A 57671-nucleotide genomic window follows, 5' to 3' on the forward strand; every position below is an offset into this window, starting at 1 on the left:
TGTCCGCCACGCCTGCGCACGGGTCCGGCGACGTGTAACGCGCGATATCCAGCGCGGCCTGCACGGTACGGGCAATCGCCTGCGGGCTTAAATCCGTCGAAGAGGCGCTGCCTTTGCGGTTCTGGTGATACACCGTAATGCCCAGCGCGCCGTCGCTATTAAATTCGACATTCTCTACTTCACCATAACGGGTGCTGACGCTAATGCCGGTGGTCTTGCTGACGGCGACTTCCGCCCCATCCGATTTGCCTGAGGCTAACTCCAGCGCTGTCGAAACTGCTTCTTCCAGAATCTTACGCTGCGCTTCAACTTGTGAGATTACTTTCATTGCAAATGCCATAATGTAGAGAGAGTTTCTCTGAAGTCTAACAGAGAACCGTTTTTCAGTGCGCATCTTAACTGGTAACATTAGCCTCTTTTTTTAAGGAGCCTGACATGACAAAGCAGCCCGAAGACTGGCTCGACGACGTTCCCGGTGATGACATCGAAGACGAAGACGATGAAATTATCTGGGTCAGTAAAAGTGAAATTAAACGCGATGCCGAGGAATTAAAACGCCTGGGCGCGGAACTGGTGGATCTGGGGAAAAACGCGCTGGATAAGATCCCGCTGGACGCCGATCTGCGCGACGCCATTGAACTGGCCCAGCGAATCAAAATGGAAGGACGCCGCCGCCAGTTGCAGCTTATCGGAAAAATGCTGCGCCAACGCGACGTTGAACCTATTCGCCAGGCGCTGGACAAGCTGAAGAACCGCCATAATCAGCAGGTGGTGCTGTTTCACAAGCTTGAGCATCTGCGCGATCGTCTGATCGTCGAAGGCGATGACGCGGTAGCCGAAGTACTGACCCTGTGGCCGCACGCCGATCGTCAACAGCTTCGTTCATTGATCCGCAATGCGAAGAAAGAGAAAGAAGGCAACAAACCGCCGAAATCAGCGCGTCAGATCTTCCAGTATCTGCGCGAGCTGGCGGAAAACGAAGGGTAATTGCCGCAAATGACCGCGCCAGCCTGTGGCGCGGTACAGGCAAATCCACCCGTTTTTAACGTCCGAGTAGCTCCCGCTCGATCCGCTCGCGCGTTTCCACCGCCTGAACACTCATTTTTTCAGGATAACCAAACAGCGACGTGGTGATAATTGCCTCACCGCCCACCTTAAACGTGCGGTTTGCAAAATCCATTTCACGCAGCGCCTGGAATAGCGCGTCAAAATCGACCTCACCTTCTCCCAGCCCGATGTGCTGATGAATCGTCGCATTCACGCCAGGCGGGTTCATGATATAGCGGCAGGGAAGCGTGTGGTTGTGCGTATCGGCCAGCAGAACATGCGAAAGATCGGCCCCGGCATAGTTCAGCATCCTTGCGACGTCGCCCTGCCCTTTATCGTAAAAGAAGCCATGCGGTGCACTGTACAGATAGGTCACGTTATCACTACGCAAAGACTGCACCATGTCGACCGTCTCATCGTTCAGTTCGCAGAAATCCCAGGGGTGAGACTGAATTTCGATTCGAATTCCCTCTCGTTCCACGATCGGCAGCAGTTCCTCCATGGAGCGATACCACATCTCTTCACAAATCTCCGGCTCATCCGGCGTCCCGGAAAGCTCGGTATTAATCACCTGTACGCCCATATCAACGGCAATCTCAATCATCCGCTTCCAGTTGGTTACCGCGGCGCGCCGACGCTCTTCATCGGGGCCGGACCAACGATAAACCACAATAAATGACGAGATTTCCACGCCGTAGTTCTGCAAGGCGCGTTTATATTCCTGCATGGTGTCGCGACCAGCTTTAGGGTGTTTATAAAACGGATTAATACGCGGGTGCGGCGACTGCTCAATATATTTATACCCCCACTCGGAAACCTGCCGTACCATTTGGGTAATGGGTAAATGTTTAATAACATCGACATCAAAAGCAATTTTCATTGTAAATACCACGCTGCGGAAACTGAAAACGGTCACCTGGAAATTAGCTGTATCATTGCAACAGCAATGACACGCTGCGATTAATTTGTTCCTCTATTTCCGCCTCACTCCAGGAAGCCAACTGGGAAGAAAAAGGTTCAAAAGCGTAAATACCGCGATATCCCATATTTTCCAGACGCTGCACCTGCTGGTAATTCTGCATTACATCCTTTTCACTCAGCATAATACGCTGCTCATCAGCCAATGCTTCCGTTGGTCGGGTGTCTTCCACACCGGACAAATGCACCAGCCCGATAGCAGAAATATCAATGCGCGACGCAAACTCCTTTTCGGCCTCTTCGTACAGATGATGATGGAAGGTATCCAGCAAAACCTTAAAGGGGGAACCTGCTTCCCGGATCAGTTGCTGAGCCCAGACGGCAGAACGCAGCGAACTTACGCGGAATCCCAAAGGTTCAACCAGCCCCTGAATATCATACCGGGCAAAGAGATCGCTCAGTCGTTTTATTGCCTCAACCGTAACCTCCGGCGGCACAATCGTTCCATCATTCAGCGGACAAAGAACTAATGCCCGCGCGCCGACTCCCTGTGCGTCTCGTAATAATCCTTCCGTTTTTTTTACTACCTCCTCGGTCAGTTGGTTAAAGGGATAGACCGCATTAATTGTGACAATTTCAAGTCCATACTTTTCTGCCAGGTTACGCACCTGATTATAATTCAAGTCATCAGTAACGCTGCCGCTTGGCATATCATTACGCAATTCCACTTTATTAAACTCAAGACGTTTAACCAGTCGAAAGAATGCTTCTATGCTTAGACCCGGTGCAATTTTCCGGTTAATACAAAACCGTGTTTTTTCGATATTCATTATTTTCTCCCTGAACGTATATGAGTGGGTAAATAACCGTAATCCGTTAGTACAATTTAACGTAGGGTGAAAAAACCGGCTTTATCAATCTTGATAAAAACCGGTTTAATTTAGTGATGAACATCACAGGCTATAAGGGATTTTTGAAGAATATTTGAAGCTATTTCTCGCCAGGCACTTTAAGAAACTGCACCAGGATGCCGCTGAATAAATAGAGCCCCGCCATAGTATACATCACCACGCCGGTGCCGAACCCTGCCAGAACGGAGACCAGCGCTGGCCCAACGAAATTCCCCAGGCCGGAGCCAAAGTTCACGGCCGAGTTCGCCGCCCCCTTCTTATCCGGCGCCATCATCGGCACCAGCGGCGTCATTGGCACAAAGCCAGCCAGCCCGGCTCCCCACAAACACATCGCCAGCATAAAGGCGACATAGTTATGCCCCCATATCATCGGCACCCAGTAAACAATCAGCGTAGCGACACCGGTCAGGATGCTGCCAAAAATCTGGATGGTTCGGCGAAAACCAATTTTATCGCCCATCCAGCCAAAGATAATGTTGAAGACCTGGTTAGAGATAAAGGTAATCCCCCAAATACTCGCCCATTCCTCAAGCGTAAAGTGCTTATCCAGCAGAAACAGAGGTAATACGACAACAAAACCATAGGTGCCAAGACCGTTAATAGTTTTGACAATCACCGCCAGACCGATCCGTGGCCGTTCATACATAATGGAGATACCCGCAGATAACTCTTTGAAGACCGGCGTCGTTCGCGGTTTCAGAATGAATTCATTGCGTTCCAGCACCAGCATGAAGAGAACCCCCAGCAGCGCAACGCCCATCCCGGCCCACATCACGTTGATATGCCCCAACGCAGGAATTAACGACGCCGCCACCACCGGCCCAATGATGGTAAAACCAAGGTTATAGACCACCCAAAACAGCGAGGTGCCGATCCCTTGCTGGTGATTATCCAACTGGATGGTCAGGCGTACCAGGAAGGAGTAACAGACCAGCGGATACCCCACGCCACGCAGCATATAGGTAACAAGAATTGCGCCAAAATCATGGCTGGGTAGCGCAAAGTTCAGAAACGCGACGGAAGCCAGAAGATAGACGATAAAACCGGTAACCATCACCTTTTTAGGACCAAAAACGTCCACACAGACGCCGGATAGCCAGGAGGTAATCGCGACCACAATCCCATACCCGGCAAAAATCTGCCCGATATGCGCCTGATCAAATCCCTGCGTATTTAACCAGGCAGATAACCAGCTGTTCTCAATACAGCCGCCCAACATAAATAAAAATGTTCCCAGGTAGCTCCAGATAAACTTACCTGGTTTTATATAAAATGTCTGGGGCAGCGTTGCCTGCATTTCTTTCATTTTATTACCCTCGGTATAGAAAAGCTCTCACACTTTTCAGTGCGAGAGTTTATTCATTATTAACAGATGCAGTTAAAGATAAATATCGCTTGTTATTTTCACTGGCAGCCCGCTTTTTAATGATTGCTGCGCGGCAATAGCGATACGCTGGGCCAATAATGCGTCTTCGCCGGTACAGACAACCGGCGTATGATGCAGGACTGAATCAATAAAGTGTAATATTTCCGTTCGGTAAGCTTCGCGATAACGAACCGTGAAATCAGGAAGGGGATTTTTCATTATGCAGTGCTGGCTGTTGAAAACTTTCACCGTCGATTCACTAACGTTATCCGCATACGCCATCCCTTCTGAGCCAAAAACCTCCACCCGTTGGTCATAGCCATATACCGCCCGACGGCTGTTATCAATGAGCGCGTAGCCGCCGTTTCTGAAAGTCAGCATCACCGCAAGCGTATCAACATCATCAATATTTTTCAGGCTGGGATCAATCAGCGTATTGCCCTTAACATAGACTTCGCTGACTTCATCCTGCATCATAAAACGAGCCATATCAAAGTCATGCATGGTGAAGTCAAAAATCAGACCGCCAATACGTTTGATCAGATCATGGGGTAGCAGGTCCGGATCGCGGGAGGTGATTTTTATCATCTGGGGCCGACCAATCTTGCCGCTGCGCACCAGCTCAAAGACCTCGTGAAACTGAGGATCAAAACGGCGATTAAAGGCAACCTGCAGCGTCACCCCCTTCTCTTTCACTTTTCTCAGCACCGCCATTGAGGCCTGCTCATCTTCATTCATGCTGAGCGGTTTTTCACAAAAAATGTGCTTCCCCGCCTGCGCTGCCGCCGTGACGATCTCTTCGTGCATATCCGTTGAGGTGAAAATAAAAACTGCCTCTATATCATCACGCTGTAAAAGTTCCTGATAATTTTTATATCCTGAAGTTATATTTACCGAATAAAGCCAATCGCTCATCTCCTCAATAAAATAATCGGCGGCGCAGATAATATCTAATTGAGGCAGTAAATACATATTCTCAACATGCATTTTACCTACCCGACCGAGGCCAATAACACCACATCGAAGCTTTTTCATTCGTACCTCTTAATCTCATGAATAGTAAATTTAAAACCGCAAAAGAAAAGCATCCGTAATTCTGCGAAAAACGGATCGTTTTATTTTGCCGTTCTGAAAAGCAAACAATGCGTTGAGGCTGTATCGTTCAGGTTGCAGAACAATAACCACACATCTGCAACCTGAACGACGGCAAATTAATCAGTACTGCCGGGCCTGTCCGATATGTTCCTCAAGCATACGCGCTACCGCCTGGATACGTTCGCTACGGGATACCTGCGCCCCACCAACGCGCCACCAGCTCAGGTACTTATGCACCATCGTTTTGGGAAGCACTTTTATGTCTATCAGCGTGCTCACGGTCTGTTTACGAGCATCTTCCAACGCTTCATGTAGTTGTTCAATGGTGGTGACGCGATAGCTTTTACAGCCATATCCTTCAGCGATGCGAGCGAAATCGACCGGGATAAACCCGCCTTCCTGACGACCGCTCTCCTGCTGATGGAAACGAAACTCGGTGAAGTAACTGTCCATACCGTGTTCCATTTGCAGATTATTGATACAGCCGTTGGTCATGTTATCGAGCAAAATGACGGTAATCTTTTTCCCCATCTGGACGGAAGTGACCAACTCAGAGTGCAGCATCATGAACGAACCGTCGCCCACGAAGCTGTACACCTCGCGCTCCGGCTGCGCCAGTTTGGCCCCCAATGCGGCATTGACTTCGTAGCCCATACAGGAGTAGCCGTACTCGACGTGGTAATCATTCTCGCCGCGGCTTTGCCAGACACGCTGGAGGTCGCCCGGCAGGCTGCCCGCCGCCGCCACCACCAGCGCGTTTTCCGGCAACATCCGGTTAAGCACGCCCAACACGCGCGTCTGGGTCAGCCACGATCGCGTAATCTCATTAAACTCTTCAAACACCTTTTGAGTATCCATATGATCCTCAATTTCAGGTTTGAAGCCCTCTCCGCTATATTCCACAGCATAGACGCGCTCAACTTCCGCCATATATTGCGAGCGGACGCGGTGAATAGTCTCACCCCATTGCGAAGCATAATGCTCCTGGGCCAGCCGTTCGCTAAGCTGCGTCAGGGCGACGCGAGCGTCACCCTGCATCTGTACGCCATCCAGCTTGAAGACATCAAAGCGGCTAACGTTGATATTTAAGTAGCGCACGTCGGGATTCTGGAAGATCCACTTTGAGGAGGTGGTGAAATCGGTATAGCGCGTCCCCACACCGATAATCAGATCGGCCTCCTGCGCCAGCAGATTCGCCGCCAGTGAACCGGTTTCGCCAATCCCGCCGACGTTCAACGGGTGTGCAGAACTGAGCGCTCCCTTGCCAGCCTGGGTTTCAGCAATCGGCATATGACAGCGTTCGGCAAATCTCAGCAGCGCCTCTTCAGCCTGCGAATACTTCACGCCCCCACCGCAAACGATCAGCGGCCGCTGGTGGCGGCGAATCAGCGCAACCGCCTCGTTCAGCATCGGCTCCGTCGGCGCGTGACGCTCAAGACGATAGACCCGGCGAGCGAAAAAATAATCCGGATAATCCCAGGCTTCACCCTGCACATCCTGTGGCAGGCAAAGCGTCACGGCCCCCGTATCCGCCGGATCGGTTAACACCCGCATCGCGCTGATACAGGCGCTCATTAGCTGTTCCGGACGCGTAATGCGATCCCAGTAGCGGCTAACTGCACGGAAAGCGTCATTGGTGCTCAACGTCAGATCGTGTTCTTGTTCAACCTGTTGCAAAACCGGGTCGGGTTGACGAGATGCGTACACATCGCCCGGCAGCAAAAGCAGTGGAATACGGTTAGCCGTCGCGGTCGCCGCTGCGGTGATCATATTGGCGGCCCCTGGCCCCACTGAGGAGGTGCAGGCATAAATCTGATGGCGACGCATCTGGCGGGCAAATCCCGTCGCGATATGCGCCATTCCCTGTTCGTTACGCCCTTGATGAACGCTAAGTTGGCCACAGTCCTCTTCCAGCGCTTGCCCCAATCCGACGACGTTCCCGTGGCCAAAAATGGCGAAAATCCCTTTTACAAATTTGATTTCGCTGCCGTCTACGTCGATGTACTGATTATCAAGAAAGCGCACCAAAGCCTGCGCCATGGTCAACCTGATTGTTTTCATGTACCCCACCTGCTTTTATCAACCGTTCGGCTGTCGTTGCCTGCTTATGCATCGCTTCAGCCCCAAAAACACAGAGACTTATCATAGGATCAAAATTTCCGTTCTCACAATTATATGGAATTTATATTTCATTTATGGGAAGGAGATCAAAAAACGGTTAAAAAATTTCGCCATTTAGGCGTATTTTTCATGAAAATGAAATTTATCTTCCATATGCTTTTAAAAGAAATAACACATTAATAATCAATCAATTAAAACAAAAAACACAACAAAAAACGATCATACCCGTTGCCCGGAAATGCCATTTCTGTGATCTTGTTCAAACAATAAATGAAAACATTATTTCCATTTTTATTGAAAATGAAATCACCAAACCTTAGTATGGGCAAAAATAACACCGTCTTCTGTTAGGGGATATGTCAATGAATAAAGCAGTCAGTAGTGAGCAAAAGCCGCTGGACGTTATCTGTCTGGGACGAGTCGCCGTTGATTTGTATGGTCAACAAATCGGGTCGCGGCTGGAGGATATGACGACTTTCGCTAAATATTTAGGGGGATCGTCAGGCAATGTTGCCTACGGCACGGCCATTCAGGGATTACGTTCCGCTATGCTGGCCCGCGTCGGCGATGAGCATATGGGACGTTTCGTTCGTGAAGAATTAAACCGCGTTGGTGTGGATACGCAGTGCCTGCTGTCGGATCGCGATCGTCTGACCGCGTTGGTGATCCTCGGCATTAAAGATCAGGACACCTTTCCTCTGATCTTCTACCGCGATAACTGCGCGGACATGGCGCTAACACCTGAGGATATCCGCGAAGATTACATCGCTTCTTCACGCGCATTAGCCGTCACCGGCACTCATCTTTCTCACCCCAATACACGCGCCGCCGTTCTTAAAGCGCTGGAGTATGCGCAAAAACACGGGCTGCGGCGGGCGCTGGATATCGACTACCGCCCCGTACTGTGGGGTCTGACGTCGCTAGGAGACGGTGAAACACGTTTCATCGCCTCATCACAGGTTACCGAACAGCTCCAGCAGGTATTGCGCCATTTCGATCTGATCGTTGGGACCGAAGAAGAATTCCATATCGCCGGCGGCAGTACCGACACGCTGACCGCCCTGCGGCGCGTCCGTCAGTTGACCCAGGCCGTACTGGTGTGCAAACGCGGCGCGCTGGGCTGCTCAGTCTTTGAAGGCAACATCGCCGATGACTGGTCGCAGGTGAAGATACATAGCGGCGTTCGCGTAGACGTTCTGAACGTGCTGGGCGCGGGCGATGCCTTTATGTCAGGACTGCTGCGGGGATACCTGAACGATGAAAGCTGGGAGCAAGCCTGCCGTTATGCAAACGCCTGCGGCGCGTTAGTGGTATCGCGCCACGGTTGTGCCCCCGCCATGCCAACCAAAAAAGAGCTGGACGACTACCTCGCGCGTGAACAATCCATCACCCGGCCAGACAAAGACCCGCGGCTGAATCACCTTCATCGGGTCACAACCCGTAAACAGCACTGGCCGGAGCTGTGCGTATTCGCCTTTGACCATCGCAAGCAACTGGTGGATATCGCAAATGAAGTCGGCGCCAGTGAATCCGCGATCCCCCCCCTGAAGATGCTACTGCTGGAAGGGGCGCGTCAGGCGGCGCTTGAGGCCGGTTTACAGAATAATAGCGGCATCCTTGCCGATACCACCTTTGGTCAGCAGGCGCTTAACGACGTGACCGGCCAGGGATGGTGGATTGGCCGACCAGTTGAGATGCCCGGTTCGTATCCGCTGAAGCTGGAACATGGCGATATTGGCTCTCAGCTTGTCAGCTGGCCGCAAGAGCACGTCGTGAAATGTCTGGTCTTCTATCATCCACTCGATGCAGAGTCGGTACGTCTTGAACAAGAGGCGCTCATTGACGAGGTTTACCGCGCCTGCTGCCAGTCTGGTCACGATCTGCTGCTGGAAGTCATCTTGCCGCGCGATGCGGCAGACCAAAATGAGCAATACTATCCTCAGATTGTGGAACGTTTTTATCAACTGGGGATCCTGCCGGACTGGTGGAAACTGCCGCCGTTAAGCCCAGATCGTTGGCGAGAAATCAGCCAGCATATTGAGCATTATGACCCTGAATGTCGCGGTATATTGATACTTGGCCTGGACGCACCGGAAAGCGAGTTGAAGTCAGGATTCGCCGCAGCAGCGGATATGCCCTGGGTGAAAGGTTTCGCCGTCGGCCGGACCATCTTTGGCGAACCGTCACGCCAGTGGTTAGGCGGCCAGCTTAACGATGAACAGCTCATTGCAACGGTGAAACAAAAATACCGCATGCTTATCGACTACTGGCGCGAATACCGCCCGGCACGTTAATGCCTGCCTCATCACGCCCCGTGTCTGCATCGGACAAGGGGCGTGTTCAAGGACGATTCCATGCCAGCTCTCACACAACATTCCACATCGATCACACTGTTTCGCATCAGCGCCGCGATGTTTCTCAACTATCTGACTATTGGCATCCCGTTAGTCATGCTGCCGCTGTACGTTCAGCAGCAGTTGCATCTGAGCGATCTGTTGATCGGTATCGCGGTAGGCAGCCAGTTTATCGCCACCTTGCTTACCCGGGGCGCCGCGGGTCGAAAAGCCGACACGTCAGGCGGACGTCGGACGGTTATCACCGGTCAGTTCTACTGCGCCGCATCAGGTCTGCTGATGCTGGTCAGTCTAATCGCTCACCCGGTTCCGCTGCTCGCATGGGCCATACTGATTGTTGGTCGTGTGCTGCTGGGCATCGGTGAAAGTTTCATTTTGACCGGTAATTTAACCTGGGGGATGTGGCTGGCGGGCTCGACCCACGCGGGTCAGGTTATTTCCTGGAACGGCATGGCGACCTACGGTGCGCTGGCTATCGGCGCGCCGCTGGGGCTGTCGCTTTACGCCAGGGCCGGCCTGGCGCTTCCGGCGCTCCTCGTCGTACTGTTGCCGATCATCGCCAGCGGAGTCATCTATGGCATTCCGGGGAATATCCCAACAGCCCGTCCCCGCGTGCCAGTGCTACGGGTCGTCGGCCTGGTGTGGCGGCCCGGAACAGGGCTTGTGCTCCAGGGCATTGGTTTTGCCACCCTAAGCGCGTTTACCGCCCTCTGGTTCAACGAGCGTCACTGGGATAACACCGGTTTTGCGATGACGCTGTTTGGCATTGCGTTTATCGCTGTCCGCTTTTTCTGCGCCAAATTTCCCGACCGTTACGGCGGCGCCACGGTCGCAACCTTTTCACTACTGGTAGAGGGGACCGGACTGGCGGTAATGTGGGCCGCTCCGTCAGCAGGCGCTGCGCTGATTGGCGCGGCGATTACCGGCTGCGGCTGTTCGCTGATGTTCCCATCGCTGGGCGTAGAGGTTGTGCGCAGAGTGCCACCGGAGATTCGTGGTACGGCCCTCGGCGTCTGGTCAGCGTTTCAGGATCTGGCCTACGGATTTACCGGACCAATAGCGGGCCTGCTGACGCCGTTTATCGGCTATCAGCAGGTCTTTCTTCTGGCCGCGGCCTGCGCGCTGCTGGGCGCGGCGGTTGTCCATCTCCTGCTGCGGCAACATTAAGCTGTTAAGAAGGGGCGAGTCTTTTCCGCCCCTATCGCAAAGACTTCGCTGGCCGCCATCTGCCAGTAGCCAGGGTTAAACAGTTCCAGCGAACAGATCCCCTCATAGCCCTTCTGCACTAGCTCATGCGTGATCTCATGCAGTGGGATCACGCCGTTGCCAGGAAACAGACGATGGCAATGCTCCAGCGTTGCCAGCGGCAGATTATCGGCGTCATCAATATGGTAAACGAAGATCTTTTCCACAGGGATCTGGCGAAGCGTGGTCAGATCCCGCCATTGATCGTGCAGGTAAAGGTTAAAGGCATCGACGACCAGCCCGACATTACTGCGATCGACCGCATCTACGATCTCCATCGCCATGGCAAGACTGCGCACACAGCATCCTGCGGAACCGATCGGCTCAAAGGCCAGCCGCATCTGGCTTTCTTCCGCCACTGCCGCCATCTCGCGCAGACGCTTCACTGAATCTTTCACCGTTTCCCCTGGCGGAAAATTTCCCCCCTGACGAATGGTGGGCACCACGACCAGACAATCCCCCCCCACCACTGAGCCAGCATGGCAGGCGAAAGCCAACTGCCGCCGTTTCTCCGCCCAGCTTTCGCTATCACAAAACGTAATGTCTTCCAGCGAATTGTAGCCCCAGGGCTTAAGGTGGCCGACGGCAAAAATGTCTGCCAGCTCGCTTAACGTATGTTTCTGCAACCACTCCTGCAACATATCCAGACGGATTTCGATGTAGTCATAGCCAAAACGTTCCGCCAACACAACATCCTGTGCCAGCGTGGAGTTTCGCATACAGGTCGCTTCATTAAATCCCAGCTTCATCATTCAGATCGACTCCTGCCGCCATAGCAACGTACTGGCGCCAGACGGCGGCAGCGTTAACGCGATCTCTTTATCGCCATCCAGCACCCGGCAACGCCTTTCCTGTACATCGCGGTTATACACCACCAGCACACGCTCGCCGTCGGGATTCACAAATCCCACCTCTTCCAGAAGATTATCGTAACTTGAAGAAAGCATGACCCTCGCCCCCGGACGCACATAGCGGCAGAAGTGGCCAATACCATACCAGGAGTGGTTACGCCGCAGCACGTCGTTTTGCGCATCGTATTGAATGGGCGCTTCACACAGATTACCCTGATGATTCGGCCCACCCTCACTGTTCAACAGCAGATTCCAGTCGATAAACCCGCTACAACCCGATTTGAAATTACCAATCATGTCATGGAGATAGGTATGCCAGTGGCGAATCTGGCTACCGGCATCGCTCTCCATTGGCACACAGCCTTCGGAAAACAGGAGTTTTTTATCCGGCAGGCACTGGGCCAGATACTGTATTTGCGAAAAATGATCGCCGGTATACCAGTGGAATGCCAGCCCGTTAATTCCCTTATAATTAGCTTCGTCAGCAAAGGCGAGTTCAGCCCAGTCTACCAAGCCATCTTTATCGTGATCCCAGATATAGATCTCCATCTCATCCATACCCTGCCGGGCGAGGCGCGGACGCAGATACTGCACGGCAAAGGCTGTCTCCTCTTCCACGCTATACAGACAGGAGTCCCAGGTTTTTACCGCCACCGGCTCATTCTGCACGGAGAGCGCCTGCACATTAATGCCGTGGCGGCGGTATTCCAGCAGGTAGTTGATAATGATATCGGCCCAGTCGGCGTAGCATTCGCGCCGCAGCTTGCCGCCACCGTTCATATCGTTATTAGTTTTCATAAACGCCGGCGGACTCCACGGCGAAGCCATCAGCTTCATGTGTGGATTTAACCGCAACGCCCCGGAAATCAGCGGTATTAAATGCGCTTCATCGCGGGAAAAGGAGAGCCGTCCCTGCTGCAGGTCAGCGCTGGAATCGACATACGCGTAATTGCCCAGGGAAAAATCACAGCTCTGAATTGGCATCCGCGCCAGAGTGTAATTATGTTCCTGAGCAGAAAAATAAAGGGAAAGAAATTGCGCCTTCGTCTTTTCGCTCATGCTGTTGAATACCACGCCCGCACCTTCGGTAAAGCTGCCGCCGAATCCGTCAATCTGCTGTAACGCGTGGCGCGGTAAGACGCTGATTAATTCACTGCAATCACGCTGACGATGCGAAAAAGAGACCGCACGCTCAACAAGGAATTGCTGACGATACGGATCGGAAGAGATGAGTCTGCCTTTCATAGGGAAGTTCCGGATAAAAGAAGATAATAAATTGTGATATGCCGGATAGGACGCTTAAGCATCGCTATCCGGCAGGAGTTTTAATACGCGGAAGGTTTATTTGTAGAAATCAGGTTTTGAGGGTAATTCAACAATCTCGGTATTCCCTGTTTCCTGAGACTTCACGCAGGCATCAGCGGTAACCGCAGCCAGATAACCATCCCATGACGTTGGGCCTGCCGGCGGCAATCCTGCGTTCAGACGATCGAAGAAATCCTGGAACTCAATGTCGTAGGCATCAATAAAGCGCTGTTTCCAGTCAACCAGGATGTCGGTGCTATACTTCGCCGCTTTCCGTACCGCGGCGCTGGCGACGGTTGGCAGCTCCGCCATTCCTTTCTCGCCGGTAACATCGCAGTGAATGTCGTAGCCATACTGGCAGTTCACAAATACTTCAACCACAATATTGATGCCGGAGGTGGTTTCCATTACAACCAGCTGCGGATCACGCAGAGTGGTCACCAGGCTGGACTGGCGCGGGAAGTAAACCTTAACGGTTTTATAATCTTCGTTAAGCAGCCAGTGCATAACGTCAATTTCATGAATCAATGTTTCATAGATAGCCTGTGGCGTTTTGTATTCTGGCACCGTGCTGGCATTGTAATGACGTCCATGAACCATTAATGGCTGACCGATTTCGCCGCTGTCGATAATATTTTTCAGCTGAACGTAACCTTTGTCGTAGCGGCGCATAAAACCAATCTGCACCATGCGCTTACCATTTTTCTGCTCTGCTTCAATCACACGCTGACAATCCGCAGCCGTCACCGCTAGCGGTTTTTCACAGAAAACATATTTGTTAGCATTTAGCGCGGCAACGGCTACATCGGCGTGCGCCTCATTTGATGCGGTAATGATGACCACTTCAACGTCTTTATCATTAATCAGATCGTGATAGTCATTATAATCTTTGGCTTCGATCGCATACTTATCCAGCGCCGCCTGCGCCCTACCCGCGACGATATCACATACGGCAACAACCTCTACACCCGACACGGTGTTGGCCAGACGTCTTAAGTGATCGGAGCCGATCATGCCGATACCTACAATACCTGCTTTTAAAGTCATTTTCTGTTTCCTTTTCAATTAAAGATAATTTTTCAGTAACTCATCAATATGCTTTTTACCTTTTTGCGCATATTCCAATGGGTTATATTTCTTAGGATCCTGCTCGGCCTCAACAACAATCCAGCCAGAATATTGATGCCCGACCAGATAAGCTAATACGGATTTAAAATCAATATTTCCATCGCCGGGGACGGTAAACACACCATCAAGGAAAGAATTGAGGAATGATTTCTTCGCGAGGCGACATGCTTTGAGTTTTTCATTACGCACATCTTTAAAATGAACGTGTTTAATACGATCAAAATGTTTACTCAGTAGCGGCATGACATCGCCGTCAGAAACATATATATGCCCGGTATCAAACAGCAGATGTACAAATTGCGGATCGGTATTCTCCATGAGTCGATCCACTTCTGGCAGAGTCTGCACACCGGTGCCCATATGATGATGGAAAGCGAGCTTCAGCCCGTGCGCATTGGCAATTTTCCCAAGCGCATTAAGTCCTTCGCATAAAAGCTGCCATTCGCTGTCGCTGAAGTTAGGCTTCTCTGTATAAACGCACTTATCGATAATACCTTGAATACTATAAGTTTGTTCAGAAACAACGGCGACATATGCATGTATTGCCTGCAAATAAGCACAATGCTGTTCAAAAGCATTCATCGCAGATGCAATACCATCGCGAATAATAAAGGAAGAAAACCACTGGCCTGGTATTTCCAGTCCGCGAAGCATTAACTCTTTATTTAACTCAGCAGGATCCTGCGGATAACAACCGCCAACTTCCGTCCCGGAAAAACCGGTGAGCGCGGCATCACTAAGTATTTGTTTATATGTATTTTCTTTACCAATCTCAGGAATATCATCATTGCGCCAACCGATAGGCGCAATCCCCAACTTAATGCTCTTTTTTACATTGTACATGTTGCTGGCTCCCACTTAATGAAACGCTTTTACTGCATACCGCGATGCAAATTAACCTTTGATGGACAACATATTACTTTTTGTAGCCTGAAAAACTTTATCTATCCTGGTTGAAGAAGTGGGATAAATGCGTCAGGTATCACAAAAAAATCATCACTCTTTAATGATATTGCCAGACTTTTCGCGCTATAGATAAACGAATAAAATATACTGACAAATAAAAAATGGCCGCAGTATTGCGACCATTCTCATGACGATTAAATTTTAGCAAGCATTAATATTCAAATAATAAATAATTAGCTTTACGATAGTCCTTGCGATATTGACCGGGCGTTTTCCCCACTTTATTTTTGAAGTAATTTTGAAAATGACTAAGGTTGCTAAAGCCAACACGATAAGCAATAGAGGTGATCTTTTCGCGCCCGCCTTCATCCGTGGTTAGTAACGATTGCGCCTCCCCCAGCCTACGTTTTATCAGGTAATCCATCGGTGAATAACCATAGCGGCGTTTAAATTCATGGGAAACATAATAAGGACTGACATTAAATTTCGTCGCCAGTGTATCCAGCCGAATTGGCTCATAGAAATTGCGATCAATATAGGATTTTATTGAATCAAGTAAATTTTCATGGCGCTGTATGGCATCGTTACCTGTGCGCAATAAGACATTTCCCTCAATGTATTTGAGTACTACCTGGGTCAATAGCTGCGCCATTGCTGGCCCTTCTACCGCATGCTGATTAATAACGGTAAACACGGAGCTCATCAGTTTTTCCACCGTCGCATAATGGTGATACAGTGGAATAACCGGCACAATATCATCCGGTATTAGCGCATTCTCACGTAGACCCGGACACGAAATATTGTTAATCCCACAACAAATAGTGCCAATTGGCCGCCCGCTTTCCAGATACTCATCATGCACCACCTGGCTGTTATAAATGACCAGGTCGCCTTTACGAACCGGGTAGATGCGATCGCCAATGAAATACTCTCCGTCTCCTTCGGTGATAAGAATCAGTTCAACGGTCTGTGGGTGCATATGCATGAACCGGACAAACGGACCATTGCTCTCACTGACCTGACTCACATACGCCAACTGGGGCTGAGCCTTATTCTCTCGTTCTGAAGGACAGAAGCACAAGCGCATGATTTACCCTCCAATATCCGAAACTGTGGTGCCGAAACACCCCTGAAATTTGAATTTTTATACCACACCAAATGAAACAAAAATGCTATATAGATCATAATTTTTTCCAAATCTTTCCTCGTCACAACAGACAACCATTGATACCACAACAAATAAAAACAATAAAAATCAATAAGTTAATTAGATTTTTGATTTCTTACTGCACATAACCTCGTATAAAAACCAGCCGTCAAATTTTCAAAATAAAATTTCATAAAAATAAATTTGAAATTTTTAATCCTAAAATTTACATTGAATACGGTATGCGTTTTAGGCTGAAGATAACCAGGCTTTCCTGTGACCGCTCAGTCAGAACGTCGTCAACATCGGTTTAAGAGGATAAAAAAGAGATGGAAACAATCGGCAATTTTATTCATGGTAAAACGACACTGAGCAGCAGCGGCGAGACGCTACCGGTGACTAATCCGGCCACCGGTAAAGTAATTCGTCAGGTCACCCAGAGCACCCGAGAGGAGATGCTGGCGGCAATTCAAAGCGCACATGAGGCTTTTCCGGCGTGGAGTAAAATGACTCCGCTACGCCGGGCACGTATCCTTTTTGAATTCAAAGTATTACTGGAAAAGCATCGGGACGAACTGGCGGCGCTGATCGTCAGCGAGCATGGCAAGGTCTGGTCAGATGCGCTTGGCGAGCTGACGCGCGGCATAGAGGTTGTCGAATTTGCCTGCGGGATCCCGCACCTCAGCAAAGGAGAGTACTCCTTTAACGTCGGCTCAGGCGTTGACAGCTTTTCATTAATGCAGCCGCTTGGGGTTGTGGCAGGCATCACACCGTTTAACTTCCCGGCAATGGTGCCTATGTGGATGTTCCCGGTTGCTCTGGCTTGCGGCAATACCTTCGTCCTGAAGCCGCCCGCACTGGTGCCGTCCGCATCGTTACGTATGGCGCAGCTTCTGCAGGAGGCTGGCCTGCCGGACGGCGTGTTTAACGTTGTTCACTGTGGCAATGAGGCGGCTAGCCTGTTGACCAGCGACCCTCGTGTACAGGCCGTCAGCTTTGTCGGTTCCTCCGCCGTCGCGGAACATATCTATACCACCGCCAGCGCCCATGGCAAACGCGTACAGGCCTTCGGGGCCGCCAAAAATCACGCAATCGTCATGCCGGATGCAGACCTGGACGCCACCGTCAACGCCATTATGGGCGGAGCATTTGGTTCCGCGGGCGAACGCTGTATGGCGCTGCCGGTAGTGGTCGCGGTGGGCGATGAAACGGCGGACCGTCTGATCGAACGCCTGAAACCGCTGATTGCGGCGCTACGTATCGGCCCGGGAGAGCTGCGCGGCAAAGATGAAAATGAAATGGGCCCGGTTGTTTCACGTGCTCACCAACAGAAAGTGTTGGGTTACATCGACAAAGGGGTTAGCGAGGGAGCAACTCTGGTCATGGATGGCCGCAACTATAGCGTGGCGGGATATCCTGAAGGCTTTTATGTCGGCGGCACTCTGTTTGATAACGTCACGCCTGAGATGACCATCTGGCGTGAAGAAATTTTTGGCCCGGTTCTCGGAATTGTGCGCGTCCCGGATTATGCCACCGCCATTAGCACGGTAAACTCCCATGAATTCGGCAACGGCAGCGTGATTTTCACCACCAACGGTCACTATGCGCGCGAATTCGCCCAGTCGGTTGAAGCCGGGATGGTCGGTATTAATATTCCAGTTCCGGTTCCGATGGCATTTCACTCTTTTGGCGGCTGGAAGCGCTCGGTGTTTGGCGCCCTGAACGTCCATGGGCCGGATGGCGTGCGCTTCTATACCCGGATGAAAACCGTTACCTCGCGTTGGCCGAACGGACAGCAGATCGTATCGGAGTTCAGTATGCCGACTCTCGGTTAATACGCTTTCAGGAAGGAGAAGATTATGGCCAACTTGCTGAGTACCTGTACCTCTGAGTCGGGAAATATCCAACACATTTCCCCTCAAAATGCAGGCTGGGAGTATGTCGGTTTTGATGTCTGGCAGTTGAAGGCTGGAGAGTCGATAACCCTGCCGTCCGATGAGCGTGAACGCTGTCTGGTGCTGGTTGCCGGGCTGGCCAGCGTTAAGGCCGCCGACAGTTTTTTCTATCGGATTGGTCAGCGCATGAGTCCGTTTGAACGCATTCCGGCTTATTCGGTTTACCTCCCCCATCATACGGAGGCGAAAGTGACAGCCGAAACCGACCTTGAGCTGGCCGTATGCAGCGCGCCGGGATTCGGAGAGCTTCCGGTACGTCTGATCTCGCCACAAGAGGTCGGGGTAGAGCATCGGGGAAAAGGGCGCAATCAGCGCCTGGTGCATAACATCCTTCCTGATAGCCAGCTCGCCGACAGCCTGCTAGTCGTTGAAGTGTACACTAATGAAGGCGATACCAGCTCCTGGCCCGCGCACAAGCACGATACGGCAGTTGAAGGCCAGGAGACCTATCTGGAAGAGACGTACTATCACCGTTTCAATCCACCTCAGGGATTCTGCTTACAGCGCGTCTACACCGACGATCGCAGCCTAGATGAATGTATGGCGGTCTATAACCGGGATGTAGTGAAAGTACCTAAAGGCTACCACCCGGTTGCCACCATCGCGGGTTACGATAACTACTATCTGAACGTGATGGCCGGCCCGCTACGAAAATGGCGTTTCACCTGGGAAGAGAACCACGCGTGGATTAACTCACCAGACTACCCGCGATAACACTTCGTTGAGTGGTACTTTGCCAGCCGTCCTCTGCGGCTGGCTTTTTTATTCAACTCTGCACCACACACGCTCATAAGATCGCTATCCGCCTTCTCTTAAATTATTTCCCTGTTTTGTATATAGCGTATTTACGGCACGGCCTCCACCAGGAATACGCAATAAAATAATGATGCAGAAGAAGACTTACCCTATTTGCCGATATTATTATGGATCAAGTAGTTACGTAGAGGTGGTAAACACTGGGGAGGTTTCAACAGGGTATATCCTGTGCGCACTCGCTGGAGGGAGTAAAGGTTGTGTAACCAGCGGAGAATATCTCTGGATATTCTCCGCTAATATTGGAGAGGTATCAGGCTATTACATCGCGACGTTTCCCCTGAATTTCACGCAGCTTGTTCTCGGCCAGCCGTTCAATTTCTGTTAGCGGCACCCCTTTTGTTTCCGGCACATAACGAGAAATAAAGACATAGCAGACCAAATTAAAGACGACAAAAATCCACATCGAGAAAGCGCCGCCGAAGGTCTCCTGCAGCCAGGCGTTATCATTTATGACCGGGAACAACAGTGAGATGAGGAAGTTGGCTATCCACATCAGGCTCACCGCCAGCCCCATCCCAAAACCTTTTATCTTTTCAGGGAAAACCTCAGAAATCAGTACCCATGCGCCAACGCTCCAGCTGACGGCAAACAGCAGCATAAAAAACAGGATGCCAAAGATGGTAATGTAGCCTGTATCGTGGGTGTACAAACCGTATGACGCGATCAACAGGCCGACAATTGAGCCGATGGTACCAATTTTCATAATCGGTATACGGCCATAGCGGTCGAACAGGATCATGCCGATAAAACTGCCCACCACATTACATACCGCGATAAAAATGGTCTGGAACATAACCACTTCGGTACTGCTGTTCTGCAACACCAGCGGCGCATAATAGTTCATTACGTTAACGCCTGTGAACTGTTGCAAAACGGCGATACAGCATCCAACCAACAGAATATAGCGGAGCACCGGCGAGCTTTTCAGGTTGGTGCGTTCTCCCCCGGCGACGTTGTCCTGTGAACGTACGGTTTCTTTCATGCTGTCAAAAATAGCGGCCACATCTGTGGCCGTTAATCCACTGTAGATCCGGGTAAGCACCTTTATCGAACGAGCTTCGCTGCGGTTGTTACGGGCGCACCATGCCGGTGATTCGGGTAGGAAAAGCGTAATCGCTAACATCGCAATGGAGGGTACCACTTGGGCAAAAAGCATAGTCTTCCAGCCCTGGGAAACCAGCACATCAGCAGGCATTCCTTTTGCTATCAGATAGTTGACTATAAACACGATAACCTGGCCAGATACCACGGAGATATTGTAAATGCCCAGCGCTTTGCCGCGAATTTCAGCAGGCGCCAGTTCAGACATATACATGGTGGATGCCGTTCCGGCCATCCCAACCGCAAAACCACACACAATGCGGGAAAGGGAGAAGATCATGAACGATTCACTCATCGCCGCCCCTAAGGAAGAAGCGATAAAAATGATCGCAATGATCAGAAGCGCAGGTTTACGCCCCAGTTTATCGGCAATTTTTCCACCGACCAGCGCGCCGATGATACAACCAATCACGATACTGGAAACGGCCCATCCGGTCTCGGTTGGCGTCAGTTGGTAATACTGCTGTAAAGGCAATACCACCCCGGTAATCACCGCCGTTGAATAACCAAACATCAATCCAGCCAGCGCCGCAATACAACACAGGACGTACACATAGGCCGAATTGTACTTACTTCTCTGAGACATAATCCCTCCCTTGCCTGTTGAGGAAACAACACACCAATGAAATTTTTCATTTTATTTTTGCATTCATTAGAAGAAAAATTCCATGCAAAAGATCACGAAATGGAGATATTCCAGGAAAGAACAAAAAGTACGGCCCCTGACAAATTGAGTTCAGGCATTGTCGCGAAAGCAATAAAATCAAGTAACTTCAGCAAGATAGAGGAGAGCACTGCGCAAAACGCAGCATCTTAACGATAAAAAACGCCAGGATTATGAAATTCGAAATGTGATACCCATAACAAAACATAAGTTTCATTATTGATCGTTTTGAAATTAAAACATAGGTTGTGAAACGAGAGTTCTCAATAGCTATAAGATCGTCGGCAGAGCTACGGCAATGACCGACATAAGATGAATTTGTCTATTTGTTCACTAAATTCAAACAGATAGATGAAGTTTATTCTGGAGATAATCTACCTATGTCCACATCAGATAGTTGTTATAATACGGGTTACATATTACGCATCTGCGCGATTGCCGCACTGGGCGGAATATTATTTGGCTACGATACTGCTGTTATTTCAGGTGCGATTGGTTCACTGACCAGCTACTTTCATCTATCTCCTGCTGAGACCGGCTGGGCGGTTTCCTGCGTTGTGGTGGGGTGCGTTATTGGTTCGTTTAGCGCCGGATATTTATCCAAACGTTTTGGACGCAAGAAATCATTGATGGTTTCAGCGCTGTTATTCACTATTTCCGCAGTGGGCACCTCCCTCTCCTACACGTTCACCCATTTTGTGATTTATCGCATTATCGGTGGACTGGCAGTCGGCCTGGCGGCAACAGTATCACCGATGTATATGTCTGAAGTCTCACCGAAAAACATGCGCGGCAGAGCATTAAGTATGCAGCAGTTCGCTATCGTTTTCGGTCAGATTCTGATCTTCTACGTTAACTACAAAATAGCATCGATTGCAGCGGATACCTGGCTCATTGAACTTGGCTGGCGCTATATGTTTGCTGCGGGTATTATTCCCTGCATTTTGTTCTGTATTTTAGTCTTTTTAATCCCGGAATCTCCCCGCTGGATGATGATGATTGGTCGCGAGGAGGAGACGCTAAAAATACTGACCAAAATATCCAACGAAGAACATGCCAGACATCTTCTTGCCGATATAAAAACCTCACTGCAAAACGACCAACTAAACGCCCATCAAAAACTCAATTACCGCGACGGGAACGTGCGTTTCATCCTGATTCTGGGCTGCATGATCGCTATGCTGCAACAGGTAACAGGGGTTAACGTCATGATGTATTACGCGCCAATCGTCCTGAAGGATGTGACCGGTAGCGCCCAGGAGGCTCTGTTCCAGACAATCTGGATCGGCGTGATTCAGCTTATCGGTTCCATTATTGGCGCAATGATTATGGATAAGATGGGGCGTTTGTCGCTGATGCGTAAAGGCACTATTGGCAGCATCATCGGCTTGTTGCTCACCTCATGGGCGCTGTACAGCCAGGCAACCGGTTATTTCGCGCTATTCGGTATGCTGTTCTTTATGATTTTCTACGCGCTTTCCTGGGGCGTGGGCGCATGGGTGCTTATTTCTGAAATATTCCCTAACCGGATGAGGTCGCAGGGAATGAGTATTTCGGTCGGATTTATGTGGATGGCAAACTTTTTAGTTTCGCAATTCTTCCCGATGATTAATGAAAATCCGTATTTACTTTCGCATTTCCACGGCGCATTTCCAATGTGGATATTCGCCATCTGCTGCATCTTCAGTTACTTCTTTATCTGCCGTTACCTGCCGGAAACAAAAGGCATTTCGCTGGAGAAAATGGAGAGCGTAGTGTTAGCAAAACGCAGAAAAAAACCGCAGCCAATTCAAACCGAACGTTATTCTGATTAAGTTTCACCACAATGCCGATGATCGCTAAATACGATCATCGGCTTGTTTTTTTACTCCGTCGCCAGCGCCAGTGAAACCGCTAACGTTTGCGCCAGACACATGGACGCGACCTGAGAACGGAAACCATCGACCTGCGCTTCACGTACCACAAAACAGACTTCACTGAACGCTGCCAGCGGGCTGACCTGGCTATCGGTTATCGCAATATGGTGCGCACCGCGTTTCGCGCCAAGCTCGACTAATTCCACCACTTCCTGCGCGTAAGGCGAGTAGCTGATGGCAATAACAACATCGTCGGGGCTGACCATACTTAGCTGTTCAGAGAACATTCCGCCAATACCGTCAATTAAAAATGCCCGTCTCTCCAGATGACGCAATGCGTAGGTTAAATAACTGGCCACGCTAAACGAACGACGTAATCCAATCACATAAATATTGTCGGCTTTCGCTAACAGATTTACCGCCGCATCCAACTGCTCATTTTTAATCTGCACCGGTAATTGTTGTAATACCTGTGCATTCACCATTGAAAATAGCTTCAGAATTTCACCCGGCTTTTCCGGGGTAGGTTCCCCTTCATCCGCATTTTTCTGTCTGAACAGACGCGCCCGCTCGGTATAGCTTACAGTTTCCTCCATCAGGTGCTGGCGAAATACCTGTTTCATTTCATTAAATCCGCTAAAACCAAACGCATTAGCAAAACGAATCAGTGTCGAAGGGGGAACATCGGCATGTTGCGCGATGGAAGCGACCGTGTCAAAAGCAACGCTATTACTGTTATCCAGAATATACTGAGCAACTTGTTTAAGACGTTTGCTAAGGCTGTCATAGCGACTGCGGATATCATCCTGCAGTAAGGAAAGTTGAGTTTGATGTTTAGACATGCATGATACTCTAATAGAACGAAAATTTCGTAAATAACCATATTAGCACAAATGAACTGAACATACAGTTAACAACATTCAAATTGCGCTGTGGTTACCTTCAGTACAGAATTTGCTGGCGGGCTGGGTTCTGAGCAATCTGAATCTGACCGCATAAATGCGACAGGATCAGCATTGTTATGACTGGACGATGCCCGCAGCCAGGCGGCATCGCAAACGTTGAAAGGCAGAAGATGACGTTTATAAATCACGAAACCTTCATCTGTTATTGCGAACTGGCTCTTTTCGTCCCGCATACGGCAACCGGCGGAACACTCTTAGTGTATTACACTGATTACTTTAAGGATATGCGTCTACTCTTTTTCAATACTGAGCGGCAAATGATTTTTCAGTATTGCTTTAACGTCTCCCGGCGAGCGGAATGCGCTTTCGATGGCAAGATGCCCCATATAAAACAGCCAGCCACAAGGCTGGCTGACCGCATAGTCATTTAATACGCTGTTACGTTCTGAGCTTTTTTCACCAGCCCATCCAGCAATTTCTGATGGATGCCGCCGAAACCGCCGTTGCTCATCACCAGGATGTGATCGCCAGGCTGTGCGGTTTTCACCACCATTTCCGCCAGCGTATCGACATCGCCACTCCAGTGAGCAGGCTGTACGCAGGCTTCAGCGACTTCCGCCACTTGCCACGGAATATGCGGCGGCTGCAGCAGGAACACTTCATCCGCACGCCCTAACGACGGCGCCAGGTCATCCTTGCATAACCCCATCTTCATCGTGTTAGAACGCGGCTCCAGCACTGCGATAATGCGCGCGGTGCCGCCCACTTTACCGCGCAGCGCCGCCAGCGTGGCCAGAATTGCCGTCGGGTGGTGAGCAAAATCGTCATACACCGTCACGCCGTTCGCTTCGCCGCGTAGCTCCAGACGGCGGCGGGCGTTAATAAATGACCCCAGCGCGCTGGCCGCTTCTGCGGGCGCGACGCCCACGTGGCGCGCGGCGGCAATCGCCATCAGACCGTTGTGCATGTTATGTTCGCCGACCAGGCCCCATTTCACATCGCCGACTTTTTCGCCGTCCAGCCACACTTCCCACTCGGAAGCATCCGTAGTCAGCTTCTTCGCCTGCCAGTGTCCCTGCTCGCCCACCAGCTCTTGCTCGCTCCAGCAGCCCAGCGCCATGGTCTGTTTCAGGTTGATGTCGTTTTCCGGCCAGATGATGCGCCCCTGCCCCGGCACGATGCGCACCAGATGGTGGAACTGCTTCTGGATCGCTTTCAGATCGTCGAAGATGTCGGCATGATCAAACTCAAGGTTGTTGAGGATCAGCGTCCGCGGGCAGTAATGCACAAATTTAGAACGTTTATCAAAGAACGCGCAGTCGTACTCATCCGCTTCGATAACAAAGAACGGGCTCTCGCCCAGGCGCGCGGAAACCTCAAAGTTGCCCGGTACGCCGCCAATCACAAAGCCCGGTTTGTACCCGCACGCTTCCAGTATCCAGGTCGCCATGCCTGCGGTCGTGGTTTTGCCGTGGGTACCGGCGACCGCCAGTACCCAGCGGTCGCGCAACACAAAGTCGTGCAGCCACTGTGGACCAGACATAAAGGGAATGTTTTTTTCCAGCACCGCTTCCACGCACGGATTCCCGCGCGTCATCGCATTGCCGATAATCACCAGATCCGGCTGCGGATCGAGCTGGCTGGCGTCATAACCCTGGATCAGATCAATGCCTTGCTTCTCAAGTAAGGTACTCATCGGCGGATACACATTGGCGTCCGAACCCGTTACTTCATGACCAAGCGAGCGAGCCAGCATCGCCAGCCCCCCCATGAAAGTGCCACAAATTCCCAAAATATGAATGCGCATACGTCACTATCCTTTTTTTATCTGCGAGCCATTTTACGCACATGTCTGGCAAGTGAGAAACGCATTTCAGGTAAATCTGTACTTTGCTGGCGCGATTCACCTGAGCGCATCATCTGAAATGTTTGTTAAGATTGTTACGGTCGCTTTACTCCAATCAATTGCAGGGAAAGTGTTATGAAAACGTTAGGTGAATTTATTGTCGAAAAGCAGCACGAGTTCTCTCAGGCTACCGGTGAGCTCACTGCTTTGCTGTCGGCAATAAAATTGGGCGCCAAGATCATCCACCGCGATATCAACAAGGCCGGTCTGGTCGATATCCTGGGTGCCAGCGGTGCTGAGAACGTACAGGGCGAGGTTCAGCAGAAACTCGATCTGTTCGCGAACGAGAAACTGAAAGCTGCACTAAAAGCGCGCGATATTGTAGCGGGCATCGCATCGGAAGAAGAGGACGAAATTGTCGTCTTTGAAGGCTGCGAACACGCGAAATATGTGGTGCTGATGGACCCTCTGGATGGCTCTTCTAACATCGACGTTAACGTCTCTGTCGGTACGATTTTCTCGATTTATCGCCGCGTGACGCCCGTCGGCACGCCGGTCACCGAAGAAGATTTCCTGCAACCCGGCAACAAACAGGTCGCTGCGGGATATGTCGTGTATGGCTCGTCCACCATGCTGGTTTACACCACCGGCTGCGGCGTACACGCTTTCACCTACGATCCGTCGTTGGGCGTGTTCTGTCTGTGCCAGGAACGTATGCGTTTCCCGGAAAAGGGTAAAACCTACTCCATTAACGAAGGCAACTACATTAAGTTCCCGAATGGCGTGAAGAAGTACATCAAATTCTGCCAGGAAGAGGATAGTTCAACAAGTCGCCCTTATACCTCACGTTACATTGGCTCTCTGGTGGCCGATTTCCACCGCAACCTGCTGAAAGGCGGCATCTATCTCTACCCCAGCACCGCCAGCCATCCGCAGGGAAAACTGCGTCTGCTGTATGAGTGCAACCCGATGGCGTTTCTCGCGGAACAGGCCGGCGGCAAAGCAAGCGATGGTAAAGAACGTATTCTGGATATCATTCCAGAAAGCCTGCACCAGCGCCGCTCGTTCTTCGTCGGCAACCGCCATATGGTTGACGATGTGGAACGCTTTATCCGCGAATACCCGGACGCGTAATCTTTACCACCATGCGGAATAACGCATGAAGCCGCCATTGGGCAATAACATGTCCGATGGCGGCGTTGCCTTATCAGACACGTGATTTTTCCGGTTCTTAACCTTTGGCGTTCATGCTCCGCAACGACGCGCCAGATGAGGCGGAAACGAAAACAAGCGAAGACTTTCGGCGTGAGTTGGCTATAATACTCGCCACTTGTTTGTCATAAATTCAAAGGAAACAGACATGAGCTTACTCAACGTCCCGGCGGGTAAAGAACTGCCGGAAGATATCTACGTCGTTATCGAGATCCCGGCTAACGCAGATCCGATCAAATACGAAGTTGACAAAGAGAGCGGCGCGCTGTTCGTTGACCGCTTCATGTCCACCGCGATGTTCTATCCGTGCAACTACGGTTACATCAACCATACCCTGTCTCTGGACGGCGACCCGGTAGACGTTCTGGTCCCGACGCCGTACCCGCTGCAGCCAGGCGCCGTCATCCGTTGCCGTCCGGTTGGCGTACTGAAAATGACCGACGAATCCGGTGAAGATGCGAAACTGGTTGCCGTACCGCACACCAAACTGAGCAAAGAGTACGATCACATTAAAGATGTGAACGATCTGCCAGAACTGCTGAAAGCGCAGATCACTCATTTCTTCGAGCATTATAAAGATCTCGAAAAAGGCAAATGGGTGAAAGTTGACGGTTGGGACAACGCCGAAGCGGCTAAAGCGGAAATCGTTGCCTCCTTCGAGCGCGCAGCGAAGAAATAAGTTCGCTTTTACATAATCGTCAAGATAAAGGCTCTCATAGTAATGAGGGCCTTTTTATTGGCTAATGAATAGAACACAATTTTTATCATTATTAGTTTAACATTCACGGAATGAATAAGACTTTACCTTATTTTTTATTAAAAAGGGTTGAATACGCTCACGGTTTCTCTAAAAAGCTCAAGATAATAATTGTTTTGTGAATGCCCCCAGACTCCCATGGACTTACGCCCTAAATATTAGCAAGCGCTAAAGTCTTATTTAGTGCATAAGCCCGATTACCTTTTTAATAAGGTATCCTAAGCTCTCCCTACCAATAACCGTATTTTTAATCCAACATAACATCCGCTCAAAACACACTTTTTAATATATTTTTAAGGGCTGCCATAATTATTTACTATTTTAAGAGATTATGATGAAAAATGATATATTAATTACCGGTGGACATATCATCGATCCCGCTCGTAATATTAATGAGATTAACAATTTACGCATCATTAACGATATTATCGTTGATGCCGATAAATATCCTGTAACTTCGGAGACCCGGATTATCCATGCCGACGGCATGATCGTTACTCCCGGTCTTATCGATTATCACGCGCATGTTTTTTATGACGCGACGGAAGGCGGCGTCAGGCCTGATATGTACATGCCGCCGAATGGCGTCACCACCGTCGTGGATGCAGGTTCTGCCGGTACGGCAAACTTTGATGCCTTCTACCGAACGGTGATTTGCGCCAGCAAAGTTCGAATCAAAGCGTTTCTGACCGTGTCGCCGCCGGGCCAAACCTGGTCACAAGAAAATTATGATCCTGACAATATTGATGAAAATAAGATCCACGCGCTGTTTCGTCAGTATCGCAACGTTCTTCAGGGATTAAAACTCAAGGTTCAGACTGAGGACATTGCTGAATATGGATTAAAACCGCTGACTGAATCCCTTCGTATTGCCAACGATTTAAGGTGCCCCGTGGCAATACACTCGACTCATCCCGTCGTTCCCATGAAAGAACTTGTCTCCTTGCTACGCCGCGGCGATATTATCGCTCATGCGTTTCACGGCAAAGGTAGCACCATTCTTACTGATGAAGGCGCTGTCTTAGCCGAAGTCCGTCAGGCAAGGGAAAGAGGCGTTATATTTGATGCCGCCAATGGTCGCAGCCATTTTTCAATGAACACGGCACGCCGGGCCATCGCCAATGGCTTTCTTCCGGATATCATCAGTAGCGATCTCTCAACCATCACTAAACTCGCCTGGCCTGTTTACGCCTTACCATGGATTTTATCGAAATATTTAGCACTCGGCGTCGCGCTTACCGATGTCATTAACGCCTGTACCCATACCCCAGCAGTTTTATTGGGCATGGCAGCAGAAATTGGTACGCTGGCCCCTGGGGCATTTGCCGATATCGCCATCTTTAAATTAAAAAACAGGCATGTTGAATTTGCCGATATTCATGGTGAAACGCTCACGGGGACGCATGTGCTGGTACCACAAATGACCATAAAATCCGGTGAGATATTATTTCGTCAAATTGATTTTGGCGCGCGGCCAAACGGAGTTGAAAAATGACCTCAATGCAAAAATGGCTACGGATCGGCGCGACATTAATGTTCGGCCTTTTTGTTGCTTATCTTGACCGTTCTAATCTTTCCGTTACGTTACCTACGATTACACACGACCTGAATATTGATGGCGCAACGGCCAGCATTGTATTAACCATATTTCTTATTGGCTATGCCTTTTCAAATATTTTTGGCGGCGTATTTACCCAGCGATACGATCCGAAAAAAATAGTCATTCTGATGGTGCTAATCTGGTCGATTGCGACCGTTTTTGTCGGATTTACCTCGTCAGTGTACGTTATTTTGATTTGTCGGCTGGTGCTTGGCATTACCGAAGGCATTTATTGGCCGCAGCAGTCCCGCTTCGCCAGCGACTGGTTTTCAGACAAAGAACGGACGCAGGCGAACAGTATTATCCAGTATTATGGACAGTTCCTGGCATTAGGCCTGGGATTTATGATTTTGTCCCCGCTGGATGCTGCCTTCGGTTGGCGAAATGTTTTTATTATCACTGGTGTGATCGGCATTGTTGTTGTAGTTCCACTTTATATAACAATGCTGAAAAAACAGGAAGAAGCGCCTTATTATCGTGCGCCGGCGCCAACAGAGAAAACTAAACTTACCCTGGAATCGCTGGGCGGAACCCCCTTCCTACTTCTTATTTTTACCTACATCACTCAAGGGATGTTGTTCTGGGGAATTACGTTATGGATACCCATGGTTGTCAATTCTCTCGGCTATACCGGATTCAGTAAAGCATTGGTCAGTTCTCTGCCTTATCTGACTGCGGTTATACTGGCAATCCCTATCTCATGGATCAGTGATAAGACACAAAAGCGTGTACTTATTGCTTCACTGGGCCTACTAATCCCCGGCGTGATGTTATTTCTCCTGCCATTTGTCGATGCGCCGGGCTTTAAAATCACGCTCATTACCCTGGCGATGGGTTATTATGCCGCCAGCTTTACCCCCAATATCTGGTCGATTATCCAGTCGAACGTTAAACCCCATGCGATTGGCCCAGCCTCCGGTATTATTAATGGCATCGGCGCCGGCGGCGGCGGTACGCTGGCAGGCCTAATGGTCGGCTATTTTTACCGGACAACCGGCAGCTATATGCAGGGATTTATGGTTCTCGGATGCATTGTTATCCTGGGCGGCGCGTCATTATTGATCTACGGCAGAATAAGAGCTCATCGTGCCCGGCGCTAGCGCCATCAGCCAGAATGTAAAAAACAACGCCACCCGAGGGTGGCGTGTTCAGTTCAGGGCTGGTTTCTGTCTAACCAGTCACCGCTTTCAATCAGAGTTAACCCATCAACAGGACGTTGATATACATACATCCATGCGCTGCCGTAAGGCGTCTGGATTAACTGGCGTGCGTATTCACCGCCCCTGGTGCGCAAAGCATCAAGTTCGGCCAGCGTGGCGTTATCAATTCGATAAACTTCACCGTATACCGCTCCGTTTCCCGGAACTGCGCCTGGATAGTGGCCCAGACTATACAACTGGTAGTTATCGATACGGTAATCGCCAAGCAATTGGGCATTGGTCATCCAGTGACTGTTGCCTTGTTTCTGTCGTAAACTGCCATAGACAAATATTCGCATTGCTAAAACTCAAACTGATAGAGCAAATCAAGTGCCTGATCTACGCCAGACACTGCTTCCAGATATAGCTTAGGCATCAGGCGATAACGTAACGTGAGCGTCGCCAGAGAGTCAAATATCCCTACACCATACTTCACCTGTAGACCCGGCAGTACATAGCCGCTGACCACAACCTGGGACGAATCGCCCACCCCTTGCGTGTCCAGCGCCAGATTACTTACACCGAATGTCTCTCCGATTTTACCCACAACCTGACCACTTTGCGCAACCCCCAGGCCAATAAGCATGGAGGTCATCGCTGCGCTATCACTCTGATTGCTGTCCAACCCCTGCCCACGCAGCAGATAAGAAAGCGCTTCAGCCTGCGGCATCGCCGGATCGGAGAAGATTTCCGCTTTGGGTTCATCAGCAGTGCCTGTGACGCGCACGCCCGCAATGACATCGTCTTCGGTGGCGTCAGGGTTACGGATCGCTTCGATATTGAGCAGCGGCTGATCCGGCGGGCCGGAGAACAGCAGCTCGCCTTTACGGACAAGCAGGTCCTGGCCGTAGGCGCGGAATCGGCCGTCAGGAATATTGATTTGACCATTCAGCCCCAGCCCCTGCTTATCCTGCGCGACTTTCAAATCGCCGGTCAAACGCGCTTTAAGCCCGAAGGCGTCGATGCGCACGTTGTTGCCGACGTGGACCGTCAGATTACTGTTGATGGGAATAGACGCTGTCTGCGGCGTTTCTGGTTGCAGGTCATTGTTGAGCATAACCACATCGCTGGAGACGCCGACCGCGCTCTCCGGCAGGTCGTGCACCACAATTCGCGCCCACGGAACGTCCACACGCCCATCCAACGTGAACAGCGAAGGCGTCGCGTCAAAGACCACATCCGGCGAGACATCCAGGCGCACCATCGGCGGAACGGTAATCCGCACCCGGCTGCCTTTCGCCGTCACCCGCGCGCGCCAGTTGTCAATCTGACTCCAGTCGGCGTTGCCGTTCAGGTTAATTTGCCCTTGTTGTGTTCGCACGATACCGGCGAGCGTCGAACGCGTCCCGCTAAAGTTCATGGTGAGCTGGCTCGGCTGCATCTCAAACGGCATAAAATTACCGTCAATATCCAGCGCGCTAAGCTGCAACTGACCAAACAACTGCGGGCTTTGTACATCGCCGCCCAGACGTAGCCTGGCGTTTAACATTCCCGCCGCTTTTTCGCCGCGCGAAAAGACAGGGTTGACCATCGCCAGATTGAGATTGCGCATGTTGACGTTACCGCCGAGATTGCGCCGCCCCTGAGGATCGGTTACCTGCACCTGGCCATCGAATTGACCATTGTTCGTCAGGCGAATCAGCCATCCCAGCTCGGCGCGATTATTGTGCAGATCGGCGCTGAGGTTCAGCGTCTCAAACGCGACCGGTAATGGCGCGTCATTGACGGTCTGCGTGACCTTCACATTACGACCGGAAAGCGTGACCTTCCCCTGCGGCAATCCCTCCTGGGTGGTGTCCCACGACACGTCAGCTTTCCCGCTAAAGATCCCGCTGGCCTGAGTGGTATCAGGCATAAATGGCTTCAGCATCGCCAGATCAAAGCGGTTGAGATTGACCACCGCCCGTCCTGCGGCGCCCGCATCAATGGTTTGCGGGATGCACAGCTCGGCGTTCGGGTTCAGCCAACAATGTGGCCCGATACTGATTTTCTGTTCTTTATTACGGTAGTCCAGCGCAATCGCGCGGGTCAACGACCATGGCCCCACTGGCGTCTGGAAACGGGTGTCGCTTAACGTCCCTTTCCAGCGCGCCGCCTCGCGATCAAAACTGCCTGTCAGGGAGAGTTGACCGGATACCGGTTCTCCCTGAACACGGAGCTGTAGCTGATGCTGCTTCTCGCTGCCTTTGGCGTCAAGCGTCACCAGATTGATGTTAACGTCGGGCTGCGAAATCCGCTCTACGCGAACGTTGAGATGGCCCGCTATCTGATCGGTGGATTTAATATCGCCCTCGATGCGCGCCTGGGCGACAGACAGCTCCTGCCAGCGCAAGCCGCGGGCGGTGATATCCGCCAACAGCTGCGGCGCTTCTACCGTACCGCGGACTTTAACGATTCCTTTTGCCATGCCGCCCAGCCCTGGCAGCGCATTATCCAGCCCTGGCGCATCGATGGCGGCGTCAAGATTCAGCTCCTTAACGCCAAGCTCGCCTTTTATATCGGCGCTGTTTGGGCCCAGCGCAAGGTGCAGCCCCGGGATCGTCCACTGCATGTAGCTGTTGCCCTTTAGCGTCCCGTTGACGTTAACGCTGTTCTGCTTCACATTGCCGGTCAGCTTGAGCTCCGGGACATCCATCTGCCAGGTGCCGCCGTAGAGGCTGCCTTTGGTTTTCATGACGCCGTTAAGCTTCGCGGGCCAGTCCGGGATCTCTTTAGCGGTATTGATGCCATTTAGCGTCAGTTCGCCACGCCAGCTAATCGCCTGCTGCCAGTCCACCAGCGCTTTCAGTTCGGTTTTTCCCTCCAGAGCGGCGATGGTAAGTTTATCGAGATTAATCTGCCGCTCATTCCCTTTGGCATCCAGCGTGATGGTCGCCGGCGGAATATCTTGTCCTTTCACGGTGGTTCGCATCGACAACGTATAGTCGGTCATCTTACCGCTCAGTTTGAGCTTCAGATCGTCAGCCTGAAACTGGGTATCACCCGTCAATGGCCAGGCAATGCGTTGGCTGACGACTTCAAGATTGAGCGGTAAACCGGCCTCCGCCAGCCGCGTCTGGGCGCGAAGCGCGACATCCATCGGCCCGGAAAGGTTCACCCCGACCTCCAGTTGTTCGCGTAACGCGCCGCCGACCTTGAGTTTTATCTTTTCACCCTTTAGCGGATCGATATTCAGCGTACTGTTGAGCGTAATATCAACCGGCCAGTTATTGGCGAGCTGCGCCGTACCGGAGGCTTTCACCGTGCCCTGGTTGGCGTCGATATCCAGAGTATCCAGCTTCATATTACCGTCGATACTGCTGACTTTAAGCAGCATCGTGCGCACCGTCAGTTCGGTATCGCCGGTGATGCGTAGCTGCTCGCCGCGAAATGACTCGATATTCAGATTGAGCGGCAGGTGAACATCGGTCATCTCCGGCATTACCGGTTTTGCAAACAGATCTTTTAGCGTTTCGCCAAGCGGCTTTTCATCCGGTTGAGGTTTCTCGATTTTGGGTTCAACCACCTCTTCCTGCGCCACGTCAGCGACCTTCGGCAGAGCGATCAGCAATCCCTGAAGCCGCGTCGGTTTCAGGGTCAGGTTTTTCTCCTGCCATGCCAGCCCGGAGGTAAAATCCAGCACCGAAACGGTAGTGTCATCAATCTTGATATTGATATTATTCAGCGCCACGCGCGACAGCGTGATGGGCCAGGGGGTGGAGAGGTTCAGCGGTCCGCTTTCTTCCTCTTCTTGCGCCGGTTCGGAAGGCGGCATTTTTTTGCTGTCGATAGCGACATTAATGTCTTTTAACGCCAGATCATTGACGCACAGGCTACTGCGCCACAGGCAATCAAGCCCGACGGCCAGATGAATTTCGCCCGCATTCACCGCAACGCCCGGCTGCTCATAGCGGATATTTTTTAACGATAAGTCCCGCCAGCCGCCGGTGACCTGCCCAATCTCCAGCCCCGGCACCCAGCGGTTCGCCGCACTGAATACCAGATGCAGCCCCGTCGTCGTCCCGACCAGAAACGCAACGCTCGCCAGTAACACCACAATGAAAATCAACACGCCGAGGCTTATTTTCTTCCATAAACTCATAATTCAGGCCCCAGACCGATATAAAACTGTAAACCGTGTTCGTCTTTGTCGCCGACCGGTACGGCAAAATCGAGTTTGACAGGCCCAACCGGCGACGCCCAGCGCACGCCGACCCCGGTCCCGGTTTTGAAATCGCTACGGCGAATATCACTCACCGCCTCGCCGCTATCGACAAACACTGCCCCCCACCATTTGCCGGTGACGTTATACTGGTACTCCAGCGATCCGGTTGCCAGTTTTGAGGCGCCTTTAAGATTGCCGTCGCTATCTTTAGGCGAAATAGATTTGTATTTATAGCCGCGAATACTGCGGTCGCCCCCGGCGAAGAAACGTAAATCCGGCGGAACTTTGTCGAAATCACCGGTTTCTATCCAGCCCAAATTGGCGCGCATCACAAAACGGTGGCGATCGTACAAAGTCCGAATCCAGACGTTTTGCGCCTGCAGCACGGAGAAATCCACGTCGGAGCCCCAGGCCGTATTCGAATAGTCTACTGAATAGCGCTGCGAATCGCCCCAGGTTGGCATCAGTCCCCCTCGCGAGCGGGTTCGGCTGATCATCACGCCCGGGTAGAACAGCATGGTGGTATTGGTGACGTTCCCCTGGGTAAAGTGGTCGAAACTCCAGCGCAGGTTAATCGCCCGCTGCCAACCGCTGGAAAGGTCCCAGTAACGCGACACGGCAAGCGTGGTCGAGTCCTGCTCCGTATCATTCAAATCGGTACGTTTAAAACCGCCCTGTACCAGATAGTATTGCTCCAGCGGGTTTTTCAGCAGCGGCATTTTATAACTAAAATCCAGCACCTGTTCCGGCGCAGAAATACTGGTGCTGGTGGTCAGGCTATGACCGTAGGAGTTCATCCACGGTTTTTTCCACGACGCTTTCACGCGCGGCCCGACGTCGGTGGAGTACCCCACCCCGGTTTCAATCGTGTTTTCGGTTCGCGGCGATACCACGCCTTTTAACGGCAGAATTTTTGTTTTACGCGATTTCTCAAATTCCGGCGCCACCACGACAGAATTAAACCATCCGGTAGCGGAAAGTCGGCGGTTTAGTTCCGCCAAATCTTTCGATTCGTACTCATCGCCCTCTTTAAACGGCAACAGATTTTGTAAATATTCATCACGAATCTGCGAACCTTCGAAGGTGACAGGTCCGAAGCGATAGCGCTCACCGCTATCATAATCAATATCCCAAAACGCCTGATGACGGCCCAGAGCAATTCCCAACTGACTTTTAACGAATTCGCTGTCGAAATAGCCTTTACGTAGCGACACGCTGGTTAACGACTTTTTAAAATTGTCATAGTCTCCCTGGTTCAGCACCGTGCCGATTGCCGGACGCGTTTTCAGTAAGGCCAGATAATCTTTGTCCGTGCGCGCGCCGCCGCGTAAAATGACTTCTGTACCGCCAATCAACACCGGCTGGCCGGGCGTAACCCTGGCGATTAATACCTGCCGTCCTTTCGCAGGCGGTGGAAGCAAGTCGAATTTGATAGTGGGTTCGTAATAGCCTAACGCTTTAAGCCCTTCGCGAATCGCATCATCAACTCGGGCGCGAAAGCGCCGATCCGGCGTCACCTCATCGCTCTGAATCGTAGAGAGCTGTGCGCGAACGTTTTTTTCCAGCTCTCCGGATAGCCCTTCGACTTTCAGACGAACATTTGCGGCTACCGCAGAACTGCTCAGGCACAGTAAGCTAACCCAACATAACTGACGGATATGTGGCACATTTTCTCCTGAATATCCCCTATTCCCACCCCTGGAAAAAATCACACTACCGCTCCGCGGCTTAACATAAAATCAACAATTTCGATTGAAAAGCAGACGACTGCCCAAATATTTCTTATGGTTAAATCCAGATACATTAATGTTGTTATTGTGTGCAAAGATGCGTCTCGTTACAACCTTAACGCCAATTAACGCTTTCGGGAGAATAGCTCATGAGTTTATTTGATAAAAAACATCTGGTTACTCAAGCAGATGCGTTACCAGGACGCAACACCCCGATGCCGATCGCCACTCTGCATGCGGTAAATGAACACTCTATGACCAATGTCCCTGCCGGGATGGAGATCGCCTACTTCGCTATGGGCTGTTTCTGGGGCGTAGAACGTTTATTCTGGCAATTGCCCGGCGTATATAGCACCGCGGCAGGGTATGCAGGCGGTTACACGCCTAATCCAACCTACCGGGAAGTCTGCTCCGGGCAGACCGGTCATGCCGAAGCGGTACGGATAGTGTACGATCCTGCCGTTATCAGTTATGAGCAGCTTTTACAGACCTTCTGGGAAAATCACGATCCGACGCAGGGGATGCAACAGGGTAACGATCACGGTACGCAATACCGTTCTGCGATTTATCCCTTAACGCCGGAACAGAATGCCGCCGCTCACGCCAGTCGCGAGCGCTTTCAGTCGGCAATGGCCGCCGCCGGAGACCATCGCCCTATTACCACGGAAATCGCCCATGCGACGCCGTTTTACTACGCCGAAGATGAACACCAACAGTATCTGCACAAAAATCCATACGGTTACTGCGGGATTGGCGGGATCGGCGTTTGCCTGCCGCCTGACGCGTGACGACGCAGGCGTAGGGGGAACTTGTCGGAGTTGAAAATGAACCCTCTGGCGACTTTACAGTAGCTTACGCTATACTAGCCCTGAACTTATCGGCTCACTGCTACGAGCCGGTTTTCATTAAACGTTACCACACGGATTTATAAACTTCCCTTCCGAGGATCTGGCGTTTCGCCGGATAAGATATGTTAAACAGTATATTCATTATATTCTGCCTGATCGCTGTAAGTGCGTTCTTCTCCATCTCCGAGATCTCGCTTGCCGCATCACGTAAGATTAAACTTAAGTTATTAGCTGATGAAGGCAGTATCAACGCACAACGCGTATTGAAAATGCAGGAAAATCCCGGCATGTTTTTCACCGTTGTGCAAATTGGCCTGAACGCCGTCGCTATTCTTGGCGGTATCGTCGGCGATGCGGCATTTTCGCCCGCCTTTTCCGCCCTTTTCTCGCACTATATGTCGCCAGAACTCTCCGAGCAGCTGAGCTTTATTCTCTCCTTCTCGCTGGTGACGGGGCTGTTTATCCTGTTCGCGGATTTAACCCCGAAACGCATCGGTATGATTGCGCCAGAAGCTGTGGCTTTGCGTATCATCAACCCGATGCGCTTCTGCCTGTTCGTTTTTCGCCCGCTGGTGTGGCTGTTTAACGGCATGGCAAACAACATCTTCCGCCTGTTCAAAATTCCAATGGTGCGGAAAGACGACATTACTTCTGATGATATTTACGCAGTGGTGGAAGCCGGCGCGCTGGCGGGCGTCTTGCGCAAGCAAGAGCACGAACTGATTGAAAATGTGTTTGAACTTGAATCCCGCACCGTACCGTCTTCTATGACGTCGCGCGAAAGTATCATCTGGTTTGATCTACACGAAGACGAACAAAGCCTGAAGAAAAAGGTCGCCGAACATCCGCACTCAAAATTTTTGGTGTGTAATGAAGATATCGACCACATCATCGGCTATGTAGACTCCAAAGATCTGCTGAATCGCGTGCTGGCGAACCAAAGTATGGCGCTGAATAGCGGCGTGCAAATTCGCAATACCTTGATTGTGCCGGATACGCTGACCCTTTCTGAGGCGCTGGAAAGTTTCAAAACGGCGGGCGAAGATTTCGCGGTCATTATGAATGAATACGCGCTGGTCGTCGGTATCATTACGCTGAACGATGTGATGACCACGCTAATGGGTGACCTGGTCGGCCAGGGACTGGAAGAGCAAATTGTGGCGCGCGATGAAAATTCCTGGCTGGTTGACGGCGGCACGCCGATTGACGACGTCATGCGCGTGCTGGATATCGATGAGTTTCCGCAATCCGGCAACTATGAAACCATTGGCGGCTTTATGATGTTTATGCTGCGCAAGATCCCAAAACGTACTGATTCGGTGAAGTTTTCCGGCTACAAATTTGAAGTGGTGGATATCGACAACTACCGTATCGATCAGTTGCTGGTGACGCGTCTCGACAATAAAAGCAACGTACCGGCGCCGAAACTGCCCGATGCGCAAGGTAAAGAAGACAGCGCGGCCTGAAATCCGTTTGCCAGAAACATCAACGGCTCCTGATTCAGGAGCCGTTTTTTTTTACTTTTTTAACCTACTGCATAGCACTTTTGGTTACGCCATCTCAGTTTGCAGACGCATAACCTGACGGTTAACTTCAGACATCACAGACAAGTGCTGCTTGTCTCTCACTTTTGGGATAAGAATCTTACCCTTATCGAACTCAAAAGCGCCAACATCCTTGATATATAACCGTCCACGGAACAGGATCTTCACGTACTTCGCCACCTGTAGCGGGTTGTAGCGTTGGAAAATTTTCATTGTTGTCTCCTGCAGAGTATTACGCCCTTGCGGTGCCACAATCAGCCCAACAGTTTTAAGGCGCAAATTTTAATGCCATATGACTATAGACCATATCTACGTCGTTTCCAGTGTGCATAAGTATATTTACCTTTTGATTACAGTTATTCAGAATTATCTAAACATCAGCTCATTTTTCTCAGTATATGCCTTCATTTTTCACAGGAAGTGTGCGCCCGCCCGCAAACTGGCATCCCCTTTGCGGGAAAAAGCATCAATCGCACATATGATTAACTGTCGGCCCAAAGTGGTCGGATCACCTGCAAAAAAAATAAAGAAGGAATGACCATGACCCTACGTAAAATTCTGGCGATGTCGTGTCTGCTACTCCCCATAATGGCTTGTGCGCATAACCTTGAAGATAACCAACGGGTGCCGCCGGTAGGCATTGCCGATCGTGGCGAACTGACGTTGAATAAAGATGAGTTTAGTTATAAAAACTGGAATAGCGCGCAGCTGGCGGGAAAAGTGCGCGTCCTGCTGCACATTGCGGGTCGAACGTCAGCGAAGGAAAAAAACGCCACGCTGATTGAAGCGATTAAATCAGCCAAGCTCCCGCATGACAGATACCAGACGACCACAATTGTGAACACCGATGATGCGATCCCAGGCTCCGGTATGTTCGTGCGTAGCAGTATAGAAAGTAATAAAAAGCTCTACCCGTGGTCGCAATTTATTGTCGACAGCAATGGCGTGGCGCGTAACGCCTGGCAATTAAAAGAAGAGGGGTCCGCCGTCATCGTGCTTGACAAAGACGGTCGGGTTCAATGGGTGAAAGATGGCGCGTTAACCCAGCAAGAGGTACAGCAGGTGGTCGACCTGCTGCATAAGCTCCTCAGTAAATAGTCACCCGGAAGCCGGGGTTAAGGAACGATTCACGAGGGGTATAGTCCAGCGTTTTTCCCTGCCAGTCGTGAACGTGCGCCCCGGCTGCAACGGCAATGGCATGACCTGCGGCAGTGTCCCAGACGCTGGTCGGCCCAAATCTGGGGTAAAGCTGCGCCTGGCCTTCCGCCACAAGACAGAATTTCAGCGAGGAACCAATAGAGGTTGTCTGATGTTCGCCAAGCTGTTGGAGATATTCGGTGAGTTCATCATCCGTATGCGAACGGCTAATCACCACCAGCGGCGGGCGGGCATCCCGGACCTGAATCTGCTTACGCACCCCGCACTCCTCTTTCCAGGCCTTACCTTCCGCCGCGTAGTACATCACTTTCAGCACCGGCGCATAGACCACGCCCAACACCGGTTTGCCCTGCTCAATCAGCGCGATATTGACCGTGAATTCGCCATTGCGCTTGATGAACTCCTTGGTGCCGTCGAGCGGATCGACCAGCCAGTAACGCTGCCAGTGCTGGCGCACTTCCCAGGCGGGCGGATCCTCTTCTGAAAGCACCGGAATATCCGGCGTGAGCGTGCGTAACCCTTCGAGAATCACGGTATGTGCGGCGATATCCGCCGCAGTGACTGGAGAATCGTCCTGCTTGCGGGCGTACTCCATCGGTTTGGCTCCATCATAAACCTGCATAATGGCATCGCCCGCGTTCCGTGCAAGCTGGCATACTTGTTCTAACATTCTCCACCTCTTTATGACGGGGGCGTTAACTCGTTGTTTTACTTATACCCGATCGTTAAGGGTTCCGCCAACTGTGATACCGTCAGCGGTTTTGATAATAGCTTTCATGGCATGATTCACCTTTCTGTGAACACTCGCAAAAAATCGGCCGGATGGGGCAGTTTCGCCTTCTTCTGGCGACGGTCGGAACGATATCGGGTTTCACTGTTTATCATCGCTATTTTTCACTATCCGGCTTTTCTATTGCGTTCTTAAAAGGTGCCTCTGATGATTAAGTTTAGTGCAACGCTTCTGGCTACGCTGATCGCCGCCAGCGTGAATGCGGCTACCGTCGATCTCCGTATCATGGAAACTACTGATTTACATAGCAACATGATGGATTTCGATTATTACAAGGATACCGCAACCGAAAAATTCGGATTGGTACGTACCGCAAGTTTGATTCATGCCGCCCGAAATGAAGTCAAAAACAGCGTGCTGGTGGATAACGGCGACCTGATTCAGGGGAGCCCTCTGGGCGATTATATGGCGGCAAAAGGGCTCAAAGACGGTGATGTTCACCCGGTCTATAAAGCGCTCAACACTCTGGATTACGCGGTTGGAAACCTCGGCAACCATGAGTTTAATTATGGTCTGGACTATCTGCATAACGCGCTGGCCGGCGCGAAATTCCCTTATGTTAACGCCAATATTATCGACGTTAAAACCCAAAAGCCGCTCTTTACGCCTTATCTGATTAAAGAGACGAGCGTTATTGATAAAGACGGCAACCCGCAAACCCTGAAAATTGGCTATATCGGCTTTGTCCCGCCGCAAATCATGATTTGGGATAAAGCGAACCTGAGCGGCAAAGTTACCGTCAATGACATTACGGAAACCGCCCGGAAATATGTGCCCGAAATGCGCGAGAAAGGCGCAGATATCGTGGTAGTCATTGCTCATTCAGGCCTTTCTGCCGATCCGTACCACAGCATGGCGGAAAACTCGGTTTATTATCTCAGTGAAGTTCCCGGCGTCGACGCGATTATGTTTGGCCACGCCCATGCCGTCTTCCCCGGTAAAGATTTTGCCGACATCAAAGGCGCGGATATCGCCAAAGGTACGCTTAACGGCATTCCTGCGGTAATGCCTGGCATGTGGGGCGACCATCTGGGAGTGGTCGATCTGGTGCTCAATAACGACAGCGGCAAATGGCAGGTTACGCAGGCGAAAGCGGAAGCGCGGCCTATCTATGACGCCGCCGCTAAAAAGTCGCTGGCGGCGGAAGACAGTAAGCTGGTCGGTATTCTGAAAGCCGATCACGATGCCACCCGCGAGTTTGTCAGCAAGCCCATCGGTAAATCCGCCGATAATATGTACAGTTATCTTGCTCTGGTGCAGGACGATCCTACCGTACAGGTGGTGAATAACGCGCAAAAAGCGTATGTGGAACACTTTATTCAGGGCGATCCGGATCTGGCGAAACTGCCGGTGCTGTCCGCCGCCGCGCCGTTTAAAGTTGGCGGGCGTAAGAACGATCCTGCCAGTTTTGTCGAAGTGGAAAAAGGCCAGTTGACCTTCCGTAACGCCGCGGATCTTTATCTCTATCCGAATACGCTGGTGGTGGTGAAAGCCAGCGGCAAGGAGGTAAAAGAGTGGCTGGAATGTTCTGCCGGACAATTTAATCAGATTGATATTCACAGCAACAAACCGCAATCGTTGATCAATTGGGATGGCTTTCGCACCTATAATTTCGATGTCATTGACGGCGTGAATTATCAAATCGATGTGTCACAGCCCGCCCGCTATGATGGCGAATGCCAGATGGTGAATCCGCAGGCGGAACGTATTAAAAACCTGACCTTTAACGGTAAGCCTGTCGACCCGAACGCTACGTTCCTGGTCGCCACGAATAACTATCGCGCTTACGGCGGCAAGTTTGCCGGCACGGGCGACAGCCATATCGCCTTTGCGTCTCCGGATGAAAATCGCGCCGTGCTGGCGGCATGGATTGGCGCAGAGTCAAAACGCGCGGGCGAAATCCATCCGGCGGCGGATAATAACTGGCGTCTGGCGCCAATCCACAGCGATACGGCGCTGGATATCCGCTTTGAAACATCGCCAGGCGATAAAGCCGCTGCCTTCATTAAAGCGAAAGAACAGTATCCGATGAAGAAGGTTGCTGTCGATGATATCGGTTTTGCCATTTATCAGGTGGATTTGAGCAAGTAACGTGAGTCCCGCATGGCGCTGCGTTTATTCGGCCTGACTGGCAGGCCGAATAAAGCGCTAGCCGCCATCTGATAAACGCTCCCGCTGCGCCAATACCTGCGGCAAATTCAGTTCTATCCAGTCCGCCAGCGCGGCGACTTTATCGCTCACCTGCTCGCCAAGCGGCGTCAGGCTGTACTCCACATGCGGCGGAACAACTGGATATGACACCCGGTTAAGAAATCCGTCCTGTTCAAGCGCCTGTAACGACTGCGCCAGCATCTTTTCACTCACGCCTCCCATCTTGCGGCGCAGGTCGCTAAAACGGTGTGTACCGTCGCGTAACGCCACCAGAATCAGTACGCCCCAGCGACTGGTGACATGTTTTAACACCTCACGGGACGGGCACTGTTCAGCAAAGAGATTGCCTTCACGCAACTGCCGGGAAAGAGTATGAGCGCGCATTGATACTTACCTTTTTGTACGTACTTACTAAAAGTAAGTTTAGGTGGTAGCGTAATAAAACACAAGACCAACACTGAGGAGTTCACCATGATTGCTATCACTGGCGCAACGGGCCAACTGGGCCAACACGTTATTGAAAACCTGCTAAAAACGACGCCCGCCAGCCACCTCGTCGCGATCGTCCGTAACCCGAAAAAAGCCGCCCCGCTCAGTCAGCGCGGGATTGCCGTTCGCCAGGCGGATTACGCTAACGAAGCCGCGCTGACAACCGCCTTACAGGGCGTTGATAAACTGCTGCTTATATCATCCAGCGAAGTGGGACAACGCACCGCGCAGCACCGCAACGTTATTCAGGCCGCCATTGCCGCGAAGGTGAAATTCATCGCCTATACCAGCCTGCTACATGCGGATAAATCGCCGCTGGCGCTCGCCGATGAACATATTGAAACGGAAAAAATGCTGGCTGAGTCAGGTATTCCTCACACGCTATTACGTAACGGCTGGTATACGGAAAACTACCTGGCGAGCGTCCCTGCCGCGCTGAAGCATGGCGTCTTTATTGGCGCAGCGGGAGAAGGGAAAATCGCCTCCGCAATGCGCGCTGACTATGCCGCCGCCGCCGCGCGCGTCATCCGTGAAGAGGGTCACGCCGGGAATGTCTACGAGCTGGCGGGTGATGACGCCTGGACATTACGCCAGTTGGCGGATGAACTTACTCATCAGAGCGGAAAAAAAATCGTCTACCAGAACCTGAGCGAAGTCGATTTTGCCGCCGCGTTAAAAGGCGCAGGCCTGCCTGACGGACTGGCGGATATGTTGGCCAATTCTGACGCTGGCGCGGCGAAAGGCGGCTTGTTTGATGACAGCCATACGCTGCGTAAACTCATCGGTCGCCCGACGACGACGCTCACAGAAAGCCTTCGCTCCGTACTGTAAGTGTTAAAATTTAGTTAATTTATGTGGCATCCTCATAGACCTTCTCTGATAATGACGGAACGGTTTATGAGGAGAATCTGATGATTAGCGGCGTGCTATACGCCCTGCTGGCAGGGCTAATGTGGGGATTGATTTTCGTCGGCCCGTTAATCGTGCCGGATTACCCGGCCCTCTTACAGTCAATGGGACGCTATCTGGCGCTGGGGCTGATTGCCCTGCCGATTGCCTGGTTAGGCCGCACGCGGTTACGCCAGTTGACGCGTAAAGACTGGTTCACCGCCCTGTCGCTGACTCTGATGGGCAATGTAATCTATTACGCCTGCCTCGCCAGCGCTATTCAGCGAACCGGCGCGCCGGTTTCGACGATGATCATCGGGACATTGCCGGTCGTCATTCCGCTTTTCGCTAACGTTCTCTATAGCCAACGAGACGGCAGATTATCCTGGCGGCGTTTAGCGCCCGCGCTGGCGCTTATCGGTTTTGGCCTGCTGTGCGTCAATATTGCTGAACTTAGCCAGGGATTGTCCGATGTTAGCGGCTGGCGCTATGGTTCAGGCATTGTGCTGGCGCTGATTTCCGTAGCGTGCTGGGCATGGTATGCGCTGCGCAACGCCCGCTGGCTGCGGGAAAATCCCGACAAACATCCCATGATGTGGGCAACGGCGCAGGCGCTGGTTACGCTGCCGGTCTCGTTAATCGGCTATGCGGCGGTCTGTCTGTGGCTGAGTATCCAGAAACCGTTGTTTACCCTGCCCTTTGGCCCGCATCCCGCGCTGTTTATCGGTCTGATGATCGCCATCGCGGTGCTGTGTTCCTGGGTGGGCGCGCTGTGCTGGAATATCGCCAGCCAAAAATTGCCAACCGTTATTTTAGGGCCGCTGATTGTTTTTGAAACGCTGGCGGGACTGCTCTATACCTTCATTCTGCGCCAGGAAATCCCGCCATTCCTGACGTTAAGCGGCATTGCGCTCCTGGTGGCGGGCGTGGTCATTGCCGTGAGAGCGAAACCGGAAAAAGCGACCGTCGTTCCGGTCACGGAACGCTAATTTCATACTCGCTTAAATTATACGCACCCCGAAAGTGTTATAGCCTCGCCTTAAAGATGCATTTAGAATACAACTTATATTATTGCAAATGAGGTAACGGCTATGGCTTATCGCGATCAACCTTTAGGCGAACTGGCGCTCTCTATTCCCCGCGCATCGGCGCTGTTTCGCCAGTACGATATGGATTACTGCTGCGGTGGAAAACAGACGCTGGCACGCGCCGCCGCGCGTCACGACGTCGATATTGACATCATTGAAGCGCAACTGGCGCAATTGGCTGAACAGCCCATCGAAAAAGACTGGCGCGCCGTTCCGCTGGCGGACATTATTGACCATATCGTTGTTCGCTATCATGACCGACATCGCGAACAACTGCCGGAGCTTATTCTGCAGGCAACCAAAGTGGAACGCGTCCACGCGGATAAGCCAAACGTCCCACGCGGCCTGACAAAATATCTCACCGCGCTGCATGAAGAGCTTTCCAGCCATATGATGAAAGAAGAACAGATCCTGTTCCCAATGATCAAACAGGGTATGGGTCGCCAGGCAACGGGCCCGATAAGCGTAATGGAAAGCGAGCATGACGAGGCGGGAGAGCTGGTAGACGTCATCAAACACGTCACCCAAAATGTAACGCCGCCGCCAGAAGCCTGCACCACCTGGAAAGCGATGTATAACGGCATTAATGAGATGATTGATGATCTGATGGAGCACATCAGCCTGGAGAATAACGTGCTGTTCCCACGCGCGCTGGCCGGAGAATAATCGCCAGCCGGGCATTTTGCCGGATGGCGGCTGTAAACGGCGCCTTATCCAGCCTCCAAATCAACGCTACGCTGTAAGCCCGGTAAGCGCCAGCGCCACCGGGCAAAACAATTAACGCATCCCCGCCATCCGTTTCTTACCTATCAACAGCCAGCCCAGACCCAACGCGATAAACCACAGCGGCGTCACGATCAGCGCCTGGCGCGTATCGTCTTCCAGCGTCAGTAATACCAGCACGAACGCAAAGAACGCCATACAGACCCAGCACATCAGCTTACCGAGCGGCATCTTATAGATGGATTTTTCATGCAGGTGGGGACGCTTTTTGCGGTACACCAGGTATGAACACAGAATGATGGTCCAGACAAACATAAACAGGATGGCCGAAACCGTAGTGATCATGGTGAATGCGCCAATCACGCTCGGGTTGACCATCAGCATAACCACGCCGCCCAGCAGGCAGATACAGGAGAAGGTCAGGCCTTTCGCCGGTACCGCGCGTTTCGATAGCTTAGCGAACGCTTTTGGCGCCACGCCTTCTTGCGCCAGGCCAAACAGCATACGGCTGGTCGAGAAGACGCCGCTGTTGGCGGAAGACGCCGCCGAGGTCAGCACGACAAAGTTGATCACGCTCGCAGCGGCAGGCAGACCCACCAGTACAAACAGCTCAACAAACGGGCTCTTATCCGGCACCACGGAACTCCACGGCGTCACCGACATAATGACAATCAGCGCAAAGACGTAGAACATGATGATACGGATCGGTATTGAGTTAATCGCGCGCGGCAGCGATTTTTCCGGATCTTTAGTTTCTGCGGCGGTAGTACCAACCAGCTCAATGCCCACGAAAGCGAACACTGCAATCTGGAAACCGGCAAAGAACCCGCTAATACCTTTCGGGAACCAGCCGCCGTCATTCCACAGATGCGCGAAAGACGCTTCAACGCCTGTCGGCGATTTAAAGTGCATCGCAATCATCACCAGCCCGACCACAATCAACGCCACAATGGCGACGATTTTGACCATAGCAAACCAAAATTCCATTTCACCAAACATTTTAACGGTGGCGAGGTTGAGGCTTAGCAGCAGGATCACTACCGCCAGCGAGGCGACCCAATCGGAAAGGCCGGGAAACCAGAACTGCGCGTAGGCGGTAATCGCCACCACGTCAGCCATACCGGTCACCACCCAGCAAAACCAGTACGTCCAGCCGGTGAAATATCCCGCCCAGGGGCCAAGCAGGTCGGAAGCAAAATCGCTAAACGATTTATATTCCAGATTCGAGAGCAGCAATTCCCCCATGGCGCGCATCACGAAAAAAAGCATAAAACCGATGATCATATATACAAAAATGATCGACGGTCCGGCGAGACTGATCGTTTTACCCGATCCCATAAACAGACCGGTACCAATAGCGCCGCCAATAGCGATAAGCTGTATATGACGGTTTGTAAGATTGCGCCGTAGCGACTGTTCAGCCGGAGCCTGTTCGTCGGCTGCGACTTTTACCTGATCTACCATGTTTTTCTTCCTGTACCTGTCTGTGTTGTGCGGGCTCTACGGCCTTTGGTCTATGATACGACGATCCTGTTATCAGGACTCATCGATATTAGGTAAGAATCGGCGGGATGAATACTCAGATTCAAATACAATGTTAATTTTATGTTTAAAATGAGTGTTATATCACTTTGATAATGCGAATTAGCTCACAAAAATACACGTAACGACGCCATTTGCAAAATAAAATATTGGCATCTACTGAAGTCAGGGTTGCCGGATAAGGCGTTTACGCCGTCATCCGGCAAACCCGGGGCGCTTACAGAATTTCCAGCAGTTCCACCTCAAACACCAGGGTGCTGAATGGCGGAATAGATGCCCCGGCCCCACGCTCACCATAGGCCAGCTCCTGGGGGATAGTCAGTTCCCATTTGGAACCTACCGGCATCAGAGTCAGCGCTTCAATCCAGCCGGCGATCACGCCATTTACCGGGAATTCAGCCGGTTCGCCGCGCGCGACGGAGCTGTCAAATACGGTGCCATCAATAAGCTTACCGGTGTAATGCACACGTACGCGGTCGGTACGCGCCGGAATCGCGCCTTCGCCCTGCGTCAGAACGCGGAACTGTAAACCAGATTCAGTACTGTTCACACCGTCTTTTTCGCGGTTTTCTTCCAGGTATTTCACGCCTTCGGCCGCCATCGCTTTGAAACGCTCACGACGCACCGCGTCCGCACGCTCATGAATTTCACGCAGCGCACGATGCACCACATCAACAGGAACCGCCGGGTGTTTACCTTCCAGCGCATCAGCAATGCCTGCAACCAGCGCTTCAGGCAACAGCCCTTCAAGACCGGATTCGCTGAGCTGCTGCCCTACCTGCAAACCAATGCCGTAGCTCGCTTGCGCTTCAATAGTGTCAAAAGTCGGGGTGGCCATTATTTTTCCTTCATCGGATATCAAAAAAGTAGCGGGCAGCATAACAGCCACGCTTCTTCTGGTAAAACTTTGTCTCAGGGAGGATGACAAATCGCAGGGAAAAAGAAACAATAGATTATCCGTATTGATGTCACGAAAGCGGATAGCACTACCAGTATCATAGCGTTAGCCATCTATACTCTATGATTAAGGAACGAGATGCGGAGCAGGAGGTAAACCATGCCCGGGCGCTTTGAATTAAAACCAACCCTGGCGAAAATCTGGCACGCGCCGGATAATTTTCGCATCATGGAACCGCTGCCGCCTATGCATCGTCGTGGCATTATCATTGCCGCTATCGTGCTGGTGATCGGTTTCCTGCTGCCCGCCAGCGAGACCAGCGACTCACCTGTCGTCACGCGGGAAGCGCAATTGGATCTGCAATCGCAATCACAGCCGCCGACGGAGGCCCAGCTTCAGGCGCAGCTGGTCGCGCCGCAAAACGATCCGGATCAGGTGGCGCCCGTTGCGCCGGAACCTATCCAGGAAGGCCAGCCGGAAGAACAAAACCAGCCGCAGACGCAGCCTTTCCAGCAGGATAGCGGCATTGGTCAACAGTGGCGCTCGTACCGGGTAGAGTCTGGTAAAACTCTGGCGCAACTGTTCCGTGACCACGGGCTGCCCCCGACAGACGTTTATGCAATGGCGCAGGTAGAAGGCGCTGGCAAACCGCTGAGTAATCTCAAAAATGGTCAAATGATTAAAATTCGCCAGAATGCCAGCGGGGTGGTGACAGGTTTAACGATAGATGGCGATAACGGTCAACAGGTGCTGTTTACGCGTCAGCCTGACGGCAGTTTTATTCGCGCACAGTAACGCCGGCTACGCCTTATCCCGCCTGTACCCTATTCGTTCAGGTGAAGCATTACCGCTTCACCTTATTCACCCACCAAATCCCCGAACATACCAGCACCAGCGCAATCATGTATTTCCACTCCAATATATTCTCGCCGAGAAAAATAGCCGAAAGAGCCGCGCCGGAAACCGGGATCAGAAAGTTAAACGGCGCAATCATCCCCACGCGGTTATATTTGAGTAAAATGCTCCATAGCGCAAAAGCGACCGACGAGAGTAACGTCAGGTAGACTAAAATCGCCACCGACGAGAAGCCATGTATCGTCAGCGTACCGCCAAAAACGTAACCGCCAATGACCAGTACCAGACCGCCAATCCCCAATTGATAGCCAGTCATGACCATCGGATCGACCGTCTGCGAGAGACGTTTGCCATACAACGTGGCCGCAGAAAGAATAAACGCCGCCAGCACCACGGAGCCTTCTCCCGGCAGATTAAAGCTGAAATCCAGGCCGTTGCTGACGTTCACCACCATGACGCCCGCAAAGCCCAGAATACAGCCGAGCGTTTTGTTGTAGCTCAATCGGTCGTTCTGATAAATAAAGTGCGCCAGCAATACGCTGAAGAATGTGCCTGTCGCGTTCATGATTGAGCCTTTCACGCCGGAGGTGAACGCAAGGCCGATATAGAAAAAGAGATATTGCAGCGACGTCTGGGTCAGCCCCAGTAACGTCAACTGAGCAAACTGGCGCGGACGAAACCGACCAATCGGTTTACGCTGAAGCAGCGCGAACAGTAGCAGCAACCCACCCGCAAACAAAAAACGATAACCAGCAAAAACAATTTTAGAAGGGATATCGTCGGTGGCTATCTGAAAGAGGTCATAACCGCTTTTGATGGCTGGATAAGCGCTGCCCCATAGCAGGCAACAAAATGCGGCACACACATAAACGACGTTTTTGCGGGCAAACGGGGAGGCCTGGCGTTGGGTATCCATTCTTTCACCAAGAAATTAAAATAATGTTTTATTTTTGATTATCGCGAAAAGAGGGGGAGATAGCCAGTCGAAAAGCGATGGGGTTAAAAAAGCAAAACGTCGGCGCTGGGCCGACGTTTCGTTGCTAGCAAAAACGAGAATGCCTGATTACTCAGCAACCACGTTGATGATAACTTTTGCGAATACTTCGCTGTGAACCTGGAAGTTCACTTCGTGTTCGCCAGTGGTACGCAGAACGCCGTTCGGCAGACGAACTTCGCTCTTAGCCACGTCAACGCCAGCTGCAGTCACAGCGTCAGCGATGTCGCGAGTACCGATGGAACCGAACAGTTTACCTTCGTCGCCTGCTTTAGACGCGATAGTAACGGTTTCCAGGGCGTTGATTTTCTCTGCGCGTGCATTTGCAGCAGCCAGAACGTCAGCCAGTTTAGCTTCCAGTTCAGCGCGACGTGCTTCGAAGTATTCAACGTTTTTCTTGGTAGCCGGAACAGCTTTACCCTTTGGTACCAGGAAGTTACGAGCATAGCCCGCTTTAACGTTAACCTGATCACCCAGGCTACCCAGGTTTGCTACTTTATCAAGCAGAATAACTTGCATTACCTTATCCTCTCAAAGTCGTATTAATGGACCGTGACCGATTACTGATGGCGATCAGTGTACGGCAGCAGAGACAGGTAGCGAGCGCGTTTGATAGCGCGAGCCAGCTGACGCTGGTATTTTGCACGGGTACCGGTGATACGGCTTGGGACAATCTTACCGCTTTCGGTGATGTAGTTTTTCAGCGTAGCGATATCTTTATAGTCGATCTCTTGAACGCCTTCCGCGGTGAAACGGCAGAACTTGCGACGACGGAAATAACGTGCCATATGGCTAGTCTCCAGAATCTATCAATTCAATCTGCTCGGCATGCAGAACCATTTTGCTCAGACCGTTCTTTGCCTTGTGGCAAGAAATAAACCCCTGAACGGTTATGCGGCTGCCGACCGTTATACTGTGAGTAATGGCCTGGTTTTCGTGTCCGCTAACAATAACGGGCATTTGGCACCACGCCTGCCGGTGAAAGCCGGCTTCCTCTTGCACAGAACGATGCTCAAGCACGAACTGGCAATGCGGAATTCCTGATGGACTGACCTTTCGAAGGGGGGCCCTGCACACGGTGCCGGACAACGCCAGACGGTTGGTCATCAGAAATTACTCTTCAGAATCCCCAGCTTCAGCATCATCTGCGGTTTCGTTAGCGAAATCATCGCGACGCTCACGGCGCTCGTCTTTCGCTTTAACCATCGGAGAGGCTTCGGTAACAGCGTGCTTAGTACGCATAACCATGCTGCGGATAACGGCATCGTTGAAGCGGAAGGTAGTTTCCAGCTCATCGATCACTTCCTGCGGCGCTTCAACGTTCATCAGAACGTAGTGCGCTTTGTGCAGTTTGTTGATCGGGTAAGCCAGCTGACGGCGGCCCCAGTCTTCCAGACGGTGGATCTTGCCTTCTGCGCCAGTGATGGCGGCAGAGTAACGCTCGATCATACCCGGAACCTGTTCGCTCTGGTCAGGATGGACCATAAAAACGATTTCGTAATGACGCATCGAATTGCTCCTTACGGATTATTCAGCCTCCTGTCTGGGTCAGCCGCGGCCCATGGAGGCAAGGAACGTGTTAAAGGTCGGCTGAAAAATGACGCGTTATAATACTGGCGCCTGCGGGCAAACTCAAGGTGATTGTACAATTATTTATCGTGCCGAACGTAACGCCTGTCCCGTCACATTTTGCTGCTGAGATATTAACTTCATATCGCATGCCACTATAAACGGCCTGTTGCGGCAGAGAAATTGACACTGTGGTCAGCGCACTTTTTTGCCACACAGGATTTCTTAAACATGGCGGCATACATCAATGGGTTGTTAATCAGGTAAAAAGCGACAATGCGATAATTTTTTGAACAACAGCATCAGAAAAGGTCGCCATCTCTGCGGCGGGTTATGGTTAAAATTAAACCAGAAGCGATTCACTAAAGGGGGATATCGCCAACCAGACCGCGCTGCTGAGGAGGTACTCTATGCGAGCCCGGATAATGTTATTTCTGGCTGCGCTTTTGCCTGGCGTAACGGCAACGGCAGCCATCGAGTTAAATAATCATCAGGCCAGAAATATGGATGATGTGCGCAGCTTAGGCGTGATCTACATCAACCACAACTTCGCCACGGAAAGTGAAGCCAATCTGGCGCTGAATGACGAGGCCGACGCGCGAAACGCAATGTATTATCACGTCATACTTATCCGGGAACCGGGTAGCAACGGCAACATACACGCCAGCGCGAATATTTATCGCTAACATCAGGAAAACCAACGAAAAATCATAGTTGATTTGCCCCCTGAACAGGGGGGCTTTTTTTTCGCGGAAAGATGGCTCCGGAATTAGACCTGTGACATCCCGATAATATTCACATTCCGGAGCTCATACTTCACTTCTGCCCGTAATACGCATTCGGGCCATGCTTACGCATGAAGTGCTTGTTCATCAGATAATCGTCGATGGGATTCAGCGCCGGGTTAATACCGCGCGCAATCCACGCCATTCGCGCCACTTCCTCCATGACGACCGCGTTATGTACCGCATCGTGCGCATCTTTCCCCCAGGCGAACGGCCCGTGTTGATACACGACAATACCTGGCGTATGCAGCGGTTCCACCTCGCCCAGCGTTTCGATGATCACCTTACCGGTGTTCAGCTCGTACTCGCCCTGCACTTCTTCTTCGCTTAACGCTCTGGTACAAGGAATATCGCCAAAGAAATAGTCCGCGTGCGTGGTACCGAGCGCTGGAATAGCCATCCCCGCCTGCGCCCATGCCGTGGCGTGGGTGGAATGGGTATGAACGACGCCGCCAAGTGACGGATAGCGCTGATACAGCGCCAGATGGGTAGCGGTATCGGAAGAAGGGCGATAACGTCCCTCCACTACTTTGCCATCCATATCCACCACCACCATGTCATCTACCTTCATGGTTTCATAGGCGACACCGCTTGGCTTAATTACCACCAGCCCGCGTTCGCGATCGATAGCACTGACGTTGCCCCAGGTAAACGTCACCAGTCCATAACGGGGCAAATCCATGTTAGCGTCAAATACCTGCTGCTTGAGCTTTTGCATTAGGCTGCCTCCACCAGACCGGCGCTGGCCATGCGCGCTTTCACCCAGTCACGCGCTTTCGCTACCTCTGCCGCCGGGTTCTCTGCTGTTTCGCTCCACATCTCAATCAGATAGGGCCCGCAATAGCCACTCTGTTTGAGCGTTTCGAAGCAGCGTTCGAAATCGACAACGCCTTCGCCAAACGGCACATTTTTGAACACGCCGGGTTTAGTATCTTTGACGTGTACCGCGACGATATGCCCGATTCCCGCCTGTAGCTCCATCTGTACGTCGTTATCCCAGGCAGACAGATTGCCGATATCCGGATAGAGCTGGAACCACGGGTTATTGAGGTAGTGAGCATAGCCCAGCGCTTTACTGATGGAATTCATCAATGGATAATCCATGATCTCCATCGCCAGCGTCACCTGGGCGCGGCTGGCCATATCAACGCTCTCTTTTAACCCATCGCGGAAGCGGCAACGCGTTTCGTCGTTGGCCTGCTGATAGTAAACGTCGTACCCCGCCAGTTGAATGACGCGAATCCCGACGTCCTGCGCAAACTGAATCGCTTTACGCATAATCTCCAGCCCCTGCGCCCGTACCGCGTCATCTTCGCTACCGAGCGGAAAACGACGATGCGCGCTCAGACACATGGACGGCACGCGCACGCCGGTTTCAGCAACCGCGCTCACCAGCGCCAGGCGCTGCTCGCGACTCCAGTCGAGCCGCGCCAGTCGGGCGTCGGTCTCGTCCACCGACATTTCAACGAAGTCAAAACCCAGCGTTTTCGCCAGCCGCAGGCGCTCCAGCCAGCACTCCCCGGCAGGGAGCGCTTTTTCATAGATGCCGAGCGGAATTTGTTTCGACAGCATAGCCGCTCCTTAGCCCCACAGTTGGGCAATGGAGCGTTTGAACTGCCGTGCGGCTTCTACCGGCGATTCGGCATCGCGAATGCTGCGCCCCGCGATAAAGACATGGATCGGAATGCCTTTGAACAGCGGCAGGTCTTCCAGCGCCAGTCCGCCGGTCACGGTCACTTTAAAGCCCATATCGGACAGCCGTTTAATCGCGGTAATATCCGCTTCACCCCACGCCACGCCTGCGGCCTGCGCGTCACGGCTGCGGTGATAAACCACCTGCTGAATACCCGCATCACGCCACTGCTGCGCCTGTTCCCAGGTCCAGTAACCGGTCAGTTCGATCTGCACGTCGCCGTTGAACTCTTTTGCCACATCCAGCGCGCCTTTTGCGGTGTTGATATCCGCACAGCAAATCACGGTCACCCAGTCCGCGTTGGCTTCGAAACACATACGGGAGAGGATTTTACCGGCATCGGCAATTTTGGCGTCCGCCAGCACAATTTTGTGCGGATAGAGCGCTTTCAGATCGCGAACCGCACGCACGCCTTCGCCCACGCACAGAATGGTGCCCACTTCGATAATGTCGACTTCTTCGGCAATCAGGCGAGTGGTTTCATAGGCGCTATCCATAGTCTGGTTGTCCAGCGCGACCTGCAACATTGGTAATGACATTTTCAATTCCTTCTTAAGCTGCCGCGTTGGTGCGGTCAATGAGATCCAGGACTTCCTGCGCGGTACGGCAGGCGCGTAAACGGTCAAAATTAGCTTCGTCTTCAAACAGGTTGACGATCTGCATGATGCCCACTTCCTGGTGAGTGTTGGCATCAACCGCCGCCATGGTGATCAGAATATCGACCGGGTCGTTATCTTCGTGGTTGAACTCCAGCGGCTTTTTCAGGGTCACCAGCGAAAAACCGGTTTTCTTCACCCCTTCTTCCGGGCGGCCATGCGGCATCGCCAGGCCGGGGGCAATCACAAAATAGGGGCCAAACTGCTCAACGCCATCCAGAATCGCCTGGTAATAGCGCGGCTCTACCACGTCTGCAGCCACCAGTAAATCGACGCCGATCTTGACGGCTTCCTGCCAGGTATTCGCTTCAGCCTGCAGGCGGATAGAATTATTCTCCGCCAGTGAATCACGTAATTTCATGTTGCATCCTTACTTCACGTCTTGCGGGAAATGTTCTTTGATCACTTCCAGCAGTTTCGGGCCGAAGTCAGCAGGAGAGAGCATGTTACGCACGCCAACCACATATTTGTTGCCGGTCACGCTGATTTCGCCTGCAATATGGGTAGAAGCGATGATGATATCCGCGCCGCTCAACTCGCTTTTGTACTCGCCAACCGCGCAGCTGTTTACCGTGTGGTCAATGTTTGATTGGGTTAAAAACTGGTCCACTTTCATTTTCATGATCATGGAACTGCCCTGTCCGTTGCCACACACAGCCAGAATACGTACGGTCATAATCAAAACTCCTTATTAAGCAGACTGTTCTGCCAGTTGTTTTTCTGCATCTTCTTCTGCGCGCAGTGCGCGGCCAGCGAAGAACATATAAGCCAGTGCAATTACAATGATGACGGCCATAAAGGCGATACCGAGGGAGAAGAAGCCCTGCATCATCGGCGGCGCCAGAATCGACCAGTCCGCCATACCCATCCAGGCGCTCATCCCCGTGAGTTTCACCGCCCAGACGCAACCAAAGATTTCGATCATCCCCATCACCAGACAAATCTTCAGCGCCGCACGCCAGCCGCCGAAGTGGTTAGCGAACACGCCGATAGTGGCGTTAGAGAAGAACATCGGGATAAAGCCAGGAATAATCAGGATCGAGGAGCCGCAGGCAACCAGGATGCCAACCGCAATCAGCTGGCCGATGGTGCCCCACATAAAGCCCCAGACCACCGCGTTCGGCGCGAAGCTATAAATAGCGGCGCAGTCAATCGCCAGTACTGCGCCCGGAATCAGACGCTGGGAGATACCGTTAAAGGCCTCAGAGAGCTCGGCGACAAACATACGCACGCCCTGGGTGATGATGAAGATCGCCACCGCAAAGGAGAAACCGGTTTGCAGGATATAGATTGTCCAGTGGGTTTTACCCGCCATCGCCTGTACGGTATCGATACCAAAAGAGAGCAGAATGGCACCAAAGAAGATGGTCATTACAATCGCCGTGGAGACGATGTTGTCATGGAAAATGTTCAGCCAGCCCGGCAGTTTGAGGTCTTCAACGCTTTCCTCTTTTTTGCCCAGGAACGGCGCGACTTTATAGGCAATCCAGGAAGCAAACTGCTGCTGGTGACCGATGGAGAAACCGCAGCCGTCCGTCACTTCCTGAGTCGGCTTGTACATCATGTTGGAGGTAATACCCCAGTACAGGGAAACCAGTATCGCCGTGCAGATAATGGTGGTCCACATGGAATAGCCGAAGATATAGAAAGAGACCGCAATCAGCCCCGCCTGCTGGAACATGATGTGCCCGGTCAACATGATGGTGCGAATACCGGTAATGCGTCGCAACAAGACGTAACAAATATTCAGCGCCAGCGCGAGCAACACCGCGTAGCCTACCCAGCTATACGCATCACCCATCCGTTCGATCGTTGCCATCATCGAAGCATAGGTATCGGAAATCGCGCCGTTGATGCCGTAGACCTCAGACATTTTCGCCACCACCGGTTTAAAGGTGCTGGTCAGAATGCCGGACCCGGCCTGTAGCAGCATGAAGCCAATGATGGTTTTGATCGTCCCTTTGATGATCACGCTGACGCTTTTACGCAGCAGGATATAGCCCAGGCAGGTCACAATACCCAGTAATAGCGGGGCATTGGTCATTACCTGATTAAAGAAAATGGTAAAGATGTTGTAGAGGATCTCCATAACGATCTCCGGTAGACGAGGTTGCTGAGTCACAGGCGCTCAGGATAATGTCCCTTCACTGTAATTTTCAAAAGTAATCACAACAAGATTGAATTTGATTAAATGTGACGTAGCGCGCAAATAATTAGCGCACTTAATACATGGTTTACTTATAGGTAACTCATTTTTTCATTAAATAAGTAAAATCATAAAGATGGCTACATCCCCATGACGCCAGGCAAGATTAAATTTTCTCCTGACTGCGTTATCCCCTACCCAAAAGTCAAAAAATAGCCCATTGCTTTCTTGAGAAAATAGTGTCAGGATTAATCAAAACAAATCACGTTTTGAACTATTTTGAACTATTTTGAACAAACATGAAGGTAAATGCGATGAGTAAAGTACAAAGCATCACGCGTGAATCATGGATTCTGAGCACGTTTCCGGAGTGGGGAAGCTGGCTGAACGAAGAGATTGAGCAAGAGCAGGTCGCGCCGGGTACGTTCGCTATGTGGTGGCTGGGCTGTACCGGTATCTGGCTAAAATCTGAAGGCGGCACTAACGTATGCGTCGATTTCTGGTGCGGTACCGGTAAACAGAGCCACGGTAATCCGTTGATGAAAACCGGCCATCAGATGCAGCGTATGGCTGGCGTCAAAAAATTACAGCCTAACCTGCGCACCACGCCGTTTGTTCTCGATCCTTTCGCTATCCGTCAGATTGACGCCGTACTGGCGACCCACGACCATAACG

Annotated in this window: 55 protein-coding genes and 1 pseudogene (2 of these 56 running past the window's edge); 22 read left to right on the forward strand and 34 right to left on the reverse strand. The window is 51.6% G+C overall.

All coding sequences use genetic code 11. The features are described from left to right. Positions 1-340, reverse strand: the start of a protein-coding gene (pmbA, locus tag J4617_RS11920) for a metalloprotease PmbA (RefSeq protein ID WP_000852994.1). It extends 1013 nt beyond the left edge of the window; the window shows 340 of its 1353 coding nt (coding positions 1-340); its start codon is at positions 338-340; its stop codon lies beyond the left edge, outside the window. A gap of 95 nt (positions 341-435) precedes the next feature. On the opposite strand from pmbA, the gene yjgA reads away from it, so the two are divergent. After that, positions 436-987, forward strand: a complete 552-nt coding sequence (gene yjgA, locus J4617_RS11925) for a ribosome biogenesis factor YjgA (protein WP_000166287.1) — start codon at positions 436-438, stop codon at positions 985-987. 55 nt (positions 988-1042) lie between these two features. Here yjgA and iolH read toward each other — a convergent pair whose 3' ends face one another. From iolH to iolD, 5 genes are all read right to left on the reverse strand, one after another. Next, positions 1043-1927 (reverse strand): sugar phosphate isomerase/epimerase IolH, encoded by an 885-nt coding sequence (gene iolH, locus J4617_RS11930; RefSeq protein ID WP_000683955.1) that lies wholly within the window; start codon positions 1925-1927, stop codon positions 1043-1045. A 52-nt stretch (positions 1928-1979) separates the two neighbouring features. Continuing rightward, positions 1980-2795 carry a 2-keto-myo-inositol isomerase IolI2 gene (iolI2, locus tag J4617_RS11935; protein WP_001019386.1) on the reverse strand — a complete coding sequence of 272 codons (816 nt, stop codon included), beginning with the start codon at positions 2793-2795 and terminating at the stop codon, positions 1980-1982. Between the two features lie 160 nt (positions 2796-2955). After that, the gene (locus tag J4617_RS11940) at positions 2956-4182 is read right to left on the reverse strand and encodes an MFS transporter (protein WP_000661780.1); all 1227 of its coding nucleotides are present in this window, start codon (positions 4180-4182) and stop codon (positions 2956-2958) included. Between the two features lie 72 nt (positions 4183-4254). Next, the gene (gene iolG2, locus J4617_RS11945; RefSeq protein WP_000736098.1) at positions 4255-5277 is read right to left on the reverse strand and encodes a D-chiro-inositol-2-dehydrogenase IolG2; all 1023 of its coding nucleotides are present in this window, start codon (positions 5275-5277) and stop codon (positions 4255-4257) included. A gap of 180 nt (positions 5278-5457) precedes the next feature. Further along, positions 5458-7398, reverse strand: a complete 1941-nt coding sequence (iolD, locus tag J4617_RS11950) for a 3D-(3,5/4)-trihydroxycyclohexane-1,2-dione acylhydrolase (decyclizing) (protein WP_017465837.1) — start codon at positions 7396-7398, stop codon at positions 5458-5460. Between the two features lie 416 nt (positions 7399-7814). On the opposite strand from iolD, the gene iolC reads away from it, so the two are divergent. Together iolC and J4617_RS11960 are read left to right on the forward strand one after the other, a co-directional pair. Further along, complete coding sequence (gene iolC, locus J4617_RS11955; RefSeq protein ID WP_014343940.1) at positions 7815-9752, forward strand: 5-dehydro-2-deoxygluconokinase; 1938 nt, start codon at positions 7815-7817, stop codon at positions 9750-9752. Between the two features lie 60 nt (positions 9753-9812). Next, the gene (locus J4617_RS11960; RefSeq protein ID WP_001111174.1) at positions 9813-10979 is read left to right on the forward strand and encodes an MFS transporter; all 1167 of its coding nucleotides are present in this window, start codon (positions 9813-9815) and stop codon (positions 10977-10979) included. Here J4617_RS11960 and iolI1 read toward each other — a convergent pair. The 5 genes from iolI1 to reiD all read right to left on the reverse strand — a co-directional run bounded on the left by iolI1 (position 10976) and on the right by reiD (position 16283). Then, on the reverse strand, positions 10976-11809 hold the full coding sequence (gene iolI1, locus J4617_RS11965; RefSeq protein ID WP_000976927.1) for a 2-keto-myo-inositol isomerase IolI1: 834 nt from the start codon (positions 11807-11809) through the stop codon (positions 10976-10978). The two genes, J4617_RS11960 and iolI1, sit on opposite strands and share 4 nt — an antisense overlap. Further along, positions 11810-13153, reverse strand: a complete 1344-nt coding sequence (gene srfJ, locus J4617_RS11970) for a lysosomal glucosyl ceramidase-like type III secretion effector SrfJ (protein WP_000678386.1) — start codon at positions 13151-13153, stop codon at positions 11810-11812. A 96-nt stretch (positions 13154-13249) separates the two neighbouring features. Then, entirely contained in the window at positions 13250-14260 is a 1011-nt protein-coding gene (gene iolG1 / locus J4617_RS11975) for an inositol 2-dehydrogenase IolG1 (protein WP_000172704.1), read from the reverse strand. An 18-nt stretch (positions 14261-14278) separates the two neighbouring features. Then, positions 14279-15199, reverse strand: a complete 921-nt coding sequence (iolE, locus tag J4617_RS11980) for a myo-inosose-2 dehydratase (protein WP_012601329.1) — start codon at positions 15197-15199, stop codon at positions 14279-14281. A gap of 259 nt (positions 15200-15458) precedes the next feature. Further along, positions 15459-16283, reverse strand: coding sequence for a myo-inositol utilization transcriptional regulator ReiD (gene reiD, locus J4617_RS11985; protein ID WP_000332219.1), 825 nt, complete (start codon positions 16281-16283; stop codon positions 15459-15461). Positions 16284-16405: 122 nt separating this feature from the next. Here reiD and J4617_RS11990 point away from each other — a divergent pair. From J4617_RS11990 to iolB, 3 genes and pseudogenes are all read left to right on the forward strand, one after another. Next, positions 16406-16708, forward strand: a pseudogene (locus J4617_RS11990) (hypothetical protein). Positions 16709-16723: 15 nt separating this feature from the next. Beyond that, on the forward strand, positions 16724-18229 hold the full coding sequence (gene iolA / locus J4617_RS11995) for a malonate-semialdehyde dehydrogenase IolA (protein WP_017465836.1): 1506 nt from the start codon (positions 16724-16726) through the stop codon (positions 18227-18229). Between the two features lie 24 nt (positions 18230-18253). After that, positions 18254-19063, forward strand: coding sequence for a 5-deoxy-glucuronate isomerase (gene iolB, locus J4617_RS12000; protein ID WP_000002010.1), 810 nt, complete (start codon positions 18254-18256; stop codon positions 19061-19063). A gap of 352 nt (positions 19064-19415) precedes the next feature. Here the strand turns inward: iolB and iolT2 are convergent, their stop codons facing one another. Beyond that, positions 19416-20852 carry a myo-inositol import MFS transporter IolT2 gene (gene iolT2, locus J4617_RS12005; protein WP_000083110.1) on the reverse strand — a complete coding sequence of 479 codons (1437 nt, stop codon included), beginning with the start codon at positions 20850-20852 and terminating at the stop codon, positions 19416-19418. A gap of 36 nt (positions 20853-20888) precedes the next feature. On the opposite strand from iolT2, the gene J4617_RS12010 reads away from it, so the two are divergent. Then, positions 20889-21083, forward strand: coding sequence for a hypothetical protein (locus J4617_RS12010; RefSeq protein WP_017465835.1), 195 nt, complete (start codon positions 20889-20891; stop codon positions 21081-21083). A gap of 227 nt (positions 21084-21310) precedes the next feature. Further along, positions 21311-22744 carry a myo-inositol import MFS transporter IolT1 gene (gene iolT1 / locus J4617_RS12015; protein ID WP_000107710.1) on the forward strand — a complete coding sequence of 478 codons (1434 nt, stop codon included), beginning with the start codon at positions 21311-21313 and terminating at the stop codon, positions 22742-22744. A 50-nt stretch (positions 22745-22794) separates the two neighbouring features. Here the strand turns inward: iolT1 and iolR are convergent, their stop codons facing one another. Continuing rightward, entirely contained in the window at positions 22795-23628 is an 834-nt protein-coding gene (gene iolR / locus J4617_RS12020; protein WP_000033840.1) for a myo-inositol utilization transcriptional regulator IolR, read from the reverse strand. Positions 23629-24118: 490 nt separating this feature from the next. Then, positions 24119-25498 carry a UDP-N-acetylmuramate:L-alanyl-gamma-D-glutamyl-meso-diaminopimelate ligase gene (gene mpl, locus J4617_RS12025; protein ID WP_017465834.1) on the reverse strand — a complete coding sequence of 460 codons (1380 nt, stop codon included), beginning with the start codon at positions 25496-25498 and terminating at the stop codon, positions 24119-24121. 174 nt (positions 25499-25672) lie between these two features. On the opposite strand from mpl, the gene fbp reads away from it, so the two are divergent. From fbp to J4617_RS12045, 4 genes are all read left to right on the forward strand, one after another. Then, entirely contained in the window at positions 25673-26671 is a 999-nt protein-coding gene (gene fbp / locus J4617_RS12030; RefSeq protein ID WP_000853764.1) for a class 1 fructose-bisphosphatase, read from the forward strand. A 226-nt stretch (positions 26672-26897) separates the two neighbouring features. Continuing rightward, positions 26898-27428 carry an inorganic diphosphatase gene (gene ppa / locus J4617_RS12035; protein WP_000055079.1) on the forward strand — a complete coding sequence of 177 codons (531 nt, stop codon included), beginning with the start codon at positions 26898-26900 and terminating at the stop codon, positions 27426-27428. Positions 27429-27837: 409 nt separating this feature from the next. Beyond that, positions 27838-29001: a metallo-dependent hydrolase gene (locus J4617_RS12040; RefSeq protein WP_000977207.1), complete on the forward strand. Its 1164-nt coding sequence runs from the start codon at positions 27838-27840 to the stop codon at positions 28999-29001. Beyond that, positions 28998-30206: an MFS transporter gene (locus tag J4617_RS12045; RefSeq protein WP_000203132.1), complete on the forward strand. Its 1209-nt coding sequence runs from the start codon at positions 28998-29000 to the stop codon at positions 30204-30206. Before J4617_RS12040 ends, J4617_RS12045 begins: the two co-directional genes overlap by 4 nt. A gap of 53 nt (positions 30207-30259) precedes the next feature. Here the strand turns inward: J4617_RS12045 and J4617_RS12050 are convergent, their stop codons facing one another. Genes J4617_RS12050 through tamA form a run of 3 tightly spaced genes read right to left on the reverse strand, consistent with a single transcriptional unit; the run spans position 30260 to position 36116 of the window. Continuing rightward, a complete protein-coding gene (locus tag J4617_RS12050; protein ID WP_001219167.1) occupies positions 30260-30604 on the reverse strand; it encodes a gamma-glutamylcyclotransferase in 345 nt (114 codons plus the stop codon). A 2-nt stretch (positions 30605-30606) separates the two neighbouring features. After that, positions 30607-34386 (reverse strand): autotransporter assembly complex protein TamB, encoded by a 3780-nt coding sequence (gene tamB / locus J4617_RS12055; protein ID WP_022544692.1) that lies wholly within the window; start codon positions 34384-34386, stop codon positions 30607-30609. After that, a complete protein-coding gene (gene tamA, locus J4617_RS12060; protein WP_001120237.1) occupies positions 34383-36116 on the reverse strand; it encodes an autotransporter assembly complex protein TamA in 1734 nt (577 codons plus the stop codon). The genes tamB and tamA overlap by 4 nt, the downstream gene beginning before the upstream one ends. 212 nt (positions 36117-36328) lie before the next feature. Here tamA and msrA point away from each other — a divergent pair, with 212 nt between their 5' ends. Both msrA and J4617_RS12070 read left to right on the forward strand, forming a co-directional pair. After that, positions 36329-36967 carry a peptide-methionine (S)-S-oxide reductase MsrA gene (gene msrA, locus J4617_RS12065; protein WP_000051471.1) on the forward strand — a complete coding sequence of 213 codons (639 nt, stop codon included), beginning with the start codon at positions 36329-36331 and terminating at the stop codon, positions 36965-36967. 182 nt (positions 36968-37149) lie between these two features. Next, positions 37150-38493, forward strand: a complete 1344-nt coding sequence (locus J4617_RS12070) for a hemolysin family protein (RefSeq protein ID WP_000934974.1) — start codon at positions 37150-37152, stop codon at positions 38491-38493. An 84-nt stretch (positions 38494-38577) separates the two neighbouring features. On the opposite strand, the gene J4617_RS12075 is transcribed toward J4617_RS12070, so the two are convergent. Beyond that, entirely contained in the window at positions 38578-38784 is a 207-nt protein-coding gene (locus J4617_RS12075; RefSeq protein WP_000689229.1) for a DUF1107 domain-containing protein, read from the reverse strand. A gap of 327 nt (positions 38785-39111) precedes the next feature. Between J4617_RS12075 and J4617_RS12080 the strand changes: the two genes are divergently transcribed. Continuing rightward, on the forward strand, positions 39112-39669 hold the full coding sequence (locus J4617_RS12080; protein WP_000175301.1) for a YtfJ family protein: 558 nt from the start codon (positions 39112-39114) through the stop codon (positions 39667-39669). On the opposite strand, the gene cysQ is transcribed toward J4617_RS12080, so the two are convergent. After that, positions 39659-40399, reverse strand: a complete 741-nt coding sequence (cysQ, locus tag J4617_RS12085) for a 3'(2'),5'-bisphosphate nucleotidase CysQ (RefSeq protein ID WP_000893398.1) — start codon at positions 40397-40399, stop codon at positions 39659-39661. The two genes, J4617_RS12080 and cysQ, sit on opposite strands and share 11 nt — an antisense overlap. A gap of 267 nt (positions 40400-40666) precedes the next feature. On the opposite strand from cysQ, the gene J4617_RS12090 reads away from it, so the two are divergent. Then, entirely contained in the window at positions 40667-42610 is a 1944-nt protein-coding gene (locus J4617_RS12090) for a bifunctional 2',3'-cyclic-nucleotide 2'-phosphodiesterase/3'-nucleotidase (protein WP_017465783.1), read from the forward strand. A gap of 57 nt (positions 42611-42667) precedes the next feature. Here J4617_RS12090 and J4617_RS12095 read toward each other — a convergent pair whose 3' ends face one another. Then, on the reverse strand, positions 42668-43054 hold the full coding sequence (locus J4617_RS12095; protein WP_001201297.1) for a helix-turn-helix domain-containing protein: 387 nt from the start codon (positions 43052-43054) through the stop codon (positions 42668-42670). Positions 43055-43141: 87 nt separating this feature from the next. On the opposite strand from J4617_RS12095, the gene J4617_RS12100 reads away from it, so the two are divergent. The 3 genes from J4617_RS12100 to ytfE all read left to right on the forward strand — a co-directional run bounded on the left by J4617_RS12100 (position 43142) and on the right by ytfE (position 45801). Further along, the gene (locus J4617_RS12100) at positions 43142-43990 is read left to right on the forward strand and encodes an SDR family oxidoreductase (protein WP_000560615.1); all 849 of its coding nucleotides are present in this window, start codon (positions 43142-43144) and stop codon (positions 43988-43990) included. Between the two features lie 80 nt (positions 43991-44070). Further along, complete coding sequence (locus J4617_RS12105) at positions 44071-45036, forward strand: DMT family transporter (protein ID WP_000623275.1); 966 nt, start codon at positions 44071-44073, stop codon at positions 45034-45036. Between the two features lie 102 nt (positions 45037-45138). Beyond that, positions 45139-45801: an iron-sulfur cluster repair protein YtfE gene (ytfE, locus tag J4617_RS12110; RefSeq protein WP_000331471.1), complete on the forward strand. Its 663-nt coding sequence runs from the start codon at positions 45139-45141 to the stop codon at positions 45799-45801. A 111-nt stretch (positions 45802-45912) separates the two neighbouring features. Here the strand turns inward: ytfE and cycA are convergent, their stop codons facing one another. Beyond that, on the reverse strand, positions 45913-47322 hold the full coding sequence (gene cycA / locus J4617_RS12115) for a D-serine/D-alanine/glycine transporter (RefSeq protein ID WP_000228322.1): 1410 nt from the start codon (positions 47320-47322) through the stop codon (positions 45913-45915). Between the two features lie 295 nt (positions 47323-47617). Then, complete coding sequence (gene fklB / locus J4617_RS12120; protein ID WP_000235161.1) at positions 47618-48238, reverse strand: FKBP-type peptidyl-prolyl cis-trans isomerase; 621 nt, start codon at positions 48236-48238, stop codon at positions 47618-47620. A 219-nt stretch (positions 48239-48457) separates the two neighbouring features. On the opposite strand from fklB, the gene J4617_RS12125 reads away from it, so the two are divergent. Then, positions 48458-49093, forward strand: coding sequence for an OapA family protein (locus J4617_RS12125; RefSeq protein ID WP_001119448.1), 636 nt, complete (start codon positions 48458-48460; stop codon positions 49091-49093). A gap of 49 nt (positions 49094-49142) precedes the next feature. Here J4617_RS12125 and J4617_RS12130 read toward each other — a convergent pair whose 3' ends face one another. From J4617_RS12130 to J4617_RS12155, 6 genes are all read right to left on the reverse strand, one after another. Continuing rightward, positions 49143-50069 carry a DMT family transporter gene (locus tag J4617_RS12130; RefSeq protein WP_000381075.1) on the reverse strand — a complete coding sequence of 309 codons (927 nt, stop codon included), beginning with the start codon at positions 50067-50069 and terminating at the stop codon, positions 49143-49145. Positions 50070-50216: 147 nt separating this feature from the next. Continuing rightward, positions 50217-50666, reverse strand: a complete 450-nt coding sequence (gene rplI / locus J4617_RS12135) for a 50S ribosomal protein L9 (protein WP_001196059.1) — start codon at positions 50664-50666, stop codon at positions 50217-50219. A 41-nt stretch (positions 50667-50707) separates the two neighbouring features. Then, on the reverse strand, positions 50708-50935 hold the full coding sequence (gene rpsR / locus J4617_RS12140; protein ID WP_000135199.1) for a 30S ribosomal protein S18: 228 nt from the start codon (positions 50933-50935) through the stop codon (positions 50708-50710). 4 nt (positions 50936-50939) lie between these two features. Further along, positions 50940-51254: a primosomal replication protein N gene (gene priB, locus J4617_RS12145; RefSeq protein WP_001519453.1), complete on the reverse strand. Its 315-nt coding sequence runs from the start codon at positions 51252-51254 to the stop codon at positions 50940-50942. Positions 51255-51260: 6 nt separating this feature from the next. Beyond that, positions 51261-51656, reverse strand: coding sequence for a 30S ribosomal protein S6 (rpsF, locus tag J4617_RS12150; protein ID WP_001216673.1), 396 nt, complete (start codon positions 51654-51656; stop codon positions 51261-51263). A 70-nt stretch (positions 51657-51726) separates the two neighbouring features. Further along, a complete protein-coding gene (locus J4617_RS12155; protein WP_001541376.1) occupies positions 51727-51933 on the reverse strand; it encodes a hypothetical protein in 207 nt (68 codons plus the stop codon). A 193-nt stretch (positions 51934-52126) separates the two neighbouring features. Between J4617_RS12155 and yjfY the strand changes: the two genes are divergently transcribed. Further along, a complete protein-coding gene (gene yjfY / locus J4617_RS12160; RefSeq protein ID WP_001675399.1) occupies positions 52127-52402 on the forward strand; it encodes a DUF1471 family protein YjfY in 276 nt (91 codons plus the stop codon). Between the two features lie 130 nt (positions 52403-52532). Here yjfY and J4617_RS12165 read toward each other — a convergent pair whose 3' ends face one another. The 6 genes from J4617_RS12165 to ulaA are packed head-to-tail and all read right to left on the reverse strand — an operon-like array spanning position 52533 to position 56939. Beyond that, a complete protein-coding gene (locus J4617_RS12165) occupies positions 52533-53219 on the reverse strand; it encodes an L-ribulose-5-phosphate 4-epimerase (protein WP_001170771.1) in 687 nt (228 codons plus the stop codon). Beyond that, entirely contained in the window at positions 53219-54073 is an 855-nt protein-coding gene (gene ulaE / locus J4617_RS12170; RefSeq protein ID WP_000949530.1) for an L-ribulose-5-phosphate 3-epimerase UlaE, read from the reverse strand. The genes J4617_RS12165 and ulaE overlap by 1 nt, the downstream gene beginning before the upstream one ends. 9 nt (positions 54074-54082) lie before the next feature. Then, positions 54083-54733, reverse strand: coding sequence for a 3-keto-L-gulonate-6-phosphate decarboxylase UlaD (gene ulaD / locus J4617_RS12175; protein WP_000056761.1), 651 nt, complete (start codon positions 54731-54733; stop codon positions 54083-54085). A gap of 13 nt (positions 54734-54746) precedes the next feature. Then, positions 54747-55211 carry a PTS ascorbate transporter subunit IIA gene (ulaC, locus tag J4617_RS12180; protein ID WP_000776531.1) on the reverse strand — a complete coding sequence of 155 codons (465 nt, stop codon included), beginning with the start codon at positions 55209-55211 and terminating at the stop codon, positions 54747-54749. Between the two features lie 9 nt (positions 55212-55220). Then, a complete protein-coding gene (ulaB, locus tag J4617_RS12185) occupies positions 55221-55526 on the reverse strand; it encodes a PTS ascorbate transporter subunit IIB (protein ID WP_000218358.1) in 306 nt (101 codons plus the stop codon). Positions 55527-55541: 15 nt separating this feature from the next. Next, positions 55542-56939 (reverse strand): PTS ascorbate transporter subunit IIC, encoded by a 1398-nt coding sequence (gene ulaA / locus J4617_RS12190; protein WP_000404873.1) that lies wholly within the window; start codon positions 56937-56939, stop codon positions 55542-55544. 371 nt (positions 56940-57310) lie between these two features. Between ulaA and ulaG the strand changes: the two genes are divergently transcribed. Then, positions 57311-57671 carry the 5' portion of an L-ascorbate 6-phosphate lactonase gene (gene ulaG, locus J4617_RS12195; RefSeq protein ID WP_000049161.1) on the forward strand. 704 nt of this gene lie beyond the right edge of the window, so the window shows 361 of its 1065 coding nt (coding positions 1-361); the start codon lies at positions 57311-57313; its stop codon lies off the right edge, out of view.

It is taken from the genome of Salmonella sp. 32010601201800023SM, from assembly GCF_017572235.1.
Classification (GTDB): domain Bacteria; phylum Pseudomonadota; class Gammaproteobacteria; order Enterobacterales; family Enterobacteriaceae; genus Salmonella; species Salmonella enterica.

Coding starts and splice junctions, on each gene's coding strand:
- yjgA (WP_000166287.1), top strand. CDS start 436: ATGACAAAGCAGCCCGAAGACTGGCTCGACGACGTTCCCGGTGATGAC.
- iolH (WP_000683955.1), bottom strand. CDS start 1,927: ATGAAAATTGCTTTTGATGTCGATGTTATTAAACATTTACCCATTACC.
- iolI2 (WP_001019386.1), bottom strand. CDS start 2,795: ATGAATATCGAAAAAACACGGTTTTGTATTAACCGGAAAATTGCACCG.
- J4617_RS11940 (WP_000661780.1), bottom strand. CDS start 4,182: ATGAAAGAAATGCAGGCAACGCTGCCCCAGACATTTTATATAAAACCA.
- iolG2 (WP_000736098.1), bottom strand. CDS start 5,277: ATGAAAAAGCTTCGATGTGGTGTTATTGGCCTCGGTCGGGTAGGTAAA.
- iolD (WP_017465837.1), bottom strand. CDS start 7,398: ATGAAAACAATCAGGTTGACCATGGCGCAGGCTTTGGTGCGCTTTCTT.
- iolC (WP_014343940.1), top strand. CDS start 7,815: ATGTCAATGAATAAAGCAGTCAGTAGTGAGCAAAAGCCGCTGGACGTT.
- J4617_RS11960 (WP_001111174.1), top strand. CDS start 9,813: ATGCCAGCTCTCACACAACATTCCACATCGATCACACTGTTTCGCATC.
- iolI1 (WP_000976927.1), bottom strand. CDS start 11,809: ATGATGAAGCTGGGATTTAATGAAGCGACCTGTATGCGAAACTCCACG.
- srfJ (WP_000678386.1), bottom strand. CDS start 13,153: ATGAAAGGCAGACTCATCTCTTCCGATCCGTATCGTCAGCAATTCCTT.
- iolG1 (WP_000172704.1), bottom strand. CDS start 14,260: ATGACTTTAAAAGCAGGTATTGTAGGTATCGGCATGATCGGCTCCGAT.
- iolA (WP_017465836.1), top strand. CDS start 16,724: ATGGAAACAATCGGCAATTTTATTCATGGTAAAACGACACTGAGCAGC.
- iolB (WP_000002010.1), top strand. CDS start 18,254: ATGGCCAACTTGCTGAGTACCTGTACCTCTGAGTCGGGAAATATCCAA.
- iolT2 (WP_000083110.1), bottom strand. CDS start 20,852: ATGTCTCAGAGAAGTAAGTACAATTCGGCCTATGTGTACGTCCTGTGT.
- J4617_RS12010 (WP_017465835.1), top strand. CDS start 20,889: ATGAAATTTTTCATTTTATTTTTGCATTCATTAGAAGAAAAATTCCAT.
- iolT1 (WP_000107710.1), top strand. CDS start 21,311: ATGTCCACATCAGATAGTTGTTATAATACGGGTTACATATTACGCATC.
- iolR (WP_000033840.1), bottom strand. CDS start 23,628: ATGTCTAAACATCAAACTCAACTTTCCTTACTGCAGGATGATATCCGC.
- mpl (WP_017465834.1), bottom strand. CDS start 25,498: ATGCGCATTCATATTTTGGGAATTTGTGGCACTTTCATGGGGGGGCTG.
- fbp (WP_000853764.1), top strand. CDS start 25,673: ATGAAAACGTTAGGTGAATTTATTGTCGAAAAGCAGCACGAGTTCTCT.
- ppa (WP_000055079.1), top strand. CDS start 26,898: ATGAGCTTACTCAACGTCCCGGCGGGTAAAGAACTGCCGGAAGATATC.
- J4617_RS12040 (WP_000977207.1), top strand. CDS start 27,838: ATGATGAAAAATGATATATTAATTACCGGTGGACATATCATCGATCCC.
- J4617_RS12045 (WP_000203132.1), top strand. CDS start 28,998: ATGACCTCAATGCAAAAATGGCTACGGATCGGCGCGACATTAATGTTC.
- J4617_RS12050 (WP_001219167.1), bottom strand. CDS start 30,604: ATGCGAATATTTGTCTATGGCAGTTTACGACAGAAACAAGGCAACAGT.
- tamB (WP_022544692.1), bottom strand. CDS start 34,386: ATGAGTTTATGGAAGAAAATAAGCCTCGGCGTGTTGATTTTCATTGTG.
- msrA (WP_000051471.1), top strand. CDS start 36,329: ATGAGTTTATTTGATAAAAAACATCTGGTTACTCAAGCAGATGCGTTA.
- J4617_RS12070 (WP_000934974.1), top strand. CDS start 37,150: ATGTTAAACAGTATATTCATTATATTCTGCCTGATCGCTGTAAGTGCG.
- J4617_RS12075 (WP_000689229.1), bottom strand. CDS start 38,784: ATGAAAATTTTCCAACGCTACAACCCGCTACAGGTGGCGAAGTACGTG.
- J4617_RS12080 (WP_000175301.1), top strand. CDS start 39,112: ATGACCCTACGTAAAATTCTGGCGATGTCGTGTCTGCTACTCCCCATA.
- cysQ (WP_000893398.1), bottom strand. CDS start 40,399: ATGTTAGAACAAGTATGCCAGCTTGCACGGAACGCGGGCGATGCCATT.
- J4617_RS12090 (WP_017465783.1), top strand. CDS start 40,667: ATGATTAAGTTTAGTGCAACGCTTCTGGCTACGCTGATCGCCGCCAGC.
- J4617_RS12095 (WP_001201297.1), bottom strand. CDS start 43,054: ATGCGCGCTCATACTCTTTCCCGGCAGTTGCGTGAAGGCAATCTCTTT.
- J4617_RS12100 (WP_000560615.1), top strand. CDS start 43,142: ATGATTGCTATCACTGGCGCAACGGGCCAACTGGGCCAACACGTTATT.
- J4617_RS12105 (WP_000623275.1), top strand. CDS start 44,071: ATGATTAGCGGCGTGCTATACGCCCTGCTGGCAGGGCTAATGTGGGGA.
- ytfE (WP_000331471.1), top strand. CDS start 45,139: ATGGCTTATCGCGATCAACCTTTAGGCGAACTGGCGCTCTCTATTCCC.
- cycA (WP_000228322.1), bottom strand. CDS start 47,322: ATGGTAGATCAGGTAAAAGTCGCAGCCGACGAACAGGCTCCGGCTGAA.
- fklB (WP_000235161.1), bottom strand. CDS start 48,238: ATGGCCACCCCGACTTTTGACACTATTGAAGCGCAAGCGAGCTACGGC.
- J4617_RS12125 (WP_001119448.1), top strand. CDS start 48,458: ATGCCCGGGCGCTTTGAATTAAAACCAACCCTGGCGAAAATCTGGCAC.
- J4617_RS12130 (WP_000381075.1), bottom strand. CDS start 50,069: ATGGATACCCAACGCCAGGCCTCCCCGTTTGCCCGCAAAAACGTCGTT.
- rplI (WP_001196059.1), bottom strand. CDS start 50,666: ATGCAAGTTATTCTGCTTGATAAAGTAGCAAACCTGGGTAGCCTGGGT.
- rpsR (WP_000135199.1), bottom strand. CDS start 50,935: ATGGCACGTTATTTCCGTCGTCGCAAGTTCTGCCGTTTCACCGCGGAA.
- priB (WP_001519453.1), bottom strand. CDS start 51,254: ATGACCAACCGTCTGGCGTTGTCCGGCACCGTGTGCAGGGCCCCCCTT.
- rpsF (WP_001216673.1), bottom strand. CDS start 51,656: ATGCGTCATTACGAAATCGTTTTTATGGTCCATCCTGACCAGAGCGAA.
- yjfY (WP_001675399.1), top strand. CDS start 52,127: ATGCGAGCCCGGATAATGTTATTTCTGGCTGCGCTTTTGCCTGGCGTA.
- J4617_RS12165 (WP_001170771.1), bottom strand. CDS start 53,219: ATGCAAAAGCTCAAGCAGCAGGTATTTGACGCTAACATGGATTTGCCC.
- ulaE (WP_000949530.1), bottom strand. CDS start 54,073: ATGCTGTCGAAACAAATTCCGCTCGGCATCTATGAAAAAGCGCTCCCT.
- ulaD (WP_000056761.1), bottom strand. CDS start 54,733: ATGTCATTACCAATGTTGCAGGTCGCGCTGGACAACCAGACTATGGAT.
- ulaC (WP_000776531.1), bottom strand. CDS start 55,211: ATGAAATTACGTGATTCACTGGCGGAGAATAATTCTATCCGCCTGCAG.
- ulaB (WP_000218358.1), bottom strand. CDS start 55,526: ATGACCGTACGTATTCTGGCTGTGTGTGGCAACGGACAGGGCAGTTCC.
- ulaA (WP_000404873.1), bottom strand. CDS start 56,939: ATGGAGATCCTCTACAACATCTTTACCATTTTCTTTAATCAGGTAATG.